The following is a 57671-nucleotide window of genomic DNA, read 5'->3' as shown; positions in this document are numbered from 1 at the left end:
TACGAGTTGGCGGATCAACAAGTTTTGCCTCATGAGGGTGCGCACTATTCACTGAAAAAAGATCCGCTATCGGGTGATTACCGTGCTCAACACCCGACACAGCCTGACGCCTATCAACCTGTGTTCAGGCACAACGGTGATGGGGTGTGGGTACATGAAGGCGAGCAGCCTTCAACGTGGGAGGGCGAGAAGCTACGGCGCCGATTGGGGGCGTCCGTAGAAGGGTTGAGCGACCCCGAACTTGAGCAAATCCAGCGTGTCTGCGATGTCACTGACGATCAGCTACGCCGAATGTATGTTGAGAACGAACCGATGCCGGCTTTGTTGCGCGATGCCATTAGGCAGTACAAGGCTCAGGCTCGGGTAAAAACGTTAATCGCCGAGATCAGGAACGGCGTGCTGACAAAGCTGGCGGCCGACGAAGCCGCTTTTTTTACAGTCAGACTTCCCGGCTGGCCTAGCAGTCAATTTATTTCCATCGTAGATGTAGAAAAATCCCTGGAGCCGATAAGAACTTATGGCACAGGGACTGATGAAATCAGCATCAGCCTCACAGAACTGATGCAGGGCAAATTGCCTGAGCGCGTAGTTGACGCGTTGAGCGAGCGTCAGTTGCAAACACTGTTGGGTGAAAGTGTTCCGTGGCCGCGTGATGCCCGAGTGGAAGAGTTTAAGCAGCAACTGGCGCGTCATATGGAAAAGAACAGCAAGCGGCTGTTTGACAGCCTGAGCGTCACCGTATTGCCTGAGCACGATCTGAATTATGAGTCGATTAGGCTGATTCAACGTGTTTACAGTCGTCTGTCTGTTGGTGCTGTGCGCGAGTTGCTGGCGAGTGCGCGCCCTGCAGAGCACGCCCTGTTAGGCCAAGGGAAAATCCCTTTGCGCATCGGACAGGCAGCCCGCAAATTACAGCGTAATGCGCGCTTGGCTCAGGCTTACAGCGGGCTTTATTTGGAAGACTTGGTCAATGTCGATACTGAAGCGCTGGTTTTAAACTCTGTCGAAAACATCCCCGGTTGGCATGACGATCTGCGGCTGGAAATACGCGTGGGTCATTATCAGGGTGAGTTGCGCGCCAGCTACGGCCCAGAGAGCGCAACCAATCGCAAAGTGCTGGTTAAAACCCAGGATGAGAAATACGAAACCTATGATGAGCACGAAAATGCTCTGCATGGCAGCGACGATCTTTATCGCAGTATTCAGCATGCCCTGACAGATGATCATCGTGCATCGCTGAGCCTGCCCCATGTTTGGCAAGGCGATGAGCTGAAATTAAAAATTCAGCAACACGCACTGCCGCGCGACCAGTTGCGAACCTTGTTGAAGATTCAGCCTGAGCGGCTGCCTTTTTATGTTCAACCCATGTATGTGTCCACCCAACAATTGGGCTACCCGTTGAGCGGCCGGGGCGCGGTATCAACGGCACGTATATTGGCCGAGCAAGACATGCAAGCCAAGTACCGCAAGCTTTACCCAACCTTGTCGGAAGAGGCCGTAGTGATGGCGTTGCAGCCGTTCTTGGATGTCAGCCTCGAGCATGCACAAGCGTGGCTGATTAGCCTTGAAAGAGAGTATCGAACGTTAGATGTGATGCTTAATAACTGGTTAATCTCGCCCATTGATGGCGTTACCCCACGTGGGGAGGCTTTAACAGAGCCTCAGCGTTTGATAGTGCTAGCCCGGCATAAGGTCAGAAGCAAATTGCTCAATGCCTGGAGCAAAACGGGGGACAAGTACATTGATAGCTATGGCAGGGCAGGGGAAATTATTGATTTAGACGGAGCTGCATTAAATGGGGTGCTGGAAACTCTGCCCGTACTACAGGCGAACTTTGATCATGTCAGCGAAGTTAACTTAAACGGGGCTCTTGTATCTGATGGGATTAATGAGTTTCTGTCATTGTTTAAAAACCTCCGCGGGCTGGATCTTTCCAATAATCATTTAACGCGTCTGCCTGCGGCAATAAGCAACATGCCCCATATGGAACAACTGTCAGTTATTCGAAATGACATTGTGTTGACTGAAGAGGCCGTCGCACAGTTACGAGGCTTGGACAGAATGACTTTTATGTCATTTGCCGGTAACGCGTCGCTGGGATTAGCGCCCGATATCGCTCAAATGCCTCGGCTGGATATCTTGTATCTCGAAGCCTGCGGGCTTGATCGCTGGCCCACTGGGTTATTTGATCAGCCAAGGCCTCGGGACTTCGTGCTGGACTTGGCCAACAATCCGCTGGCTCATATCCCGGACGCGATACCTAATTCTGATCAGGTTCGGATACTCGCGCACACTGAAGTAACGGCTGATGTTATCTCTCAAGACGTTTTAGCGAGGCTGAATCAGTATCGCGAGTCCCTGGGGCTTGAAAATCAGCAGCAGTTTTTTCAACAGGGAACCCTTGGCAGTGACATTTGGATGGGCGATGCAACGGCTGAGCAGCAAGCGTTAAAGCAAGTGCTTTGGGATAGCGTGGAAGCAGAACCTGGTTCCGATCCGTTTTTCATTGAAATTGCAAAGCTCAATAGAAGCTGGGCACAAAGAAGCCCAGCGTTCAAAGCCGATATGCAGGCGAAAGTGTGGCGTATGCTTGGGGCCATTGAGAAAGACGCAGACCTTCGTCGCAAATTGTTTGAAATGGCCAAGGCACCTGCTACCTGTGTTGATGCGGGTGCGCAATTGTTTAATGCAATGGGTGTAAGGGTACTTCTGCACGAGGCCTATAGGGCGCCCACTGAAGCATTGGTCAAATTTCAGGTGTATCAACTGGCGATAGGCAGAAGCAGGCTAGATGTGTTGGGTCGTATTGCAAGGGCTCGTATTAGTGAGTGGCAAGCACAGGGGCGGGAAAATATTGATGAGGTTGAAGTCTATTTGGCCTACACCAGCAAACTGGCCAATCGATTAAATTTGCCTTGGCAGTCTGAAATGTTTTTCGATGAGCCGGATGTTACCCCGCAGATGCTTGATAGTGCGTATGAATACGTACGGGGCCTAGAAGTCGGTGATGGGTTACGTAATCAGCTAGTTGAAATGTCGTTTTGGCGCAAATTCATCGAACGTACCCATAGCCACGAATTCGGTGCGCTTAAAGGGCAGTACGATGCGTTGTCTGAGTATCAAGGGGCGCAAACTACGTTATTTAGCAATGGGCATTTATCGGATCGCCAGCAGCATGCGTTACGTGCCGAAATTGATATGGCGGCTCGCGTATTGAACATCCCGAGGGCTGATATTTTTTATGGGCAGCCGATGACAGATGAGGCTTACAACAATAGGTTTATTCTTTTGGGGCAAGATAAAAACGCTCTGTACGAAACCCTGACTGATCAATTTATAAACAGCCAGTTACAGCAAGCGTAAGACAAAATAGCGGCACAGACCCAGTGAGCACGCTGACAACGTGCTCGACTGTAGTCGGTAATAAATGGCGCTCATACATATGTACAGTCTGAAGCTCAAGGCTTCTCGATAAGTTCATGACTCAATTACTTATCAAGGTGTTACCAATGTCTGAGTCCCACGAGACAACTATGCTTGAGTTGGAATTGCCTGCCGAGCAAGGGCAGCATTATTCCCTGATCAAACAGGCGATTCCTGACTGCCTGATTAACGCCGGGCCACATCGGCGCACTGCTTTAAAGCAAACAAAGCCTCGCTTCCCGGCGTGGTACGTACACTCGACGTCTGCGCAAAAAGCACACATAAAACCTCTGCTGGAAGCCGTTTGCACGTCTCAAAACACGCTGGATAAAACCCTCAGTGGCATTCAGACGGCCGAAGAGTTTGGGCAGTCATTGCTAGAGGCCGGGTTGAAGAACATCGGTTTTTCACTGGCTGTCCATGATATTTCTTTGCGGCTTTATGTGCCGCAGGGCAACTTTATTATTGGCACCTCGGGGTATAAGGTGCAGACCTTTACGGTATTGCAAGCCGCGCTGCATAACTTTGAGGAACCTGAAACCCAGTCGGATTATTTCTCTTCACCTTCGGGTTTTATTACCACTCCCGATAGCCTGGGGCGTTATCAACCCTATGAAACAGAACTGACCGTTGAGCGCTTTGCGGCACTGTGCCGCACATTGGATATTGGCGGGCAGTACCAGCGCTACCTTCAAGCCTTCTTTCGCCCGACCGGTGTGGTGACTGAGCAGAACCTGCGGCATCAGTACATCACTCACCAAAAAGATGCCCTCAGGGCGGATGCGTTTTTGGCGCAACTAAAAGGCGATATTACGCAGAGCCACTTCGAGCTTGTGGAGCGCATCATTAATGATGAGCAAGCCATCATGCTCAGTGATGACCTGCAAGTCTGGTATCGCATTCCCAGCGTGATGAGCATTAGCCTTCATGGCTGTCTGGTGATTGACCTGAGTGTTAAATATCACTACACCAGCGGCATTATTGTGTGGATTCCGGGTGACCCCGAGCATCCGTTCAAGTACTACGCCACCTTTGACGCCTTCAGCGACGAGCTGACTCGCAAGCTGTCGGCACCATCGTCCGCAGAGGTGAATGGGCTTACGCCTTATCAGCATTTTCTGACGCGCTTCATTGAGCGTAAACACCTGCCTTACTACTACCGCAGGTTGACCAAGGTTTCGACAAGCGAGCCTGCCCAGCCGTGGGGGACTGAGTGGCGTCGTGCCGAACAGGGAAAATTTTTATTGCATGTGCGTGAGCCTGCCGCGTCGCTCAACCAAGAGTCAGCGATTTCTACGCAACCGCCTCGGATGTTCAGTGAAAAACTGTCATTTCATGTCAACGCTCACTCCATCCACGGCTTGTGGGCGCAGGTTGAGGTGTGGGGGGCGCTGTTTGACGTCATGCACAGCCGAGCATTTTCTGATGCCGAAATATCTGCTGTCCCTACCGCAGATACAGATGCCAGCTACCGCGCCAAGCGGCTGTCGCACTACCTGACCATCGGCATGTTGGGGCTCAATCTGGTGTCGATGATGGTGCCGGGGTTAGGTGAGGTGATGCTGGTCGTGATGGCCGGGCAGTTGATGTACGAGGTGCTCGATGGTTTTGTCGAGTGGTCTGAAGGCGATACGGATGCCGCTTGGGGGCATCTCACTGATGTGGTGGAAAATCTGGCCATGCTGGCTGTCGGCGGGGCGGTGGTGCATGTCGCCGTGGTGCCAGCCATCGAAAAACTCAAGGCGGTCACTTTGCCTGAAGGGGCTACGCGGTTGTGGAAGCCCGATCTGGCCCCTTACAAGCAGTCGATTAATTTCCCGACTGACTCATGGGTGAACGAGGCAGGGCTGCACACTCACAATGGTCAGCAGACGTTGCTGCATGAGGGGGCGCAGTATCTGCTGAAAAAAGACCCCGTATTCGATGAGTACCGCGCCCAGCACCCCACTCGCCCCGAGGCGTATCAGCCTAAATTCAGGTACAACGGCGATGGCGTTTGGGTGCACGAAGGTGAGCAACCGATGACCTGGGAAGGAGAGACGTTGCGCCGGCGTCTGGGGCCATCGGTGGAGGGGCTGAGCGATAGCGAACTGCAGCAAATTCTGAGCATCAGTGATGTGTCAGAAGATCAGTTGCGCCGCCTGTATGTCGAAAACGAACCGACGCCCATGTTATTGCGTGATGCCATCCGCCAATTTCATAACTACGCCAAGGCCAAATCAGTCGTCGCCCAAGTGCGGGCGGGGGCAATGTCTAGAGATGTGTGTGCGTATGCGGCGCACTTTGCGGTTGAGTTACCGCGCTGGCCACGCAACACGTCAATTTCAGTCGTTGAGGCCGACGGTGCGTTACAGCCCCCGGCAATCGCGGGCGGTGAACAAGCTGGCGCGGTCATTCGCATCACTGACGTTGAGCTGATGAGCGGAAAGTTACCGGAGCGTGTGGTCGATGCCTTAAGCGCAAGCGAGCTGGACGATTTGCTAGGGGCCAATATCCCTACGCGGCGTGATGCGCGCATTGAAGTCTTCAAGCAACGACTGGCCATGTACATGGAAAACAACAGACTGCGGTTGTTTGAAAGTTTGAACGCCGACGCAGTCGTTGAAACCGACCCGGACTTCAATTCGATTGAGTTGTTTGCGCGGGTCTACACGCGCTTGCCTACTGCCAGCGTGCGGGAGTTGCTGGCCAGCGCCTCGCCTGCAGAAACGACCTTGCTCGCCCAAGGGAAAATCCCATTAAGGTTGGGGCGTATTGCGCACAGGCTACAACGCGACGTGCGACTGTCTCAGGCATACCGAGGGCTTTATCTGCAAGACCTGGTCAATGGCGACACTGAAACATTGGTTCTCAATACCCTGGAAAACCTGCCCGGCTGGACAAATGGCCTGCGTCTTGAAATACGAGATGGCAGTTTCCGCGGGCCACTGCGGGCCAGTTTTGGACCGCCCAAAGCGACTCAGCGCAAGGTGCTGGTCAGAACGGGTAATGGCGCCTACGAGGCCTACGACCAAGTGGAGAACGCGCTTCATGGCCGTGATGATTTGTATCGCAGCCTGCAACATGCGCTGCCTGACGCTCATCGGGCCTCTTTAGGTTTGCCCCACAGCTGGCAAGGTGATGAGTTGAAACTCAGCATCCAGCAACACGCACTGTCACGCGTTGAGCTGCGCCCGCTGCTGAAGATGCAACCCGAAACGCCCGACTTTTTTAACGCCCCCAAACAGTTAATGACGGGGCGGCTGGGCTATCTGCTCAGTGGTCGAGGTGCCCCGGGCGCGTTCAGGCTAGGGGAGTTGAACGCCAGATACCGCGTGCTGTACCCGACAGAGGCCCGCGTCAGTGTCGGGGAGTGGGCGATGTCTGATTGGTACATGGACTTTAAGTCGTTTATGCGGCTTCACGGTGAACAGACCGAGCAGCGACTGATTGACCTTGAACGTGAGTATTGGAAGCTGGAAACGACACTGCTTGAATGGACTGCATCGCCGATTAACGGCGTTCCTGTTACCAGCGTTTTAACGGGGGCTCAGCGGGCGATCCTGCGCGACAGAAAAATTGTCAGAGCAATGCTGACTGATGCTTGGCGAAGAGTAGGCGACAAGGATGTGCTCTCCGGCAGAGTGTTGGGTGAACGCTTGGAGTTTGATCAAAAAAATCTGCGCGAAGTGCTCGAAAGCTTGCCTGCGCTGGAGGCCAACTTTGATCACGTCAGTGCAATTACATTGCGAAATACTCAGGTTACAGACGGCATTAACACCTTTTTGTCCTCGTTTAAGCGCGTACGTGAACTTGATCTTTCGGGTAATCAGCTAACACGCATTCCTGAGGCGATCGCCGACATTCCTCATCTAGAAGCGCTGGGGCTTCAGAACAATCGAATTGTGTTAACGGATGAGTCAGTTGCTCAATTGCGTAGGCTTGTAAGGATGGAGTTGTTATCGCTGTCAGGTAATCCGTTGGGCAAACAAGTCGACATCTCTCAGATGCCCAACCTCAGGGCGTTGCATCTCTTTAACTGTGGGCTTGATCGTTGGCCAACAGGTTTTTTGAGCAAACCCAGACCACGTGGATTCCTGATTGATTTGAGGGATAACCCGCTGACGGTTATCGCCGACGTGGCGCCCGGCTCTCATAAGGCTGGAATGCTGGCAAGTAGTGCCGTGAGTGTCGATAGCGTGTCACCGACTGTGTGGGAAACACTGAGTCAGTATCGCGAATCCGTGGGGTATGACACTTACCGGCAATCGCCCCGAATGGGCCGGATGGGCAGTGAATTTTGGATGCGAGATTTACCTGCAGAGCAGCGAGTCTTGAAATCTGCTCTGTGGGATAGCGTTGAAGCAGAAGTCGGTTCAGAACCGTTTTTCGATGCCATTTATCAACTGTCCGAAGGGTGGAGCAACAGAACACCAGCGTTTAAGGTCGATATGCAGGCCAAAGTCTGGCGCATGTTGCAAGCCATCGAAGCGTCCCCAGTTGTGCGCGATAAATTGTTCGACATGGCGTTGGCGCCTACAACCTGTGTTGATGCCGGGGCTCAGTTGTTCAATGCGATGGGCGTTGAGGTGCTCGCGTATGAGGCCTACGCGTCAGGCAGTCCTGAACTGCTCAGGTCCAAGCTTTTCTCATTGGCCAAAGGCAGAGCCAGGCTGGATGAATTAGGGCGAATCGCAAGGGCGCGGGTCACAGAATTACTGGAGCAAGGGCGGGTAATGCCCGAGTTCGATGTAAATGGGTTCCCCGTTGTGCGGCGAGATGCGCAGGGTGAGCCGATCCCACTCATTGACGAGGTGGAAATTTATCTGGCGTACACCAGTAAACTGGCCGCGCGACTGGAGCTACCTTGGCAGTCAGAGATGTTTTTCACTGAGCCCGATGTGACCCCAGCAATGCTGGAGAGTGCTTATGAGCGCGTGCTGACGTTGGAGGAGGAAGATGGCCTGCGTGAGCAATTGATTGAAATGCCGCTGTGGCGCGAGTTCATTGAGCGCACCAACAGCAGCGTGTTTGGCACGTTGCGAGAAAAAAATGCGGCGTTATTTGATTTTCATGAGGCCCAAGAAAATCTGCTCATGAACCCGGATTTGCCCGAGGAGAAAAAGCAGGTTTGGCATACCGAGATCGACCAAGCGGTTCGCAAGTTGGGCATGCCGCAGAGTGAGGTTGTTTATGGTCGAGCGATGACCGAAGCCGAATTTGACGCGGCTTTTGTAGATTTGGATGCAGAAATGAAAGCGTTGTACCGAACGCTGACTGATCGGGTCATCAGCAACCAGCAAGAGCTGGCGCTAGACGATGCAGCGGCACCGCTCTCCTGAGACGTTGCCCTGTATTGCCAGGCCCAAGGTCACGGTTCATGCCGTGGCCTTGGGCCTTTTTACTGAGACGTCCTTAATCAAAACAAAAAATAACGCTGCGCCATTGGCAGTACGTCTGCGGGCTCACACCACAGTAGTACGCCATCGGCCTTGACCTGATACGTCTGGGGATCGACCTCGATATTGGGCAGATATCCGTTGTGAATCAGGTTGGTTTTTTGCACATCGCGACAGCCTTTGACCACCGCGATTTGCTTCTTCAAGCCCAGTGTTTCAGGTACGCCAGCATCGAATGCGGCCTGGCTGATAAACGTCAGGCAGGTGGCATGGCGCGAACCGCCATAGCTGGCGAACATGGGGCGGTAATGCACCGGTTGAGGCGTTGGGATCGAAGCGTTCGCGTCGCCCATCAGGCTGGCGGCAATGGCTCCTCCCTTGAGAATCAGGGTCGGTTTAACCCCAAAAAAGGCAGGACGCCACAGCACCAAATCGGCCCACTTACCCACTTCAATCGACCCCACTTCATGGCTCACGCCGTGGGTGATGGCCGGGTTGATGGTGTATTTGGCGATGTAACGCTTGGCGCGAAAGTTATCGTTGCCGGGGCTGTCTTCGGCCAGTGGGCCGCGTTGTTTTTTCATCTTGTCGGCGGTTTGCCACGTGCGCGTGATGACCTCGCCCACGCGGCCCATTGCCTGGCTGTCGGAGCTGATCATCGAGAACGCGCCAAGGTCGTGCAGGATGTCTTCGGCGGCGATGGTTTCGCGGCGGATGCGGCTTTCAGCGAAGGCCACATCTTCGGCAATACTCGGGTCAAGGTGATGGCACACCATCAGCATGTCGAGGTGTTCGTCGATGGTGTTACGGGTAAAAGGGCGCGTCGGGTTGGTCGAACTGGGCAGCACATTGGTCAGGCCGCAGGCCTTGATGATGTCCGGTGCATGGCCGCCGCCTGCGCCTTCGGTGTGATAGGTGTGAATAGTGCGACCCTTAAACGCGGCCAGCGTGGTTTCGACAAACCCGGACTCATTGAGCGTGTCGCTATGGATCGCCACTTGCACGTCGTACAGATCCGCCACGTTCAGGCAATTATCGATGGCGGCGGGCGTGGTGCCCCAGTCTTCATGCAGCTTCAGGCCGATGGCTCCGGCCTCCACTTGCTCGATTAAGGGTTGCGCCAGGCTGGCGTTGCCTTTGCCGGTAAAGCCCATGTTCATCGGGAACGAGTCAGCGGCTTGCAGCATGCGCGCCATGTGCCACGGGCCCGAGGTGCAGGTGGTGGCGTTAGTGCCTGTCGCAGGCCCCGTGCCGCCGCCGATCATGGTCGTGACGCCGCTCATGAGGGCTTCTTCGATCTGCTGCGGGCAGATGAAGTGGATATGGGTGTCGACCCCGCCAGCCGTCAGAATCATGCCTTCACCGGCAATGACTTCGGTGCTGGCGCCAATGGCGATGGTCACGTTGGGCTGAATATCCGGGTTGCCAGCTTTGCCGATGGCATGAATGCGGCCGTTTTTAAGCCCCACGTCGGCTTTGACGATGCCCCAGTGATCGACGATCAGCGCGTTGGTAATCAGCGTGTCCACCACTTCAGCGGCGAGTAACTGGCTTTGGCCCATGCCGTCGCGAATCACCTTACCGCCCCCAAACTTCACTTCTTCGCCGTAGGTGGTGAAGTCTTGCTCAACCTCGATCCACAGCTCGGTGTCGGCCAAACGAACCTTATCGCCAACAGTGGGGCCGAACATATCAGCGTAAGCCTGACGAGAAATTTTCATTGCGAGTTCCTAAGCATGTAAACCAAACCCTGTAGTCGCTGCCGAAGGCTGCGATAAGGGCCGAAGGACCTTCGTTTGCGTTGGATTTGCGAGCTGCTGCGGCAGCGACTACAGAGCAAGGGCTAATCCAGCGCCCCCATGATGCGCCCGGCAAAACCGAACACCCGGCGCAATCCAGCCAATTCCACCAACTCCACGTCGCGGGTCTGGCCCGGCTCAAAACGCACCGCCGTGCCCGCCGGGATGTTCAGGCGCATGCCACGGCTGTCGGCGCGATCAAAGCTCAACGCGTCGTTGGTTTCAAAAAAGTGATAGTGCGAACCCACCTGAATCGGTCGGTCGCCACGGTTGGACACGCTCAGGCTCAGGGTGCGACGGCCCACGTTCAGCTCAATTTCGCCCGCTTCAATCTTGTATTCGCCCGGAATCATGCCGGTTCTCCCAAGGTTTTGAAGTAGATGGCGGTGGGGCTGTAATGGCCGTCCGGGCTGCGGCAATAGTTGGGCAGCTCGCCCACGCGGGTGTAACCCAGCGCGCTGTAAAAGTTTTCAGCTGGGGAGCCCGCTTCGGTGTCCAGGTGCAACAGGCCGCGTTTTTGCTCGCGTGCGCCTTGCTCCAGTGCGTGAATCAGCAACTGGCCAAGCCCCCGGCGGCGTGCCTCGTGAAGCACCAACAGTTTTTGCACTTCGGCGCGGTTCAACCCATTGGTTTTTTGACACAAGGCCAGTTGCACGCTGGCCAGTACGCGCTGGTTTTCGACCAGCACCCACAACAACAGGCTGCCTTGTTCCAACTGGGCATGCACCTCGTTGAAGTAGTGATGGGCTTGGGGCAGATCCAGATCGTCCATGAAGCCGACCGAGGCGCCATGCTGAACGGCGTCCAGCAGCAACACGATCAAGTCATCGCGGTAGTGAGCGAAGGTTTGCGCGGTGACTTGAATCACCTGTTCGGTATTCATTGCGCGCGCTCCGGTGTGGCGGCCGGTGGTAACGCGCCGGGGTTGAGCATCAGTTGCATAAACGTCAGGTCGAGCCAGCGTCCGAACTTGATGCCCACTTGTGGCATGCGCCCGCTGGTCACAAAGCCCAGCTGTTTATGCACATGAATCGACGCCGCATTACCGCCTTCAATGGCCGCGACCATCACGTGTTTATTGCACGCTTTGGCTCGCTCGATCAGCGCTGCCAATAACTGAGGGCCCAGACGCTTGCCGCGCTGTTCGGGGTGGATGTACACCGAGTGCTCGACGGTATGGCGAAAGCCTTCAAAGGGTCGCCAGTCGCCAAAAGAGGCATAGCCCAGCGCCACATTGGCGTCATCGACGATCACCAAAATCGGATAACCCTGCGCCACGCGGGCGTTGAACCACTGCTGGCGATTGTCCAGATCCACCGTTTGCTCGTTCCAGATGGCGAGCGTGTTGAGCACGGCATCGTTGTAAATATCGCGAATCGCCGGCAGATCCGCCGCGACAGCATCACGAATAACGTAGGGCATGGTGCAGCCTCAGGCGATGGGTTGATGGACAGTGACCAGCTTGGTGCCGTCCGGGAAGGTGGCTTCGATCTGGATGTCGGGGATCATTTCCGGGATGCCCTCCATCACTTGCTCGCGGCTGAGCAGCGTGGTGCCGTAGTGCATCAGCTCGGCGACAGTACGACCATCGCGGGCGCCTTCGAGCAGGGCGGCAGAAATATAGGCAATGGTTTCCGGGTAATTGAGCTTCACGCCGCGGGCCAACCGTCGCTCAGCCAACAGGCCGGCGGTGAAGATCAGCATCTTGTCTTTTTCGCGTGGGGTCAGGTCCATGATGGGTCCGTGTATTGAAAGTTTAAAAATTCCTTGTTGGCGCAAGCTTGCTCGCGATCGCATCAGAGCGTCATTACTGACAAGCCGCGACGCCTGCATCGCGAGCAAGCTCGCGCCTACTGTTCGATTTCTTACGTACTCCAAATTCTCGGCGCTAGCGCTTCGCGGCCCAGCAACACCGGGCGCAATAAGCGCCATAAATCAATCATCCAGCCCCGTGCCTCTAAAGCTTCACTCGCCAAACAACGCGCCACCAGTAAACCCGGTAATTGAGTCAAATCGCCACGCACCGGGTTGGGCAAGTTGCGGCAGGTTTCCAGCAACTCAGCACTGATGTCACCCGTTACCAGCAGTGTTGCGAACACCGGGTTGCCGTCCAGCCCGATGGGCGAGTCCAGCAGCCCGTCGTTGCCTAGAATGCGCTGGCGCTCGTGCCACAGCAATTGGCCGTCACGACGAATGTCGAGATGTGATTGAAAGTGTCCCTGCTCAAAACGCTCACCGCTGGCCAGCCGCCCAAGCGCCACCATGTCCCAATAAAACAACCGGGCATCGCCTTCAAGCTCAATGCGGGTGCTGAGTTCGGCCTGCGCGGCGCTGAATACGATGGTTTCTTGGGGCAGCCATTCCAGGGTCGCGCCTGCTGCCACGCTCAGCTCAATGGCCTGATAGGCCGGGCCTGCCGCGCGATACCACTTGGCTGCGCCGGGGCTGGTCAATTGCGCCCAGGCATCAGGCCCCACGCGCACGTTGATGTTCAGTTGGTCGCCGCCTGCAATCCCGCCCGGTGGGTGGACGATGATGTGTTGGCACACCTCGGGGCCTTCGGCGTACAGGTGTTTTTGTACCCGCAGTGGCCCGAGATGGCGGCGCAGGGTTGGGCGCGTGCAATCACCAAAACGCCCATAGCCCAGCTCCAGCTCGGCATGCCAGTTGGGGGTGAACAATGCGGTATTGGCAGGCAGGTTCATGGGTAGGATATTTCCTATGCAAGGTGCGACAGATTAAATCGTCACCAGCCCGCGCACACCCTCTGTTTGCATATTTTCACCACGACCTTGCTGCACAATTTCACCCCGTGACATCACCAGGTACTGATCGGCCAGCTCTTCGGCAAAGTCGTAAAACTGCTCAACCAGCAAAATCGCCATGTCGCCCCGCGCCGCGAGCATTTTGATCACGGCGCCGATTTCCTTGATCACCGACGGTTGGATGCCTTCGGTGGGTTCATCAAGGATCAGCAACCGCGGGCGGCTAGCCAGCGCACGGCCAATGGCCAACTGTTGCTGTTGGCCGCCAGACAAATCGCCGCCGCGTCGGTGTTTCATTTGTAGCAACACCGGGAACAGTTCGTAAATAAACGCGGGCACTGTTTTGGCCTCGCTGCCAGGGAAGCGCGACAGCCCCATCAACAGGTTTTCTTCTACCGTCAGGCGCCCGAAAATCTCCCGACCCTGTGGCACGTAAGCGATCCCGGCTTGCACCCGCTGGTGTGGTTTGAGGGTGGTGATGGGCGCGCCCTCCCATTGCACTTGGCCTTCTTTGACGGGTAACAACCCCATCAGGCACTTGAGCAGTGTGGTTTTGCCCACGCCGTTACGGCCCAGCAGACAGGTGACTTCGCCGACTTTCACCTCAAACGACAGCCCCCGCAAGATGTGGCTGCCGCCGTAGAACTGATGCAGCTTCTGGACATTAAGCATATTAAGAACCTCTTCCGTTCCCCGTAGGAGCGGGCGAAGGCTGCGATCTTTTGATCGTGAAAGATCGCAGCCTTCGCCAGCGCCTACATGAGTTATTCGTCTGTGTTAACGGCCCAAATACACTTCAATCACGCGCTCATCGGCTTGCACCTGTTCCAGCGAGCCTTCGGCCAGTACGCTGCCTTGGTGCAGCACAGTGACGTGGTCGGCAATTGAGCCGACAAACCCCATATCGTGTTCAACCACCATCAGTGAGTGCTTGCCCGCCAGGCGTTTAAACAACTCGGCGGTGAACTCAGTTTCGGCGTCGGTCATGCCCGCCACTGGCTCGTCCAGCAACAACAGTTGTGGGTCTTGCACCAAGAGCATGCCAATTTCCAAAAACTGCTTCTGGCCGTGGGACAACAAGCCCGCGGGCCGTCGCGCTGAGGTGCTCAGACCAATGGTGTCGAGCACTTCGCCGATGCGCTCTTTTTGCTCGCCGGTGAGTTTCGCCCGCAAGCTGGCCCACACCGACTTGTCGGTTTTTTGTGCCAACTCCAGGTTTTCAAACACGCTCAAGGCTTCGAACACGGTGGGTTTTTGGAACTTGCGGCCAATTCCGGCTTGGGCGATTTGCACTTCGCTCATCTGCCGTAAATCAAGGGTTTCGCCAAACCATGCCGTCCCTGCGCTGGGGCGGGTCTTGCCGGTGATGACGTCCATCATGGTGGTTTTGCCAGCACCATTAGGGCCGATGATGCAGCGCAACTCGCCCACGCCGATGTACAGGTTGAGGTTGTTCAGGGCCTTGAAGCCATCGAAACTGACGCTGATGTCTTCCAGCGTGAGGATTGTGCCGTGGCGGGTGTTCAGGCCTTTTCCGGCGGCCCTGCCAAGGCCGATGGCATCGCGGCTGCTGCCCGCGTCTTTGTTGGGGTCGAGAAGGGGTTCGAGCATCACATTTCTCATTGGTCGCCCCTTTTGTTCAGCAGGCCGATAACGCCTTTGGGCAGGTACAAGGTCACGACGATGAACAGCGCGCCGAGAAAGAACAGCCAGTATTCGGGGAAGGCCACGGTGAACCAGCTTTTCATCCCGTTGACCACGCCCGCGCCCAGCAATGGCCCAATCAGCGTGCCGCGCCCGCCCAAGGCGACCCACACAGCCGCTTCAATGGAGTTGGTTGGCGACATTTCGCTGGGGTTGATGATGCCCACTTGCGGCACATACAACGCTCCGGCCAAACCGCACAACACTGCGCTTAGCACCCAGACAAACAGCTTGAAACCGCGTGGGTCGTAACCGCAAAACATCAGGCGGTTTTCGGCGTCACGCAGGGCCGTTAATACGCGGCCAAATTTGCTGCGCGCCAGCCGCCAGCCCAAAAACAAGCTGCTCACCAGCAGCACGACGGTGGCCAAAAACAGCACCGCGCGCGTGCCGGGTTCGGTGATGCCGAAGCCTAAAATGCTGCGAAAGTGGGTGAACCCGTTGTTGCCGCCAAAGCCTGTTTCGTTGCGAAAAAACAGCAGCATCCCGGCGAAGGTCAGGGCTTGGGTCATGATCGAGAAGTACACGCCCTTGATCCGCGAGCGAAAGGCAAAAAAGCCGAACACCAGCGCCAGCACGCCGGGAGCCAGCACCACTAAGCACATCGCCCACCAAAAATGCTCGGTGCCCACCCAGTACCACGGCAGCTCTGTCCACGACAAAAAGGTCATAAAGGCGGGCAGCTCATCGCTCGAGGCTTGGCGCATCAGGTACATGCCCATTGCATACCCGCCCAGCGCGAAGAACAAACCATGGCCCAACGAGAGCAGCCCGGCGTAACCCCACACCAGATCCAACGCCAATGCGACGATCGCGTAACACAAGATTTTGCCCACCAGCGTCAGGGTGTAAGCCGATACCTGAAACGGGCTGTCGGCAGGCAATAACGAAAGCAGCGGTAAGGCCAGCAGCACCAGCAGGCTCAACCCGCCAACCAGCGCGGTGACCGTCGGCCCGGCTTTTTGTGTTGCAGTGAGCATCAGAGGCTGATTCATCAGTCGATCACCCGTCCTTTCAGCGCGAAGAGCCCTTGTGGACGCTTCTGGATAAACAAAATGATCAGCCCCAGAATCAGGATTTTGCCGAGCACGGCGCCGATCTGTGGCTCAAGGATTTTGTTGGCGATGCCCAGCCCGAAGGCTGCGTAGACAGTGCCCGCCAACTGGCCGACCCCGCCCAGCACCACCACCAAAAATGAGTCGATGATGTAGCCCTGACCCAAGTCCGGCCCGACGTTGCCGACCTGGCTCAAAGCCACGCCGCCCAACCCGGCAATGCCAGAGCCCAGCCCAAAGGCGAGCATGTCCACGCGTCCGGTGGGTACGCCGCAGCAGGCGGCCATGTTGCGGTTTTGGGTCACAGCCCGCACGTTCAGGCCCAATCGGGTTTTGTTCAGCAACAACCACGTCACCACCACCACGGCCAGTGCAAAGACGATGATCACCAGTCGGTTGTACGGCAGCACCAGATTGGGCAGCACTTGAACCCCGCCCGACAGCCAGGCCGGGTTGGCCACTTCGACGTTTTGCGCACCGAACAGCAGGCGCACCAGTTGGATCAACATCAGGCTGATGCCCCACGTGGCAAGCAGGGTTTCCAGTGGCCGTCCGTAAAGGTGGCGAATGATGGTGCGCTCCAGCAGCATGCCCACGCTGGCGGTGACAAAAAACGCGACCGGTAACGCCAGCAGCGGATAGAACTCGATGGCTGCGGGGGCGAAGCGCTGAAACAGCAGTTGCACGCAGTAAGTCGAGTAGGCGCCGAGCATCAGCATCTCGCCGTGGGCCATGTTGATTACGCCGAGCAAGCCGAAGGTGATGGCCAAACCCAGCGCCGCCAACAGCAGAATCGAGCCCAACGACAGCCCGCTGAATGCTTGGCCCAGCAGGTCGCCGATCAGCAATTTGCGGGTGACTTGCGCCAGGCTGGTTTCGGCGGCGGTGCGTACGCTGGCATCGGTTTCAACGCCGGGTTGCAGCAGGGTTTCGAGTCGGGTGCGGGCCAGCGGTTCGCCGGTCTCTGCGAGCAAGCGCACAGCAGCCAAACGCACTGCCGGGTTGGGGTCAACCAGTTGAAGGTTGGCCAACGCCAGGCTCAGTGCTGCATGTACATCGCTGTCGGTTTCGTTGGCCAGTTGTTGGTCGAGGAAGGTGAGTTGTGCCGGTTTCGCAGATTTTTGCAGGTGTTGCGCAGCGTTCAAGCGCAGCGTGGGGTCGGCTGCCAGCAGTTGATGACTGGCCAGCGCGGTATCAATCAGGCCGCGCAGGCGATTATTCAGGCGCAGGGTTTTGGTTTGGCCGTCGACGATGATCTGGCCTTGTTGCAGGCCGTTGATCAGCTCAATCCGGGCGGGCAGCGGTTGCGCGGCCCAGCGTTCGAGCAGTTGGGCTTGTTGCGTATTGTTGGCGCCAGCAAAGTCACTGGCGTCATCAGCGTGTGCAGTCAATGGCAGCAACAGCAGCAGCGCGACAATAAAGCGATAGAGGGCAGTGGGCATAGACGTGGCCTTATTCAAGAGCGTGGGAGCTGGCGAAGGCTGCGATCTGTTAACGATCAAAAGATCGCAGCCTTAAGCCGCTCTCACAGGTTTTCGTCAGTTACTTTTCACTGCGTAATCCGGCTTTTTGTCGTTGCCCGAAATGTACGGGCTCCACGGTTGGGCGCGGATCGGGCCGTCGGTTTGCCACACCACGCTGAACTGGCCGTCAGGCTGGATTTCGCCAATCATGACCGGCTTGTGCAGGTGATGGTTGGTCTTGTCCATCGTCAAGGTGTAGCCCGACGGCGCGGCGAAGGTCTGGCCAGCAAGGGCCTCGCGCACCTTGTCCACGTCGGTGGACTTGGCTTTTTCAGCCGCTTGCGCCCACATATGAATGCCCACGTAGGTGGCTTCCATCGGGTCGTTGGTCACAGCCTTGTCCGCGCCCGGCAGGTTTTTAGCTTTGGCGTAGGCCTTCCAGTCGGCCACGAATTTTTGGTTGACCGGGTTATCCACCGACTCGAAGTAGTTCCAGGCGGCGAGGTTGCCCACCAGTGGTTTGGTGTCGATGCCGCGCAGTTCTTCTTCGCCCACCGAGAACGCAATCACGGGGACGTCGGTAGCTTTTAGCCCTTGGTTGGCCAGCTCTTTATAAAAGGGCACGTTGGAGTCGCCATTGACCGTGGAGATCACAGCGGTTTTGCCGCCTGCCGAAAACTTTTTGATGTTGGACACGATGGTCTGGTAATCGCTGTGACCAAACGGGGTGTACATCTCTTCGATGTCTTTGTCGGCCACGCCTTTGGAATGCAGGAAGGCGCGCAGGATTTTATTGGTGGTGCGTGGGTACACATAATCGGTGCCCAGCAGTACGAAGCGCTTGGCACTGCCGCCGTCTTCGCTCATCAAGTATTCAACGGCCGGGATTGCCTGCTGGTTGGGCGCTGCGCCGGTGTAGAACACGTTTGGCGACATTTCTTCGCCCTCGTATTGCACGGGGTAAAACAGCAGGCCATTGAGTTCTTCAAACACCGGCAACACCGACTTGCGCGACACCGAAGTCCAGCATCCGAATACCACTGCCACCTTGTCTTGGGTCAGCAATTGGCGGCCCTTTTCAGCAAACAGCGGCCAGTTGGAGGCCGGGTCGACCACCACCGCTTCGAGCATCTTGCCGTTCACACCGCCTTTGGCGTTGATCTCGTCGATGGTCATCAGCGCCATGTCCTTGAGCGATGTTTCGGAGATGGCCATGGTTCCGGACAGCGAGTGGAGAATCCCCACTTTAATGGTCTCGGCGGCTTGCGCCGTCCAGCTCAGCCCCATCGCTACGATGGACGCGCTCAGGGTAAATGCCTTGATCAAGCTACGACGCTTCATGGTGTGATCTCCAGATATCCAGCTTTTTTATAAGAGGGCGTTAGATGTCTGGAGAGGTCTTTTGCAAGGGCTGTGCCGGATTTTGCGGCAGCTCTAAAGCAGGGCTTTGCGCGATAGTTGGGCGCAGGCTCGCACCTGTTAAGTGCGGCGCACTGTGCGCCGGGCACAGGCGTGCGCTGACTTGGTGCTCTGGCTAACACGCCAGCGCATCAGGCCTATTCGGGCGTCATGGTTTTCCAGCCACTGATGCCGCTGTAGCCGACCATGTGCGACTGGGGGCCGAGGACGTGCTGCTGGCGATGATTTTGCCGTGGTCGAGCACGTACATCCGGCCGCTCCAGCGGGGCGATGGGGTGAGGCTTAAAAGGCGTAATCAGCCGTCACAAAGAACGAGCGCGGCTCGCCCATGATCCATTGTTGGCCGCCATTGTATTGGGTTACGGCATATTGGCGGTTGAACAAATTGTTCAGGCGCAGGCCAAGGGTGGTTTTGGGCAGGGCTTTCCAACTGACAGTGGCGTCGACCACGGTGTAGCTCGGTAGCGTGACGGTATTGGCCATGTCGGCGTAACGCGAGTCAACGTAACGCACACCGGCCCCGGCATTCAGGTCGTCGGTGATGGTTTTGCTCAGCCACACGTTGGCAGTGCGACGCGGGACGTCAGTGGGGCGATTGCCTTTGCGCGATACCCCTTCGTCATCAAATCTGTCGTATTGGGCGCGCACCACCGAGGCGTTGGCTTGCAGTTGCCAGCGGTTGGGCAGTTGCAGATCAAGGCTGGCTTCCAGGCCGTTGGACGACTGCTCACCCACTTGCAGCGAGTTACCTGGCACGTTTGGATCAGGCGTCAGTAAGTCTTTTTTGACGATGTGATACGCGGCCAACGTCCACTCACCGCGCTGGTTCCAAAACATCTGCTTGAAGCCGATTTCAGTTTGACGTGCATGCGCCAGATCAAACCCTTGCTCGGACGGGTAGAGGCTGATCAAACCAGCCACGCCATCAACGCTGGTGGCTTGTTGCGCATACACCGACATGTCGGGTGTGAGCGCGTACACCAGGCCGACTTTCCAGCTGTTGGCCGATAAGCTGCGGTCACTGCGGGAGCCGTCGATCAAGTCATCTCGATCCAGATGCACGATGTCGCGACGCACGCCCGTGACCAGCGACAGTTGATCGGTCAGCTCAGTACGGTTTTCAGCAAACAATGAGACTTGCTGTGTAGTGGTTTTGAACTGGTCGCGATAGGGCGAAGCGCTGACAAAGTTGCCTCGGTTCGGGTGATACAGGTCGATGGGCTCGCCACCTGAAACCACATCGTCATAAGGCGCATTGCTGTGTAGATCGAAGTGGATGCGGTTGTAATCCATGCCCACCAGGGTTTTGCTTTTGAGGCCGAACAGGTCGTGACTGAGGGTGAACGTCTGGCGGTCACCGACCTGTTCCTGTTGGTGCTTGATGCTGAAATAGCCACTGCGCAGCAAGGTTTGGCGGTCTTCGTCCCACGCGTGGCGCTCGGCGTTCTGCCAGCGGCGCTGAGCCTTGAGGTAATACAGCTCGTTGCTGGCGCTCAGGGCGTCGTTGATCTGCCACTCGGTGTTCAAGCGCGTCCACTGATCGTTGTAATGCAGCTTGGCGTCACGCACGTTGTAGTTTTTGTCGCGCAGGCTCTTGTGATAACGGCCATTGATCAGCGGTACGCCGAAGTCGTTTTGCGGTTTTTGATCGCCGTAATCGTGGCTCAGGGTAAACGCCAGATCATCAGTGGCCTGCCAGCGCAGGGCGGCGCTGATAAAGGTGTTTTCAGAGTCACCGTGGTCGATCCAGCCGTTGCTTTGAGTGTGGTTGATGTTCAACCGATAGCTCAGGGTGTCGGTCAGCGAACCGCCGCTGTCCAGCGCCTGTTGCCGGGTGTCATACGAGCCGTAGCCGATGCGCACATGGTTCTCTATTTCGCCGCTGAACGGCTTTTTGGGGATCACGTTGATCACTGCGCCCGTTGCCCCTTCGCCGTACAGCACCGACGCCGGGCCGCGCAGTACGTCGATGCGCTCCACTGACCAATCGTCTACCGGGAACGTTACCGTACCCGCGCCGCTGTACATGCGAATGCCGTCATACAGTTGCATCACCGAGCCTTCGCCAACAAAGCCTCGGGCTGAATACGCTGAGCCACCGTTGCCCGGCGTGCCGGTGTTGCTGATCCCTGTGGTGCGTGTCACGGCGCTTTGAACACTGCGCTCGCCCTGCGCACGAATCTGTGCGCCAGTCAGGCTTTGGACGCTGGCCGGGGTTTCAAGGCTGTTGAGGTTCAGGCGCGAACCGGCGCTGGTGGCGGTCTTGAGGTCGATGTGCTCGGCATTCACTTCGGGCGCGGTAACTGTTGCGACCGGCAACATCAGGGAGGGGGCAGAGTCATCGGCGTGTGCGGGGTTAATCGCCAGCAGGCAGAGGCTGGAAAGCAGGTACTTATTCATCGGGGCAGTGAGTCGCTTCTTTCAAAAGGTGTGCCCGCTGCCTCCTGGCGGCGGGTCATGGAGCTGGGTACTTTTGGTTATTCAGTCACCGTCATTACGCGGTTGATACTGGCGCGCCAGTATAGAGAGGGCTCTGGAATGCGCATTGCAGATAATTCACGGCGGTCATGAGCAGAGTTCACGTTGCCCCTTGCGGCGGATTAACAGCACCAGTCGATCAATGAACCAGACCGCAATCAGCGACGCACCCACCAGCGGGAACACGATGGCCAGCGCGAGCATGATTGCCACGCCGGTTTTCCAGGTGGGTAATGCGTGGCGCAGCGGCGGCACGCCCAAGCGGCCTTGTGGGCGCCGTTTCCACCAGATCACTAAGCCGCTGACCGAACTGAGCAAAATCATCAGGCACACCAACAAGATGGCGATTTGGTTCAGTGAACCGAACAGCTTGCCCTCGTGCAGCATCACGCTCATTTCGGTGGCGCGGGCGACGTTGCCATAGTGCTGCCAGCGCACGTCGGCCAGCACTTGGCCGGTGTACTGATCAACATGCAAGGTGGCGTCGTTGCGCGGGTCGTCCGCAAACACGGCAACGGTGAATACGCCTTCGGCGGTGGTCGGCAAAGTGAGGCTGTAACCGGGCTCGACATTGCGCGCAGTGGCCGTGTCGACCACCTCTTGCAGGCTGATGCCGGGCGCAGCCGGGCCTTTTGAATGCGCGGCGTGGGCCATGTGCTCGGCATGGGCGCCAGACACAGGCATCGGGGTGTTTTCCATCGCCCACGGTACAGTCTGGCGCGCGGCGGTGTTCAGACTGCGGGCTTCAATGTCTGAGGCGGGCACGTTGTTCCACATAGCTGCCGGAAACTGGTTCCACAGGTCTGCGTATTGCTTGCCCCAAAAGCCCGTCCAGGTCATGCCGCTGAGCAGCATAAACAGCAACAACGCTGCGCCCCAAAAGCCTGTGACGGCATGCAGGTCGCGCCACAACACGCGCCCCCGACGGCTCAAGCGCGGCCATAAAACGCCCGCCGCTGTTTGCCCGCGTGGCCACCACAAGTAAAGCCCTGACACGACCAATACGACGCCCCAGCCCGCCGCCAATTCAACGAGTCGGTCGCCGAGGGTGCCAATCATCAACTCGCCATGCAGCGCTCGGGCCACGGCTTGCACGTTGAGTTTGGCGTCTTGCTCGCCTAGCACTTGGCCGGTGTACGGGTTGATAAACACATTGAGTTCGCGCCCGTCATTGCTGACCACGAACTGAGCGCTGCGCTCAAGGTTGATCGGCGGCAGGTACTGGCTGACATGGCCTTGTGGATAAGAGGCCTGCACGCGGGTCAACTGTTCGTCAGCGCTGAGGCTGTGATGGCCGGGGCTGACGTTGAGCAAATGGTCGTACAGCAAGGGATCGAGCTGGGGTTTGAACAGGTAAATAATCCCGGTCAGGGCCAGTAAGATCATGAAAGGGGCCACAAACAGCCCGGCATAAAAATGCCAGCGCCAGGCCAGATTGTAGAAAGAAGGTGTTGGTTGGCTCATGTGAGCGGCTCCGCAAAAGCAAAGTAGTCGATCTTGTGTAGGCGCTGGCGCAGCCTGCGATCTTTTAAAAGCAAAAAATCGCAGGCTGCGCCAACGCCTACGGGTTCAGAGGGCTATTAGAAGCTCACATCAATCTTGGTCCACAGCGTGCGGCCCGGTTCGTTGATGGGGGTCGGGTCGTTGGCGGGGTAGCCGTAACCGGCGTTGCCCGCCATGTTCAGGTGCTCGCTGTAGTTTTTATTGAGCAGGTTGTCGACCCCGGCGCTGACCTTGAGGTTTTTGTTGAGGCGGTACGCGCCGTTGAACGAGAACACACCAAAGCCAGCGCTCTTGTCGTAGTCCTTGCCGACCACATTGCCCGCGTTGCGGTCGATGCGATCTTGACGTGCGACCACGCGCCATAAGGCGCCTGCACTCCAGTCGTCTTCGCTGTAGGTCAGGCCCAAGCGGGTGTCCAGCGGCGGCATTTGCGGCAGGGCTTTACCGTCCGTGGTGTTTTTGCCCCAGGCGTAGGCCAGCGTTGCGTCGGCTTTCCAGTTGGAGGTCAGTTGGTAAGCTGCGCCCAACTCACCGCCCATCACGCGGGCGTTGATGTTTTGTGCTTGAGACGCACCTGTGCCGTAGTCGAACAAGATGTAATCGCGGATTTGCCCTGCGTACACCGAGGCCCACGCTTCGAGGGTTTGCGTTTTGTATTGCAGGCCCGCATCGAGCTGAGTGGTTTTTTCAGGCTTGATGGCATCGAACGCGTTCACCGAACCAGCGGGGCCGGAGGTGGGTGAAAACAGCTCCCAATAATCAGGGAAACGTTGGGCGTGACCTAAACCGGCATACACCGTGGTCGGGCTGTTTGCCATGTCGTGCTCGTAGCGCACAAAGCCGCTGGGCAATGTGTCGGCACGGGTTTTGTCGTAGGTCGGGTTGGCCTTGCTCATCATCATGGAGCCAATGGTTGCTCGGTAATCCTTGGCCGATGCGCGATCCAGGCGTGCGCCGGTGATCACACGGTCGCGCTCGGCGGCATACCAGGTCAGCTCGCCAAAGGCGCCGTAGTTGTGGAAGTCGGCGTCTTTGCTCCAGTTTTCATCTTTGTAGGTGTCGATGCCCATGCCCGAGCGTTTGCGGTGCTCGTTGGTTTGCGCGTCAATGCCGCTGATCAACTGGTAATCGGCCCAGCGCCAAGTGGCTTTGATACGGGCGCCGAGGGTGCGACGGTCAACGTTGCTGGCCATCGGCCCGGCCATCATTCCAGTGCCAGAAGGCGTGCGCAGGGTGTAGTTGTCCATCACGTGATCGGCGTAGTTGTAGTAAACCTGCGCTTCGATCTTGTCGAGCACCTCGCCGATGTTGGATTTTTCAAAGCGCAGGCCAAGGCTTTCGCGCTTGTACTGACTGCCATCCATACCGCGTCCGGCAGAGCGTGCTTCGCCGTCGCCCTTGCCGGCGGTGAGTTCAAGCAAAGTGTCGGCGTCTGGCGTCCAGCCCAGTGCAATGTCGCCGTTCCATTTGTCGTAACGCGAGGGCACGGTGTCGCCGTTGCCGTCTTTGTAGTCATCGGAATGGGCGGTGTTGCCGATGACACGCACGTAGCCCAAAGGGCCACCGGCGGCGGCGTCGATGGTCTTGTCGAAGCGCCCGTTGGAGCCGGCTAACACACTGGCGTTAACCCGCGTGCCCAGTTCGCCAAAGTGCTCGGGTTCGCGATCAAACAAGATGGTGCCCGCCGATGCGCCTGGCCCCCAAAGCACGGTTTGCGGGCCTTTGATGACGGTGAGCGTGTCGTAGGTTTCGGGCGAGATGTACGACGTTGGCGCATCCATGCGACCGGGGCACGCGCCGAGCATCAGGCCGCCGTTGGTGAGGATGTTCAGTCGTGAACCGAACATGCCGCGCAGTACGGGGTCGCCGTTGGTGCCGCCATTGCGGATCAAGGCGAAGCCGGGAATGGTTTTCAGATAGTCACCACCATCACTGGCGGGCACGGGCTGACGCGGGTCTTTGGGGTTGGTGACGATGGTCAGCGGCGAGCTGGGGGCGATGGCGGTGATCACCAGCGGGCTCAGTTCATTGGTATGGGCGGCATGTTCATCAACCGTTTCGGCCGCAAGGGCGGCGGGGGCCAGCAGTGCGCAGCACAATGCGCTCAGGGCAAAAGGCAACACGGTTTGGCCGTGCGGCAAACGGCGGACAGCAGTAAAACGCGACATAAACATTCCAATATTTAAGCGAAAACAACACGGCCAACGGCCTGCGGCTGTCTAAAGCAGCGCATACAGGTCGGCCTGATGGGGTTGTTGTGTGAGTGCTTAAAGGAATGCGGGCGGTGCGCGGGAGCGGGCGCCGGGGAAGACCGGTTGTCGGGCGTGACCCAGTTGGGTGCGTTGCGCCAAATAGCCGGTGGGGCGCGGGGCCTCCAGCAGGGTCAGGTCAGCGGTATGGGGCAGCGCCGGGCAACTGAACAGCAGCGTGCAGTAGCCGCACTTCTCCCAGAGTGCGTGGTGCTCATCGGCGGGTTTTTGATGCTCGGCGTGTTCGCCATGCACGTCCATGCGCATGTCCATCGACATGGGCATGGAGGCGTGATGATCCATCGGCATCGCTTGAGAAATCAGCGGCCCGATAAAAATCATCAACATGGCAAACAGGCTTAACCAACTGCCGCGAATCTGCGACGTGGAGTGCCTGGCGCGAACGGTGCGCACCGGAATCAAAAACCTTGGCCGTTAGTGGGCGTGGGCGTGATCCGTGGTAGTGGTTGGTGGCACCTTTTGCACAGAGACGTCAACCGGCACGGCCCCGGCTTTTTCAAAGTTGAGGGTCAGCGGGAAGCGTTTGCCGTCTTGTAGCAGGCTGCGGTCTTTGAGGCCGAACATCATCACGTGATAGGCCATAGGCGCGAAGGTGACAGTGCCTCCAGCTGGGACTTCGACACTGGGCACTTGCTGCATTTTCATCAGATCGCCTTGCATCACGTGTTCATGCAGCTCTGCTTTTTCAGCAATCGGTGTTTCAACACTGAGCAGGCGATCGGCAGTGCTGCCCGCGTTGTGAATCACAAAATACGCGGCCACCGTCGGCGCGTTGGGTGGCAACTCTTGTGACCACGGATGAGCGATATCCAGCTCACCGACTTTGTACTGATGGGCATTGGCAAAACAGGCAGGCAGCAACAAAGCAGCCGCAATCAGGGCGTGCTTGACCAGAGGCAGGTTCAACATGGCAATTCTCCGAAACGATTCAAAACGCAAAGGGGTTGCGAAGGTGAATCAGACCAGAGGTGAGGCGCGGGGGTTGAGGCTAGGCCATTGTTGGCGCGGCGTGGGGCGTTTGAGGTGATCGGGTACAAGGCTGTGACCCTGCTCGATAGCTGCAAAGTACAGCGTGGGAATATGCGCGGGCAACGCCACCAAGGGTGCTGCACCGGAGCAGCACCAGCAATGCTGCATGTTTGAGTGATCGTCTTGTTGCGTGTCACTGCTATCAAACTTGCCCAGCGAGACCTTCACCATCTGAGTGCCCATCGAAGAGCAAAAGCTGCTCCACATAAACTGCTCAACAGGCGCTTGGCGTGTTTGCGCTATGGACGACATGGCGAGCATGTTGAACAGCACTGCGAAGCAGGCGATCCATGCAAATGCTAGCCGTGGTCTGGACATGACAAATTCCGTGAGTGAAGCGATCAGGCGGCTATTTAGCCTGAATGATCGGCGTAAGTAAAAAGGCCGGGTGCGGTGAAGTGTCGCGTAATGAGTATAGCCAAGGTGTTTTCGGATGCGCCCGAACCCTGTAGCAGTCGCCTGCGGCAGCGGCTACAGGTATTGCGCTTGGCGCACGGCCATCAGCAATTCATCAATTTGTACAAACTCGCGCTGCACGGAGGGTAACGCCGGGCGTTTGAGGATCAGCACCGGCACCCCGCGTTCTCGGGCGACTTCGAGCTTGGGCTCGGTGGCGCTGCTGCCGCTGTTTTTGCTGATCAGTACGTCGATGCGGCGTTGGTCGAACAGAGCGCGTTCGTCGTCAATGAGAAACGGCCCACGCGCGCCGATAACGTCACAGCGTTCGTTGCCGGGGTATTGGTCCAGTGCGCGCAGGGTCCAGAACTGGCCTTCGGGGATCTCATCGCGGTGCGCCAACGGCTCGCGGCCCAGGGTGAACAGTGGGCGTTGGAAGGGTTTGAGTGCTTCGACCAGTTGCGCCCAGTCAGCCACTTCTCGCCAGTCATCGCCTGTTTGCGCGATCCACGCGGGTCGACGCAGCGCCCAGCACGGCACGCCACTCAGATCAGCCGCAAGGGCCGCGTTTTGGCTGATTTGCGCCGCATAAGGGTGAGTGGCATCCACAAGCAAATCGATGTGTTGTTCGCGAATGTACTGCGCGAGCCCTTGAGCACCGCCATAGCCGCCGACCCGCACCTGGCAACGCAAGTCGGTAGGCACGCGGCCAACCCCGGCCAGGCTGTAAACGTGTTGCGGCCCGAATGTGCGGGCGATGGCCAAGGCTTCGGTGACGCCACCCAGCAGCAAAATACGCTTCATGAAAAGCCCCCCGCGTGGCCGACGATCCCGCCTTGGCGGTCGATGGCAAACACTTCGACTTGCACCTGCGCAGGCACCACGCTGCGCGCGAAGTTGAGGGCGTGTTGGCACACCGCATCACCGAGCGCGATGCCCTGTGCGCTGGCCATCGCTAACGCTTGTTGGCTGGTGTTGGCTTGGCGAATGGCAGTTTGCAGTTCGTCGCTGGCACCAATGGCCGCCGCCCATTGAGCCAGTTGTGGCAGGTCGATGCTGGAATGGCGGCTGTGTAAGTCCATGTGGCCCGCCGCCAACTTGCTGATTTTTCCGAAACCGCCGCACAGGCTCAACTTATCCACAGGGACTTTGCGCAAGTGTTTGAGCACGGCCCCCACAAAGTCGCCCATTTCGATCAGGGCGATTTCCGGCAGGTTGTAGACCCGGCGCATGGTGTCTTCGCTCGCATTGCCGGTGCAGGCGGCAATGTGCAGGTAGCCATTGGTTTTGGCCACGTCGATGCCTTGATGGATCGAGGCGATATAGGCCGCACACGAGAAGGGACGCACGATGCCACTGGTGCCCAGAATCGACAGGCCACCGAGAATCCCCAATCGCGGGTTCATGGTTTTTAGCGCCAGCGCTGCGCCGTCCTGCACGTTAACGGTGACTTCAAAACCGCCGCTGTAGTGGTGCTCGGTGGCCAATTGCTGCAAATGCTCGGTGATCATTTTGCGTGGTACGGGGTTGATTGCCGGTTCGCCAACGGCCAGTACCAAGCCGGGCCGGGTGACGGTGCCCACGCCTTGGCCTGCAACAAAGTGGATGCCTTGCTGGGCGATGAGGCGCACTTGCGAGTACAGCAGCGCGCCATGAGTGACGTCCGGGTCATCACCGGCATCCTTAAGGGTGCCCGCTTCGGCGCCGTCGTTGATAAGCCGACAGAACTCCAAGCGCATCTGCACGACCTTGCCCTTGGGCAGGGTGATTTCCACTGCGTCGTGACTGATACCGCTGAGCAACAAGCGGGCGGCCGCAAGGCTGGTGGCCGTGGCGCAGCTGCCCGTGGTCAGGCCGCTGCGCAGCGGTGCAGGTTGTTCGCCGGTTTCGTCACGCATCGAGAGGTTTGGTCATATCAAGAAGGGTTATGGGCAAGGCCTGACGCCAGGTGTCGAACTCGCCCAGCGGCTGCGCCTGCGCGATGTGAATGCGCGTCAGCTCGCCGCCGTGACGTTCACGCCAGCTCATCAGTTGCATTTCGCTTTGCAGGGTCACGGCATTGGCGATCAGTCGCCCGCCAGGCTTGAGCTGTTGCCAGCAGGTGTCGAGTACGCCTTCGCGGGTGACGCCGCCGCCAATAAAAATCGCATCAGGGCGTTCGAGCCCTTCAAGTGCCAGCGGAGCTTTGCCACGAATCAATTGCAGGCCCGGCACGCCCAGCGCATCGCGGTTGTGTTCGATTAATTGCTGTCGGCCTTCGTCGGCTTCAATCGCCAAGGTGCGGCAACTGGGGTAAGTGCGCATCCATTCGATACCAATCGAGCCGCTGCCCGCGCCTACATCCCACAACAATTGGCCGGGGAGCGGCGCGAGGCGGGCGAGGGTGATGGCGCGCACATCGCGTTTGGTCAGTTGGCCGTCATGCTTGAATGCGCTGTCAGGTAGCCCGCCGATTCGCGACAGGGGCTGCGCGCTGGCGTCGGCCAAGCAGTCGATGGCGATCAGGTTGAGATCCGCGATGGGCGGGTCGTTCCAGTCATTGGCGCAGGCTTCGACACTTCGCTCTGCCGGGCCAGCCAAGTGTTCAAGCACGCGCAGGCGGCTGGGGCCAAAGCCGCGCTCGCGCAAGAGCGCGGCGATGGCGGCCGGGCTGTTGCCATCGTTGCTCAGCACCAGCAAGCGCACGCCACTGTGCAAATGGGCGTTGAGCGCGGCGACGGGACGTGCCACCACCGACAGCGTGATCACGTCTTGCAAGGCCCAGCCCAGTCGCGCTGCGGCCAGCGAGAAGGACGACGGCGCGCTCAGCACCTGCATTTCGTCACTGGCGACCACCTTGGCCAAGCTGGCGCCAACGCCGAACAGCATGGGGTCGCCACTGGCCAGCACGCAGGTGGGGGTGTTGCGCTGCGCCAACACAGGCGCGAGCGAGAAAGGGCTTGGCCACGTGTGGCGTTCGGCGCGGATACACGCAGGCAGCAGATCAAGCTGGCGCTGGCCGCCAAACACCTGGGTTGCACTCAACAGGGCACGACGTGCGTTTTTGCCCAGACCGCTGAAGCCGTCTTCGCCGATTCCCACAACTGTTAGCCAGGGCGACATGCCAATCCTCTCGTTAAACACCGATTAATGCCTCGATTGCCGGGTTTAAAAGCCCCGCAAACAAGGGCCGCATGATACCCGTCTTGGCGTGCATATGCCGTTGTGCATCGTGGGTTTACGCACCTGCGCCCTACATTCCGTCCGGCAGGCTTTTCATGCCGTTGCTCAAAGCAGGCATAATGCGCGACCTGCAATAGCGCATTGCCTTCTCTGGATAGACCTTTGACCTTGCCACCTCAACTCACTATCACGACGCCTGTGCGACCTTCGGGGTGCCCGGGGTTATTACGCATTGTCCAGGCGATGGACGGTGGCATTTGTCGGGTCAAGTTGGCAGGCGGCTCGATCACGGCCGCTCAGGCGATGGCGGTGGCTGATGTGGCCCAGCGCTATGCCAGCGGTGTGATCGAGGCGACCAATCGCGGCAACCTGCAAATTCGAGGCGTTGGCACGCAGCACGCACAATTGATAGCCCCGCTGTTGGCTGCCGGGCTTGGCCCACGCAATGCCGCCAGTGATGACGTGCGCAATCTGATGCTCAGCCCGAGTGCCGGCATCGACCCACAGGCGGTAATCGATACATGGCCGTTGGCTCGGCAGATTCTCGACAGCCTTGAAACCACCCCGCGCCTGACTGAGTTGTCGGCCAAATTTGCGGTGCAGTTGGATGGCGGTGAAGCGCTGGCCATGCTGGAGCATCATCACGACCTTTGGCTGTGCGCGTTCGACCTTGATGGGCGCAAGCTTCTGGCCTTCGGTTTGGCGGGGTGCCCGGCACACGACGCAGCCGTGGCGGCGGTGCCTGTCGAACAGGGCCATGCTTTGGTGATGGCCGTGCTGACGTTGTTTTTGGATGTGGCTCGGCCTGAACAAACGCGCCTGCGGCACGTGCTCAAGGACGTGCCCGTCGAGCGTTTTGTTGAGCAACTGGCACAGCGTTTTGGCCTTGAATTGATCGCGCTGACGGATTGGCGACGTGATGCACAGGTGGTGCAGCGGCACATTGGCACTTATCCACAACGTGAACATGACCGCGTTTATGTGGGGGCAGTTGCACCGCTTGGGCGGCTGGATGTGCCCATGCTTCGCGGGCTGGCGCAGTTGGTGAGCGAGCATGGCGATGGCACCTTGCGGTTTACCCCTTGGCAAAGTGTGCTGCTGCCCAATGTGCGGGCAGGCGATGCCGTGCGGGTCACGCATCAATTGCGAGCACTGGGTTTGCTCTGTGATGAGACCAACCCGCTGGCGCATCTGGTCGCGTGTACCGGCTCCAGCGCCTGTGCAAAAGGTCTGGCTGACACCAAACAAGACGCGCGCGAACTTGCTGCGAATTTGTTACACCCTCTGAATGTTCATCTGACCGGCTGCCTGCGTTCGTGCGCGGCGGCCCACGACGCGCCCGTCACCTTACTGGCGGTGGCGCCCGGTCACTACGACCTTTATTTACGCCGCCCAGAACAACCCGGTTTCGGTGTTCTGTGCGAGCGCAACCTTACTATTGAAGCGGCGAGTGCCTGGCTTGAGGCCCGCCAACGGAGCAACACCGATGATTGATTACATCCGCGACGGTCAAGAGATCTATCGCAATTCGTTCGCCATTATTCGTGCCGAGGCCAAGCTCGACAGTATCCCGGCGGACCTTGAAAAGCTCGCCGTTCGGGTCATTCACGCATGCGGCATGGTCGACGCCATCGAAGACCTGCGCTTCTCGCCCGGCGCCGGCAAGGCGGGGCGGGATGCCTTGGCCGCTGGCGCGCCGATTTTGTGTGATGCGCGCATGGTGCTCGAAGGCGTGACCCGCACCCGTCTGCCCGCCAATAACAAGGTGATTTGTACCCTCAAAGAAGACGGCGTTGCCGAGATGGCGCAAGCGTTGGGCAACACTCGCTCAGCCGTGGCCCTTGAGCTGTGGCGACCGTATCTGGAAGGCAGCGTGGTGGTGATCGGCAATGCGCCAACTGCGTTGTTTTATCTGCTGGAAATGATCGACGCTGGCGCGCCAAAACCCGCGCTGATTCTGGGCTTTCCGGTGGGCTTTGTCGGTGCCGCTGAGTCCAAGGCCATGCTGGCCGCAGACAGCCGAGGCGTGCCGTTTGTGATTATGCAGGGTCGCCGAGGCGGCAGTGCAATGGCGGCAGCGGCAGTCAATGCGCTGGCAACGGAGATCGAATGATGACCCAGCCAGGACGTTTGATTGGGCTGGGCGTGGGGCCGGGTGATCCAGAGTTGATCACCGTTAAAGCCTTGCGCCTGCTGCGCGAGTCGCCGGTGGTGGCGTACTTTGTGGCTAAGGGTAAAAAGGGTAACGCGTTCGGCATCATTGAAGCCCACCTGCAAGATGCACAAAACCTGTTGCCGCTGGTGTACCCGGTGACCACCGAAGTGCTGCCTGCCCCCTTGTCGTATGAGCAAATCATCAGCGACTTTTACGATCAGGCGGCACAAGAAGTCGAGCAGCATCTGCAAGCCGGGCGCGATGTGGCGGTGATCTGCGAAGGTGATCCATTCTTCTACGGCTCCTACATGTATCTGCACGACCGACTGGCCCAGCGCTTTGAAGCGCAAGTGGTGCCGGGCGTGTGCTCGATGCTGGGCGGGGCTTCGGTATTGGGCGTGCCGCTGGTGTATCGCAACCAGAGCCTGTCGGTGTTGTCGGGCGTGTTGCCCCACGACGAACTCAAGCGCCGTTTGGCCGATGCCGATGCCGCCGTCATCATGAAGCTGGGTCGCAACTTCCATAAAGTGCGCGAAGTGCTGCACGAGTTGGGCTTGGCCGAGCGTGCGCTGTACGTGGAGCGCGCCACCATGAGCAATCAAAAGATCGTGCCCCTCAGTGACGTTGAGCCAATGTCTTCGCCTTATTTTTCGCTGATTATCGTGCCCGGCGAACGGTGGCAAGGTTGAGCCGCCCGGCAGCGGCCATTGTCATTCTGGGCAATGGCAGCCTGGCGACAGCGCGACGTATTCAGCAGTGTTACCCGGCTGCGCGCATTCATGGGCTGGCCACGCGGGTTGATGGCGCAGACCTGACATACAGCGATTTTGGCGACACCCTGCGCCAGTTGTATCAGCAAGACACCCCGATTATTGCGCTGTGCTCTGCGGGCATTGTGATTCGCACGCTGGCGCCTTTGCTGCTGGAAAAAGGTGCCGAGCCGCCCGTACTGGCCGTTGCAGAAGACGCCAGCGCCGTCGTGCCGCTGCTTGGCGGCTTGGGTGGCGTGAATGACATGGCGCGAGAAATTGCTGTCGGTCTGGGCATCTCGCCCGCCATCACCACCAGTGGCGAATTGCGTTTCGGCACCTGCTTGCTCAACCCGCCTGAGGGTTACACCTTGGGCGACCTTGAACTGGGCAAGCGTTTTGTTTCTGACCTGCTGGCCGGCGAGTCTGTGCGTATCGAAGGCGAAGCGCCGTGGCTGGCGCAAGCACAACTGCCACAGGATCAACAGGCGCGCCTGGCTGTTCATGTCAGTAGCGTGGAGCGTCAACCGGTTGCCAACGAGTTGCTAATTTACCCGCGTAATGTGCTGGTGGCAGTCAATGGCGAGGTGCCAGAGTTGGCCCAGTCCATCCGCCAAACCTTGCACGAGGCGAGGCTTGCCTGGCAGTCCTTGAGCTGTGTGCTGGCAGCGGACACCCTCATGAGCAGCGTGACACTGCGTCAAACCTGTGCTGAGTTGGGTGTGCCGCTGCGATTTGTAAATGCGGGTGAGCAGCCATCGCACGTGGGTGAACACCCCCTTGCTTGGCAAAAAGTCAGCGACAGCCTTGCATTAGCCATCGCGCCGCAGCCCTTGAACCCGTTGCACATCGGTCGTCCTCGCGGGCGATTGGCCGTAATCGGGCTTGGCCCGGGCGCCGCTGAATTGATGGTGCCTGCCGTTAAAACTGAACTGGCCCGCGCCAATGACGTGTTGGGCTATGAAACCTACGTGCGCATGGCGGGGCCGTTCCGTGCGGATCAAGTGCTGCACTGCACGGATAACCGCGAAGAGATGCAGCGTGCGCGCCATGCCTTCGAACTGGCCGCTCAAGGGCGTTCGGTGGTGGTGGTGTCTTCGGGTGACCCCGGTGTGTTTGCGATGGCGGCCGCGGTACTTGAAGCGTTGCACGAATCGACGAACCCGCAGTGGCACAGCGTTGACCTAGAGATCTTGCCGGGGGTGTCTGCATCGCTGGCCACGGCCGCACAGGCTGGCGCGCCATTGGGGCATGACTTCTGCGTGATGTCGCTCTCAGACAACCTCAAGCCCTGGAGCATCATTGAAAAACGCCTCGACCTTGCCTGCGAGGCGGATTTGGCGCTGGCATTCTACAACCCGATCTCGCGTTCTCGGCCTTGGCAGCTAGGGCGCGCACTGGAAATCGTCGCCAAACATCGCACTGCGCAAACGCCTGTGGTGTTAGGGCGCGACGTTGGTCGTCCAGGGCAAACGCTGCGCGTAACCACACTGGGTGAGCTGACACCCGATCAGGTGGACATGCGCACGATGGTGCTAATTGGCTCATCGACAACCTGCACCTTCTCGCGACCCGAGGGCGGGGAGTGGGTGTATACGCCGCGCTGGTACGGCGAGAAGCCTTGATTCAATCAACGATCAAATAATAAACCACACCTCAATGGCCCTTAATGGGCCATTGTTATATGTGTCTTTAAGTTGCGTGTGTATGTAGTCATTGCAGTGGTGTGGCGTGGGAAGTTTGCATAGCTAGGATGCGGGAAGTCTCCGCGGCTAATTGCGGTATAGCGCTTTAAACTGTGCGATGGCCCGCATAGGCTATGTACGAAATGTATCTGCACTCGGTTATTCAGGCTTGAAAACAGGCTCTGAATACTCATTTGCAACACGTGAAGTCGTGCACGACTCCGGTCGTTCTTTGACTGTTACCGTCCTGGCTAACCTTTGCTGGAAAACACTTTGTACAAAACCTTATTTGATGGGGTTTATTTTGATGCGGCAGGGCGCGGTAATATTTAGTATGGAGGTAATGTTTTACGTCTTGGTTGTTTGCTACTAGGTTTAGTTCATCGGGCAACAAACAGTCCGGATGAACAATTAACCAAACAAGGTAAATACATATGTCCATGTTAAATAATGATGTTCCAACAGATGAAGAAGCAGCGATTTTTTTTAAAAATATGGTTTTGTCGCCTAAGTCCCGTGTGTCGAGAATGCAGGTGGACTCGAAACTTCTAGCCGGTGCCGGTGGAGATGACTTGATAGGCGAAGAGATTCCAACTGTTATAGGCTTTGCTGATGGAGTTTCGCCAGAAAAACGTGAAGCGCTACAGAATTGTGCGCTTCTTTCTGAAGTCTGGGCGGATGAGCAGTACGATAGGCATGTGGAACCTTTGAAATGGTATCGTCATTATGAATCGACCATGAAAAACTGCGGATGGTTCAGCACCAGTTTTGCTTTTAATGATCATCAGAGCTCTCAAACAAATGTCACGATGGACAGCGTCGTTCTAGATATTGTCAGATTAGTGGCTGGTGTAAATACTGCGGCTGTACTGCCTTTGTTGGGGCGTGTGTTTGACAAAATTAAAAAGAATACTGACGCGATTACGTTGTTTGACAATAATAGTAAAAAAGGCTCCTTGGCCAGTTGCCAAATTATGCCGTGCGTAGAGTCTGCAGGAGGCACCGCTATTACCGTTATTACCGGGATTGAGTGTGCGTTTTCAAGTAATGAGGGCGGGGCTTGGTTTTGGTATTGGAAAACTTCGAATATGAAGATTAAACGTGCCTCGATAGTGATGGAGTTGAATCATACAATTTACAAGCGTCGGGAAGAGATGATTCTAGAGAAGCTGGATAAAATTTCGAGCAGTTTTTTTGATCTGTAATTGAGCTATTTATTTGTGGGGCGGTGCTTCTTAGTGCCGCTTTCTCATGCGTGTTACTTTGGAAGAAAAACATAATGGATTATGAGGCGAAGGTGATGGGTGGGCAGTTGATATTGTTGTCGAAGATGCTGCCAGCAGTAGACAAAAAAGATGTACTTGACTCACTAATGTATTCACAGCTATATGCCAGTCGTGAGGCCGATAAGTTTGAACAGGGTCAAGCCTGGTTTAAGCGCCAAGCGGATGCCCAGACAAACGCAAAGTGGATAACAACTAACACGGGTAGTTATGATGATAAGTTGCCTAAAGAAAAGATCATTACTGTCCAAGAGTTAATGGTTTCTGGAGTGGGTCATGTGGTGGGTGATAAGTTTAATTTGCCAGTAGATTGGGTCGCAAGTGTGCTTTGTGCCTTGGTTAATAATGAGAGTGTCTATCAAATTTTTAGGCAGGCTATAGTGAGGAAAAAGTCATCCTGCAATACAGGAGAGTTAGAGTATATTTCGGATGTGTCAGTGCAGCTTAGTGTTGTGGCAGCGAAAGGCTATATGGCAACTGTCAATACTGTTCTTTCTGTTAGGTTGGATGTCGATGAGAATGTGTTCACGCTTCCTTTTTCAGGGGAGGAGGTTGTAGGCAATATTAAAACTTCATTTTCTTTTTCCGAGTTGGATTTTTCTAAGTTTTCAAGAGTCCGTGAGTCAGTCGTCAAGTATATTAGTCAATTGCCAAGTATGCCGGTGATGGATATTTGTATCCCTTCGCCCACAGTAATTTCTGCTGGTTGAATTATTGTGGGTGTTCAAAAGGCTGGGCTCACGCAAGGAATGTATCATGCGTCAAAAAATTACAGCAGTGGAAATGGCGCTGGCCTCTTTTGGTAAGGCGATAGACGATCAAGTTCGGCAAGATGTCATGGATTTGATGTTGTATGCTGATATTTCTGCTAGCGAGAAATATGATAAAAATCAGCAGGCCAGCAGATGGATGAATTACTACCAGAATCGGATTATAAAATTTGGTTGTACGTTAGAGGCTTTCATTGTTCCCGACATGGTAATAGTGTCGGATTTACAAGGCTTTAACGAGATAGATTTTAAGATGCAGGGCGGTACAGGCTCGGCCGAGCTGGTTGAACTTGCGAATAACTCTTTTTCTAAGCTTCAGATCAACAAAAGAGCAATCGATTTTTTTCGAGGCTATTCGGGCAGTGAACGAACAGTTATGGTGAATATTACATCGTGTGAGCTTACCAAGCAGGGACGGTTACTGTTGTTGTTTTGCGGGGTCATACTGTCGTCTTCAATTGAAGTTAAGCAGTTCTTTTTTGACAGTGAAACATTCTATGATTTGACAGTGCAGCCAAATGGAGGCGCTTTTTTATTCGATCAAGCTAAATATGCCCTCCATCGTGAAGATATTATAAGAAAGTTGGATGAGGCAGCGAGTGATGCTTGGACCCGTTAATTGTCCCGTCTTTCAACTGCTTAAGAGGCATTCAAGGCACCATATACCCTCGCACACCGGTAAATATAATTTGTGCAGCAAGTGCGCACACAAATAACCCCATCAAGCGACTCACGATTTGTAAGCCCTGTTCGCCCAAAATACGTTCAATTCGGTTCGATAAATAAAGCACCACACCAACTGTCAGGCTGGCCAGAGCGATACTTGAAATCGCCATGAGCTTGTCGTCCCAATGCGGTTGGCTGATGCCCATGACCAGTAATGCACCAATGGTGCCTGGGCCAACGGTCAGAGGGATGGTCAGCGGAACGATGGTGACGTCTTGCTGCACGCTGTCGGTTTGCACCACAGACTTGCCCTGCGCCATGCCCAAGGCCGAGATAAACAGCACGCTGCCCGCGCCGATACGAAAGGCATCTACGGTGATGCCGAACACATTAAAAATAACCCGCCCAAACAGGTACAGCAGCACACTGGAGATCAGTGTCGCGAGGGCAACCTTCCAAGCCAGATGGCGGCGCTCTTTTTTCGAGTAACCCCGTGTCAGGCTGATAAAGCACGACAGCACGAAGAACGGGCTGTAAAGCACCAGCATCTTCAAGTACACACTGAACAAAACATGCAGCATGGTCTGAACTCACATCACAGGAGGGCGACGGAAGTCTATCAGGCCATTTGCAGTCTGTCGGCCCGCGTCTATGAAGGTTGTGCCTGAGATTGACGCAGCTCACGTTGCGCGACCCAGTACTCGACCAGTTCGCGCAATTGGGAGAGTTCGACTGGTTTGGCCATGTGACCGTCCATGCCCGCCTGACGCGCCCGGTCTTTGTGCTCGGCCAGAATATGGGCGGTCAAGGCAACCACGGGTGTGCGCACGCGCTGGTTGCTGACTTCCCAGGCACGTAGCTGCTCAGTCGCCGAGAAGCCGTCTAGCACTGGCATTTCACAGTCCATCAACACCAGGTCGTAATGCTGGGACTTCATGGCTTTGAGCGCTTCTTCGCCATTGCAGGCGGTGTCGGGCTGCAAGTTGAGCTTGCCCAACATGCCACGAATCACTTTGGTCGAAATGTTGTTGTCTTCCGCCACCAGAATGCGGAAGTCGCCGGGCACTGAAATGGGAGCTGTCGGAGTGCTGTTGGCGACTATTTGTGCGGCTGTGTGGCCTTTGTTGCGCTGGGTCAGTTCATCGGCCAGCGTGGTTTTGAGGGTATAACCCGCCACGGGTTTGGCCAAAATGCGCTTGATGCCGCAATTGCGCGCAATGATCTTGCTGGGCGCGTTACTGATGCCCGTTAGCATCACCAGCAAAATGTCGTGGTTCAGGCTCGGGTCTTCTTTGATTTTGGCGGCCAACTGCATGCCGGTCATGCCGGGCATGTTCTGGTCCAGCAGCACAATGTCGAAGTAATCACGCAAGTGGGCCTTAGTACGCAACAAGGCCAAGGCCTCTTTGCCCGAGGCTGCCGCGCTCACGTTCAGCCCCCAGGCGGTGCACTGCTGCACCAGCACTTTGCGGCAGGTGTCGTTGTCATCAACCACAAGCACGCGTGCCCCCTTGAGCGGGCTGTCCAGGTCAGACGTTGGGTGCTCAAGCAGTTGTGGGTCCAGCGGAAGGGTCAGCCAGAAATTGGTGCCTTTGGTTTGCCCGGTTTTAATCCCGAACTCTCCGCCCATCAACATGATCAACTGGCGAGCAATCACCAAGCCTAAATGGCCGCCGAGGCGGGTCGCGGCGAGGAAGTTTTTGCTGTGCAGTTCGGCATGCAGCAAAGCGTCCCGCTCTAGCTCGTCTATTGGCTGGCCCGAATCCTGAACGGCAATGCGCAGGCGTGGCGAGTCGCCGCGTTCTTCGAGGGCGACGACGATCAGGATTTCGCCTTCGTCTGTTTTCTTCAGGGCACTTTCGAGCAGGCTCAGTAGCGTCTGGCGCAGGCGCGTGGGGTCGCCACTGATGACGCGTGGCACCTGTGGCTGTATGAAGCTGATCAGCTCGACGTTTTGCTGTTCGGCCTTGGTGCGGAAAATACTCAGGCAGTCGTCGATCAGTGCGTTGAGGTCGAACTGTACGTCGTCGAGTTCGATCTGCCCTGATTCGAGTTTGGAGATATCAAGGATTTCATTAATCAGTGTGAGCAGTTCGTTGCCCGCACTGTGGATGGTTTGCACGTAGTCACGCTGCTTGACCGATAACGGCGTGCCGAGCAGCAACTCGGTCATCCCCAATACCCCGTTCATGGGGGTGCGAATTTCGTGGCTGATTTTGGCCAGGAATTCGGCTTTGGCATTCACTTCGGCGTTACTGGCGGCCAACTCGCGGCTGATGCTGAATTCGTCTTCGGTGATGCTGCGGCTGCGTTCGCTTAACGCAATGCTCATCAAAAAGCCGCTGATACAAATCAGTATCATCAGCGCCAGTACCAGTTCTTGCGGTGCAATCAGGGTTAAGCCCAGCAGCGCAGGCAGAACAATCAGGGTGCCGATATTGAACATCACCATTGCGGCAACGAAGAAACGGGCCGGACCATAACCCTTTTGCCAGTGGTAAACCGACACCAGCAGGATGCTCAGGCTCGCAAGGCCCACAAACCCGTAAGTCATCAAGTTCAGCGGCAAGGTATCGATAAACAACAGCAGCAAGCCCCCGACGCCGATGATCACGATGTCGGCCAGCAGCAACCGGTGCAGTGGAATCGGGCCTCGGGTTGAGAAAAAGCTGTAAGTGAACATAAGCGCACAAGGTGCGCTCAGCAGCAGCGCCAGATACGCGCCGGGAGTTTGCGCGCCGTGCCACTCGGGGAACCAAGGGCCCAGCAGGTTAAGAAACAGCGCTGAACTGGTCAGCAACAAGGCTTCACAGATCGCGAGCCACAAGCAACTGATGGTACGGGTGTAAACAAAGCGCGCCAGGTTGTGCAGCACCAACATCGCCAAGCAGCCAAGCAACAGCCCGTAAAGCAAGGGTTTACCTTGATTGGCCGCCGTCATGATGGCGGTATCAAGGGTGATGTGCGGGCGCAATTGATGTTCTGAAACCAGACGCAGGTAGACGTCCAGCGTGTGATTACTTTGGGGTAACGGCAGCAGGAAGTCGCTGCTGGGCAGCGGTTTATCTGCTTGGGACAGGGCGTTGCCTGTAGTGACTTCATTGATCAGTTTTTGATCATCCAGAACGTAGAGATCCAGACGTGAGAGGTCGGGCGCAAACACACGCAGAACCTGCTCGTGTTTGTCCGGTACCAATTGAAATCTTAGCCACAGCGCTTCATTGGGCTGCGCAGCCTGAAGCCGTGATAGTTCGATAGGGCTGAATTGATTGGACATCCGTGCAGAGCGGACATCGCTCAATTGCAGGTCGCCTCGGGGGTCAGAAAGTACGGACCAATTGCTGCCTTGCGCAGCGTGTACTGGCAGCAAGCAGAGCAGAGTGGTCAGCAAACTGACGGTTAAACCAATGGCGATCCTGAGCCAGCGCACGGCGAAATCCCTTCGTAAATTGATGCCTTGTAATAACTATGCGCGGCGCTGGAATAGTTAGGCAAGGTTTGAGGGCCTTGCCTAACTGCATGGATTGCTTATTCCGAAACGTCGCCGCGTTCACGAGCAATGGCTCGGTAACCAATATCGTTGCGGTAGAAACAGCCGTCCCACTCAATGGCAGCCGCCAGTGCGTAGGCTTGCTTTTGCGCCGCTTCGACCGTATTGCCCAGTGCGGTGGCACAGAGTACACGCCCCCCGGCAGTGACCACTTCACCAGCCTCGTTCAAGGCAGTGCCTGCGTGGAATACCTTGCCTTCCAGCTTGGCAGCAGCGTCCAGACCGTGGATCACCGTCCCTTTAGCGTAGTCGCCAGGATAGCCGCCTGCTGCCAAAACAATACCCAAGCTTGGGCGCGGGTCCCATTGCGCTTCAACCTTGTCCAGCGCTTGGGCCAATGCGGCTTCAATCAGCAGCACCAGGCTCGATTGCAGGCGCAGCATCACCGGCTGGGTTTCTGGGTCGCCGAAGCGGCAGTTGAACTCGATGACTTTCGGGTTACCGGCTTTGTCGATCATCAGGCCTGCATACAGGAAGCCCGTGTAGACGTTGCCTTCTTCGGCCATACCGCGAACGGTAGGCCAAATGACCAGATCCATCACGCGTTGGTGAACGTCAGCGGTGACCACAGGGGCAGGGGAGTAAGCGCCCATGCCGCCAGTGTTCGGGCCGGTGTCAGCGTCGCCAACACGTTTGTGGTCTTGGCTGGTTGCCATTGGCAATACGTTTTTGCCATCGACCATGACGATGAAGCTGGCTTCTTCGCCATCGAGGAACTCTTCGATGACAACACGCGAACCGGCTTCGCCAAAAGCGTTGCCCGCCAGCATGTCGCGCACGGCGTCTTCGGCTTCGGTCAGGGTCATGGCGACGATCACGCCTTTACCCGCTGCCAGGCCGTCGGCCTTGATCACGATTGGCGCGCCGACTTTTTGCAGGTAAGCCAGTGCCGGTTCGATTTCAGTGAAGTTCTGGTAATCGGCGGTCGGGATCTTGTGGCGTGCCAAGAAGTCTTTGGTGAACGCTTTGGAGCCTTCCAGCTGAGCGGCGCCAGCGGTTGGGCCGAAGCAGTCCAGACCACGGGAACGGAACAGATCAACCACGCCGGCCACCAGCGGTACTTCTGGGCCAACAATGGTCAGGGAAACATTCTTCTCGGCGAAGTCAGCCAATTGCTCAAGGGCCAGGACGTCGATCTCGACGTTTTCGCACTTGGCTTCAATGGCGGTGCCGGCGTTGCCTGGTGCAACGAACACTTTAGTGATGCGCGGGTCTTGGGCTACTTTCCAAGCCAGTGCGTGTTCACGGCCACCGCTGCCAATGATCAAAACATTCATTTCAAAAACCTCAAAAATCTGTGGGAGGCGCTGCAAGCCTCTGTAGGAGCTGCGGAGTTCAACGAGGCTGCGATTCTTTTGATCTTAAAAGATCGCAGCCTGCGGCAGCTCCTACAGGGGGAGCGGTGTATCAGTGACGGAAGTGACGCATGCCCGTGAATACCATCGCGATACCGGCTTCATCCGCGGCGGCAATCACTTCGTTGTCACGCATTGAGCCGCCCGGCTGGATCACGGCTGTGATACCGGCCTTGGCTGCGTTGTCGATGCCATCACGGAACGGGAAGAACGCGTCCGATGCCATAACCGCGCCTTGAACCTGCAAACCAGCGTGTTCAGCTTTGATCGCGGCAATGCGTGCCGAGTTTACGCGGCTCATCTGGCCTGCGCCGACACCGATGGTCTGACGGCCCTTGGCGTAGACGATGGCGTTGGATTTCACGTACTTGGCCACTTTCCAGGCGAAGATCAGATCGTTGATCTCTTGCTCGGTTGGCGCGCGCTTGGTCACGACGGTCAGGTCTTGGCTGCCGATCATCTGAATGTCACGGCTCTGTACCAGCAAGCCGCCATTGACGCGTTTGAAGTCCCACGCCGGCACGCGCTCGGCGCTCCACTCGCCGCAGGCCAGCAGGCGCACGTTGGCTTTGGCCGCCACGATGGCACGAGCTTCTTCGCTGACCGATGGCGCGATGATCACTTCAACGAATTGGCGCTCAACGATGGCTTTAGCGGTTTCGGCGTCCAGCTCACGGTTGAAGGCGATGATGCCGCCAAAAGCCGACTCGGTGTCAGTGGCGTAGGCCAGCTCGTAAGCCTGGCGAATGCCGCCTTCTGCGTCGGGGCTAACCGCAACGCCACACGGGTTGGCGTGCTTGACGATTACGCAGGCTGGTTTAACGAAGCTTTTTACGCATTCCAGTGCCGCGTCGGTGTCGGCTACGTTGTTGAACGACAGCTCCTTGCCTTGCAGCTGGGTGGCCGTAGCGATGCTGACTTCAGCTGGCTTGGCTTCAACATAGAACGCCGCACTTTGATGCGGGTTCTCGCCGTAGCGCATTTCTTGAGCCTTGATGAACTGGCTGTTGAAAGTGCGCGGGAACTGGCTACGGCCTTCTGTGCTCAGGGTTGGAGCCGCTTGATTCACGGTGCCCATGTAGTTAGCGATCATGCCGTCGTAGGCGGCAGTGTGTTCAAACGCCTTGAGCATCAGGTCGAAACGCTGTGCGTAGGTCAGGCCGCCCGCCTTGAGGTTTTCCAGTACGTTGGCGTAATCGCTGGCATTGACCACGATCGCCACGTCTTTATGGTTTTTAGCGGCTGAACGAACCATAGTCGGGCCGCCGATATCGATGTTCTCGATGGCCGTTGGCAGGTCGCAGCCTGGCTTGTTGATGGTGGCTTCAAACGGGTAGAGGTTGACCGCTACCAAGTCGATCGGCTTGATGCCGTGCTCGTTCATGATGTCGTCGTCGATACCGCGACGGCCCAGAATGCCGCCGTGGATTTTCGGGTGCAGGGTTTTAACCCGCCCGTCCATCATTTCAGCGAAACCAGTGTAATCAGCCACTTCAACAGCGGCTACGCCGTTGTCTTGCAGCAGCTTGAACGTACCGCCGGTGGAGAGGATCTCGACGCCGAGGGCTTCCAGTTCACGGGCGAAATCAAGGATTCCGGTTTTGTCGGAAACGCTGATTAGAGCGCGGCGGATCGGCAGGCGGGTAGTCTGATCGGTCATCTCGATTTCCATCAAAAGCAAAGGAGTCAGCAAAAAAGGCGGCCCGTTTTACGAGGACGCCTTTCTGGTTTGATTGAATGCTTACAGCAGATCGTACTGTTTGAGTTTTTTGCGCAAGGTGCCGCGATTGAGGCCCAGTAACTCAGAGGCTTTGGTTTGGTTGCCCTTAACGTAGTTCATGACGCATTCGAGCAAAGGGGCTTCGACTTCGGAAAGCACCAGGTTGTACACGTCCGTGACTTCTGCGCCCTCCAGGTGGGCGAAATAATTGTGCAGCGCCTTTTCGACACTGCCACGAAGGGTCTGACCTTCTTCGCTCGGTGTATTGAGGTGCTGTTTCAGGTTGACGTTGTCGCTCACGGGCGTTGTTCCACTCACTAATGTCTCGGTCATCATCGTCATGCGGCCACCCATCCTTCGTCCCCTGTCCCCAGGCTCTTGTGTCGTTCGGCGAAAAACGCCTGAACGTTGGCGCATTGTGCTTCCGTATCTTCTAAACGATTGAAGTGGGCGCGGAACTCCTTGGCGCCCGGCAAGGTTGCGAGATACCAACCAACATGCTTGCGGGCAATACGTACCCCCAATACCTCCCCATAGAAGGTGTGCAATGCGGCCAGATGCTCTAGCAGAATACGTTCCACTTCGCTCATTTCCGGTGCTGGCAACAGATGGCCGGTACTCAGAAAGTGATCAATTTCGCGGAAAATCCAGGGCCGCCCTTGAGCCGCCCTGCCAATCAATAGTCCGTCAGCGCCAGTCGCTTGCAGCACGTGCTGGGCCTTGCGGGGTGAATCTATATCGCCGTTGGCAAACACCGGAATCGACACGGCCTGCTTGATGGCGGCAATGGTGTCGTACTCGGCTTCGCCGGTGTACAGGTCGGCACGGGTTCTGCCATGCACAGCCAGTGCTGTGATCCCGGCTTGTTCGGCAATTTTTGCTACCGTGAGGCCGTTTTTGTTGTCCCGGTCCCAACCGGTGCGGATCTTCAAGGTGACCGGCACATCAACCGCAGCCACAACGGCTTGCAGGATCTCGTTCACCAATGCTTCGTCTTTCAATAACGCGGAGCCCGCGGCCTTGTTGCAGACCTTTTTTGCCGGGCAACCCATGTTGATGTCAATAATCTGTGCGCCCAGTTCCACGTTGGCCCTGGCGGCGTCTGCCAGCATTTGCGCATCACCGCCAGCGATCTGTACCGAGCGAGGCTCGGGATCACCGTCGTGGATCATACGCAGGCGCGATTTGCGACTGTTCCATAGGCTCATGTCGCTGGTGACCATTTCCGAAACAACCAAGCCCGCACCCATGCGTCGGCAAAGCTGACGAAAGGGCTGGTCGGTGACGCCTGCCATCGGGGCAAGAATCAAACCGTTGTGCAATGTATATGGACCGATGCGTACCGCCGACATAGGACTTCCCTGTTGTGGGGCCGGATCTGGAGAGTTCGAAAAAGGGTTGGCATGATACCCGCTCTCGATGACCGGATAAAGGCTGAATTGGATAAAAATTGAACAGCAGGCGGCAAGTTTTGAGCTATAAGCCGCACGTTTTGGGCGAACGGGTGTCGCTTGAGACGTGCAGCTCAGACTTGCGGGGCGCGTTCGCTCACTCGGGCGAGTGAAAGCTCAGGCTGTAGTTCACGGCTTTGGGGCCCGGATCAAGAATGTCCAACGCAATGTGGATGGGGGTTTGCGGGGGCATTTCAGCTTTGCCGAGCAAGTCGCCGCTCAAGTATTCGCCGGGCTTAAAACGACGGCTGGCGATCATTTTGCCGTTGAGGTCAGCAAAGCGCAGTTCCAGCAGCGGAAAGGGCTGAGAAAACGGTGCTCGGTTGTAAAGAATGGCGTCTACCACCAATGCTCCGGCAAAATCCGGGTGGCTTCGCACTACCAGATTGCTGCTTTTAATTCGGTCAATGTCGACCTTGGAGGGCACCTCGCAGCCAATTTTTGGGCATAGCTGCTGAAAATAAGGTCGAAACTGGTCTTGTCGGGCCAACTCTTCGAAGTGATACGCGATGTACTGCCCTGCGAGCGCGGCGGCGGCCAGTAGCACCAATATCCCCCACAGCAAACGCTTGCCCCACGGCGTGCGGCGCTTTTGCCAGTCCAGATGCAGCGGGTCGTCTACCAAGTCGAGCAGCACTTCGTCGCGCACGCCCGGTTCGCTGCGTTTGCGTTTGGCTTTAGGGGCAGGCGTTGGGGCCAATGGCTCATCGTCTTCGTCATCATCGGTCGCAGACAGCCGCTCACCCATTAATGGCGGCTCAATCTCGTCATTAATTGACAGATCCAGCGGTGGCGTTTGGTCGGGCTCGTCCAGATCCAATGACAAGGAAGGCTCTGTGCGCCCTTGTTTGGAGGGCTCAGCCGGGTTGTCTTGGGTATTCGATGATTCGGCGCGCTCGGCGGCTGATTCGCTGAACAAGCTGTCAGACCATTGGTCTTCTTCAGTTTCGTCACGTTCGCGACGAGCGCTCAGCGTCTCTTGCTTGGCTTTGGGCGCTTGGCCGAAGCTCTTGCTGGGCTGGATTTCCAGCTCCTCAAGCTTGGCCAGCTCTTCGTCCAGATCCAGATGTTCGAGGTCAAGCTCCGTCGCTTTCCATTGGGCCTGGCTGATGGCCTTGGCTTTGGCGGGCGCCTCCTCGATTGGCGGCTGCTCGACAGCAGGCGTGGCCACGGGGGTGGGCTGCGCTTTTTCAGTGCTCTTGTTGAGCAGTTGCTGTGCAGCGTTGAACACTTGCAGGCAAGCGCCACAGCGAACCACGCCGCGCGCCATGCTCAATTGGCCATGGTTAACGCGGAAGCTGGTTTGGCAATGTGGGCACTGTGTAACGAAGCTGTCGCTCATGCGGCCATCCGGATTAGGCAGGCGTGCATTCTAGCGCCGACGACCACTGATGCGCACCCAGCCATCGCGATTGGCGATTGGGTCCAGATCAAAGTCTTGAGCGTAAGCGGCTGCGACTTCTTCGCCTTGTTCGGCGAGGATGCCCGATAGCGCCAGACGGCCACCCGGTTTGACCAGGCTCGACAGCTGGGGCGCCAAGGCGACCAGCGGGCCAGCCAGAATGTTGGCAACCAGCACGTCGGCTTGAACCTGTGGCAGGTCTTGCGGCAGGTACAGCGGGAAGAGTGCTTCGGCGATGTTGTTCCGCCCGGCGTTGTCGCGCGAAGCTTCCAGCGCTTGCACGTCGATATCGGTGCCGACGGCTTCTTTGGCGCCCAGCAACAGGGCCGCGATGGCCAAAATCCCCGAGCCGCAACCGAAGTCCAGCACGTTGCAGTCTTTAAGCACTTGACCGTCCAGCCACTCAAGGCACAGCGCGGTGGTCGGGTGGGTGCCGGTGCCAAAAGCCAGGCCCGGATCGAGCAGCAAGTTCACGGCGTCAGGCTCTGGGGCGGCATGCCAGCTTGGCACGATCCACAGGCGTTGACCGAAACGCATCGGCTGGAAGTTGTCCATCCAGCTGCGTTCCCAGTCTTGATCTTCAATGACTTCGGCGTGATGTTCAGGCAGCGGTGCGCCGGTCAGCAGTTCCAGATGGGACAGCACGAGTTCGGTTTCGGTGCCGCCTTCGAACAGTGCCAGCAAGTGGGTGTGCGACCACAGTGGGGTAGTGTTGAGCTCGGGTTCGAAGATTGGCTGATCTTCGGCATCCATAAACGTTACCGAAACAGCGCCGACTTCGAGGAACGCGTCTTCGTAGGTTTCGGCTTGTTCTGGGCTGATGGCGAGGCGTACTTGCAGCCAAGGCATGGCGGGCACCTTTGAAAAATAGGAGTGTGCAGCCGATGGGCTGCGAGAAGCGCGCCAGTTTACGCGAGCGTGACCGTGGCGGGTAATCAAAAAGCGATGAAAAGTTGTGCTCAGGCGCGTATCAGAAACAACAAAGCCGCTCGAAAGCGGCTTTGTTGATCAGGAAACAAACTTACTGGTTAGCCAGTTTGTGTTCCAGGTAGTGAATGTTGACGCCGCCTTTGCAGAAGCCTTCGTCATTCACCAGGTCGCGGTGCAACGGGATGTTGGTTTTGATCCCGTCTACCACGATTTCGTCCAGTGCATTGCGCATGCGGGCCATGGCTTCGTCACGGGTCGAGCCCCAGGTGATCAGCTTGCCGATCAGGGAGTCGTAGTTGGACGGAACCTTGTAGCCGCTGTACAGATGCGAATCGACGCGAACGCCGTTGCCACCCGGAGCGTGGAAGTGCTTGACCATGCCTGGGCTCGGCATGAACGTTGCCGGGTCTTCAGCGTTGATGCGGCACTCCAGAGAATGGCCGTGAATGTTCACGTCATTCTGGGTGAAGGACAGCGTGTTGCCTGCCGCAATGCTCAACATCTCTTTGAGAATGTCGATGCCGGTGACCATTTCGGACACCGGGTGCTCTACTTGCACGCGAGTGTTCATCTCGATGAAGTAGAAACGGCCATTTTCGTACAGGAACTCGAACGTGCCCGCACCACGGTAGTTGATGTCCACGCACGCCTGAACGCAGCGCGCCAGAACCTCTTTGCGTGCTTGTTCATCAATGCCCGGTGCTGGCGCTTCTTCCAGAACCTTTTGGTGACGACGCTGCAGCGAGCAGTCGCGGTCGCCCAAGTGGATCGCGTTACCCTGGCCGTCGGAAAGCACCTGAACTTCCACGTGACGTGGGTTGGTCAGGTATTTTTCGAGGTAGACCATCGGGTTGCTGAACCAGGCCGCCGCTTCTTCGCGGGTCTGCTTGGCAGCTTCGATCAGGTCTTCTTCGCGGTGTACAACGCGCATGCCACGACCACCGCCGCCGCCAGCGGCTTTGATGATCACCGGGTAGCCGACTTCACGGCCAATGCGCAGTGCGGTTTCTTCGTCTTCAGGCAGTGGGCCGTCAGAGCCCGGCACCGTTGGTACGCCCGCTGCGATCATGGCGTGCTTGGCCGAAACCTTGTCGCCCATCAGGCGAATGGTGTCGGCTTTAGGGCCTATGAACGCAAAACCGGATTTTTCGACCTGCTCGGCGAAATCGGCGTTTTCAGCCAAAAAGCCGTAGCCGGGGTGAATCGCCGTGGCGCCAGTGACTTCGGCTGCCGCGATGATGGCCGGAATGTGCAGGTAAGACAGGTTGGCTGGTGCCGGACCGATGCAAACGGTTTCGTCTGCCAGGCCCAGGTGCATCAGTTCCTTGTCAGCAGTGGAGTACACCGCGACGGTCTTGATGCCCAGTTCCTTGCATGCCCGCAGGATGCGCAAGGCGATCTCACCGCGGTTAGCGATTAGAACTTTTTCCAGCTTCTGAGGCTTCAGCATCGTTGGCTCCCCGTGGTTCAAACGATGGTGAACAGCGGTTGGTCGAATTCAACCGGCTGACCGTTTTCTACCAGGATGGATTCGATAACACCGGCTTTTTCGGCCGTGATGTGGTTCATCATTTTCATCGCTTCAACGATGCAGATGGTGTCGCCGACTTTAACGCTCTGGCCCACTTCAACGAAGGCTGGGGAGGTTGGAGCCGGGGTGCGGTAGAACGTACCGACCATTGGCGACTTGACCACAAAACCGTTCAGTTTTGGTGCAGCAGGCGCTTCGGTTACGGTGGCAACAGGCGCAACGGCTACTGGAGCAGCGGCCGGTGCTTGTTGCATTGGCGCTGGTGCGTAGAACTGTTGAGCGGGAGTTTTGCTGTGACGGCTGATGCGTACGGACTCTTCGCCTTCTTTAATTTCCAGCTCGTCGATGCCGGACTCTTCCAGCAGTTCGATCAGTTTCTTAACTTTACGGATATCCATGAATCGTCAACTCCCAATGGGTCGGTCAGGGGCGTTTAGCTTGTAGTTCAAGCTGTTCCAGGGCGGCCTCCAAGGCCAGTCGATAACCGCTGGCGCCAAGGCCGCAGATCACGCCTACCGCAACGTCGGAGAAGTAGGAGTGATGGCGGAAAGGTTCGCGTTTGTGCACGTTAGACAAATGCACTTCGATGAATGGGATGCTCACTGCCAGCAATGCGTCACGTAATGCCACGCTGGTGTGAGTAAAAGCCGCCGGGTTGATCAGAATAAAATCCACGCCTTCATCGCGGGCAGCGTGAATGCGCTCGATCAGTTCGTACTCGGCGTTGCTTTGCAGGTAGAGCAAATGGTGACCGGCGTCGCGGGCTCGCTGTTCCAGATCCTGATTGATTTGCGCCAAGGTGGTAGCGCCATAGACGCCCGGCTCGCGGGTGCCGAGCAGGTTCAGGTTGGGGCCGTGCAGAACCAAAAAGGTCGCCATCTGCTGTTCCTTGTTATGTGGGTGCAGTTGTCAGTGCCGGGCGACTATGCCGAAAACCTGAATCAGTGTCCAGTTGTCTGCAATAGCCAGCACGATGACCGATGTTCGCGAAAAGTTTGTGACCAAGGCTCTAGATCTGGTCATTCGCGTTCGCAACACGTTCGGCGAAGTCAGCGGCGTTGATCTCGCCAATGACCCGTTGGTCACTTTTTTCGATGCCGTTTTTACCGAACAACATCAATGCGGGTGGGCCGAATAATTGGTAGCGATCCAGCAGCGCACGTTGTTCGGCATTGCTGGCGGTCATGTCAAAGCGCACCAGCCGATAACCTTTGAGTTGTTCTACCACTTGCGGGTTATTCAGCACTTCGTGCTCGATCACTTTGCAACTGATGCACCAGTCGGCGTACCAGTCCAGCAGCAACGGTTGGCCTTGCGCTTTGGCTTGAGCCAGCGCGTTGTCCAGCTCGCTTGATGTGGTGATTGTTTGCCAGTCGTCCGTGGTTTGCGCTTGACCAGACACTGCACTGGTGGTGGCGAGTGCGCGGCCAATAGGGTTGAACGGGTCGCTTTGACCGCTGAGTGCGCCAAACCAGCAGGCCAGCGCGTAGACCAGCAAAAACAGGCCGAGCAATTGGGTCAAGCGTTGGCGAGGCGCTTTATAGACGAACTCCAGCGTGCCCAAAAACAAGCTCACGCCAGCGGCCAGTAAGCCGATCAACAGCAATGTGACTGGGCCGGGCAGCACTCGGCTCAACAGGCCAATGGCCAGCCCGAGCAACAGCACGCCGATGGCATTTTTGACGCTCACCAGCCACGGGCCACTTTTTGGCAGCCAAGCTGCACCGCCAGTGGCGACCAACAGCAGCGGAGCGCCCATGCCCAAGCCCAGCGCGAATAATTTCAGCCCCCCACCTAGCGCATCGCCACTGGCGCTGATGTACAGCAATGCCCCGGCCAAGGGGGCGGACACGCAAGGTGAAACCAGCAAACTGGACACCACGCCCAGTACCGCGGCGCCCCACAACGAGCCGCCTTGGGTGCGATTGGCTACGCGATCCAGCCGGTTGCTGATGGCTTGCGGCAGTTTGAGCTCGAACACCCCAAACATGGCCAACGCAAAAATCGCGAAAAACAACGCAAAGGGCACCAGTACCCACACCGATTGCAGGCGCGCTTGCAAGTTGAGTTGCGCCCCGAACATGCCCATTAATGCCCCCAGTAGGGCAAAGCAGGCTGCCATCGGCAAAACATACGCCAGTGACAGGCTAAAACCCCGCAACCCGCCCACTTGGCCGCGCAACACCACGCCCGAGAGGATGGGCAGCATGGGTAGCACACACGGGGTAAAGGTCAGGCCAAGACCCGCCAGAAAGAACAAGGCCAGCTCACGCCAGCTCCAACTGTTGGGTACGGCGGCTGTGCGATCGCTGGCGCTTTGTGTGGCGGGCGTGCCGCCGATGTTCAAACGTTCGGTTTCAGGCGGGTAACACAAGCCCTTGTCGGCACAGCCTTGATAGGTGACGACCAGTGTGAACGGGCGCTGGTCGTTGGCGGGGCGTGGAATATCGACATCGACAATGCCGTGATAAACCTCAACGTCGCCGAAATACTCATCATGCTTTGCTTCGCCGGGCGGCAGTTGCACGTTACCCAGCGCGATATCGGCAGGCTCGGCTTTGAACGCAAACCGGTGCCGGTACAGGTAATAACCTTCGGTCGGAACAAAACGTAACTTGATGTTTTCAGGTGTGCTCTGGATCAGGTTCAGCTTGAACGCATCACGCACCGGCAAGAAGTCACTGCTGTTATTGATGGCGCCCAGTGTCGCGCTGGGGCGGTTGTCCAGCAGGCCCGCGCCCATAGCGGGCACGGCGAAGAGTAAACACAAGAGCAAAAACAAACGGCGCATGGGAATCTCGCAAAGCAAACGTGCGGCCATCATAACGGAGTGAGTTGTTCAGTGCAGGCCACACCCCCGTATGGGCGCTACGGGTGAGGTTACACCCTGAATGCCGATACAGCGGTGTTCAACGCTGAGCCGAGGTCAAGCAATTGCTGGCTTTGATTGCGGGCGATGCCTATGCGTTGCAGGTTGTCGTCACCTAATTGATGAATACGCTCACTGTGATCGCGGATTTCGCTGACAGCTCCACTTTGTTGGGCGGTGACGTCGGCAATGCGTATTGCTGTGTCGGAAATCGTCGTAATAGCGCTGACGATTTCATCCAGTGCGCCGTCGGCCGATTGAGCTTGCTGGGCGGTGGCTTGCGCGTGTACCACTTGGGCGCGCATGCCTTCGACGGATTGATGCGCCGCCAGTTGCAGCCCAGCGATCAGGGTTTGGATCTCGCTGGTGGCGCCCGCTGTTCGTTGCGCCAATGAGCGCACCTCTTCGGCGACCACTGCAAACCCTCGGCCCATTTCGCCAGCGCGCGCCGCTTCAATGGCCGCGTTAAGCGCCAGCAGGTTGGTTTGGTCAGCAATGGAGCGAATCACAGTCAACACGCCGCCGATGGTGGCCGACTCTTCGGCCAAGTGTTCGATCAACTGCGCGTTGCTCTGTACCTCGCCGACCAGCGAATGCAGCCCGGTCAGGCTTTGACCAATCACGCGCTGACCCTGCGCCACGGCCAGCCCGGCGCTGCGGCTAGCGTCGGCGGCGTGGCTGGCATCGCCTGCAACTTGCGAGATGGTGGCTTCCAGCTCACCCAGCGCATCGCGGATTTGCCCCGTGTCACCCGCCTGACGCTCGGCACCTGCGTGCAGGTCTGTGCTCAGTTGCGCCAAGGTTTGACTACTGCCTGCCACTTGTTCGGCGTTGAGACGGATAGTGCCCACCAGCTTGACCAAATAGGCGCGCAGCCGATTGAGTGAGGCTTCAATGTCATGCAGTTCGCGATTGGTTTTGCCGATGTGTATGTCCTGACTGAAATCGCCTTCTGCCCACGTGGACAGCCGTGGCGCCAAATACGTCAATACCCGTGCCAGCCTGCGTTGCAGCGTGTCGATCAGTAATGCGATGAGCAATATCAGGCCGATCATCAGGCCTTGAATCAGCCGCACTTCGTTTTGGATCTGGCCATGTTCTGCACGCACCACCGGCTCCAGTGCGGCAAGTGCCTGTTGAACGGCGTCGAGTTGATGTTGGGTGGCCGTGCCGAGCTGGGTGCGCTGTTCGATTTGGGACTGGGTGCGTTTCAGCTCTGCGGGATAGCGATTCAACAAGCTGTTCAAGTCGCGTTTAAGGCTGATGCCCGCGTCTTCGGTTTGCTGGGTCTGTTCAGACGCCAGCCCCATCATCGCGGCAAAGTCGTCGGTATTGGACGCGTTTTTGGCGCTGACCCCAAGCAGTTGCAGGCCTTCAATGCGTTGTGCCTGGGTTTGGACAGCGGCCAGCTCACGCTCAACTTCAGAGGCCAACTCGCTGCGCCCGCTGCTCACCAGCTTGTCGCGTGCTAACGAAAGGCTGGCCAGATGCAGCGATGCAGTCAACAGCGGGGGCAGATAAGCCTGAGCGGCAGGGGAGGTGGCGTCGCTGGCGTATTGGTGAAGCTGATCCAGATTGGCTCCCAGCTCTCGCTCGGCTTGCAGCAGCAAGGCTTGCGGGTCGCCAGCTAACTTACCAGCCGCCAGCAGCTCGTTATTGCTGAAGGTGCTGAGGTTTTCAAGGCTTGGCTGTAGCGCATCGGCCAAGGTTGGGGGGAGTGAGCTGAGCTGGTGTTTGAGGGTGTCGAGTGCGCTGTTGGCGTCGCTCAGGCGTAAGGCATCGCCGCTGGCGAGGTAGCTGTCGATATTGCGAGCCACTTGGTTCTGGAAATATTGCGACAGGCTGAGGTAGCGCTCCATCAGCAAAAACGGACGCTCAAGCGCCTGTTGCGACCACCATAACGTGGTGCCCAACGCGAGGCACACGGCGAGCAACAACAGAGTATTGAGGTTGGTTAACAGCTTCAGGCGCATGTCGGATATTGCCTACGTCGCAATGATAAGTGCCTGAATTTATTGCGTTTGGATGACAGCTATGTGACAGCGTCGGTCTCTTTTGAAGAAATAGTGGCAATTGGCCTTGCCGGGTGAAAGCGCTGCACCTGATTGCGCCCGTTATTTTTGGCCTGGTACAGCGCTTCATCGGCCTGCGAGGCCATGATCAAACTGTCGGTGTCGTCATTGAGTTCTACAACCCCAGCACTGAACGTACACCACAGGTCTGTGGGCTGTGCCGGGTAGTGAATTTCGGCAAAGCGCTGACGAATCAAATTGAGGGCTTTGTGCGCTGATTCCTGATCGGTGTCAGGCATCACAATTGCAAACTCTTCGCCGCCGTAACGGCCAATGAAATCGGTTTTGCGCAGGCGTTGCTTGAGAAACAGCGCCAGACTTTTGATCACGCGGTCGCCCATCGGGTGGCCATATGAATCGTTGACCCGTTTGAAGTGGTCGATGTCGATCATGGCAAAGCTCAGCGGACGCTTTTCGCGGCGAGCGCGGAAGGTGCAGTCTTCGAGTAATTGCAGAATATGGGTGTGGTTGTAGAGGCCAGTCAGGCTGTCGCGCACCATGCGCGCTTTTAAGTGCCGTGCACGGGCAGCGCGGTTGCGCACGGTGGTGATCAGATGGCGCGGCTTGATCGGCTTGGTCAAAAAGTCATCGCCGCCTTCGCTCATGGCGTCGAGCTGCTTGTCTAGGTCGTCCTCGGCGGACAAGTAGATGATCGGCACGCTGACGTAGCGATCGTTGTGGCGAATCACCTTGGCCAGCTCTGTGCCCGTACAGGCGGGCATGTACATGTCGAGGATGATCAAATCGGGCTGAAAGTCGGCTAGCTCAGCCATCGCCTGAATCGGCTCGATCAAGGTGCGGGTCACAATCCCGGCACTGTTGAGCAAGCGCTCGGTATGCAGCGCTTGGGCTTTGGAGTCGTCAATGATCAGTACTTTGTAGGGCTCGTACTGGGCGACACAGGTTAGCACCTCGATTTTTTCCATCAGGCTTGAGGCTTCGAGGGTGCCGGTCAAAAACTCCTGACCGCCTGCGCGCACGGCGGCAAGGCGGGTTGGGGTGTCGGTTTCATGCAGGCTGAAAAACAGCAGCGGCAGTTTTTGCTCCAGCCCGATCTGAGTCTCAGCTGCCAGCTCTAGCCCTTTGCCGGCGCTGCCGAAATCCACGTCCATCACAATTGCGGCTGGGTGGCGCTCGGCCATTGCACGGCGGAAGGTGCCCACGCTGTCCAGTGCTCGCGCGCTCAGGCCGAAAAATTCCAACTGTTTAGCCAGTCGGTCAGCGCGGTCCAGGTCTTGCAAAAGGATGTAGACGGGTTTGCGCAACGGCGGCAGAAAGGTTTGTTCCAGTTGATCGCCCTGACGCAGGCCAGTGCGTGACAGGCGCTGCATCAAACGATTGAGTTCGGTGATCATCGGGCTGCTTAAGCGGCCCCGATTGGCGTTGACGCTTTGCAGTGCCTCATTGATAGCGCGAGCCAGCAGAGCGTGTTCGGGCTGATCAAAGCGTTCGGCAAAACGCAGCAGACGCAAATTGGCGTCGCACAGCTCTGTCAGGTCGGGAGACGACCATTCTTGCCCCTGCAAACGTTGCCAGATCTCAAGAATTTGACGTGCCTGATGGATGACCCGTTGGGCAAAGTGGTTCTTGAGACGCTCGCGGCTAGGGTCTTCGTGCTCGGTCATATCCTGACTGCTTAAGGTAAGGGGGCATGCTGAGGTCGACTGGTGGCTCTATGCTAGCACCTCTTTTCAAATGCACGAGTCCCGGCTTGAAATTAAGTCACATTCAGCCACATTTAGCGGTTGAGTGTCGACGTAGGCGCTGTAGCAAGCATGCTCTATAGTGCCGCACTCAGGCTGCCCCAGCTTTGTTGCAGATCAGCGTCATCGTGATTTAAAAGCGTATAGATGAGGCACGATGGAGTAGGGTTGTGGTCGAACCGTTGAATTCAGTAATTGAAAGGACATAGCCATGCTGGACTGGAAAAAACGTGAGGGCAGCGCCCGCGAATCGGTCAAAGAGACCAGGACACAGCCGCGTGGCTATTTCAAAAGCATTCTCATGAGCCGCTCAATCATGGCGCTGATCGGCATTTATGTCGTGGTGTGCCTGGGTGTGGGCTGGTACTGGAGCCAAGAGCCAGACTTGTTCCCGGTACAGCAAAACGCGCAGCAGGCGGCTGACCGCGACGGCAAGCAAATGGTGCCGGGTTTCACCACGGTAGAAACCCTTAAAACAGTGGCCGGGACGCTGCTCAATAAGCCGGGCGGTTATTTGTCCAACGATCGTTTTCCACCGGGTGTGCTGCTCGACAACATCCCGAGCTGGGAATACGGCGTGCTGGTGCAGGTACGTGACCTGACCCGCGCACTGCGTAAAGACTTTGCCCGTTCGCAGTCGCAATCGGCTGAAGACGCTGATCTGGCCAAGGCCGAGCCGCGTTTTAACTTTGATAACAAAAGCTGGATGCTGCCTTCCAGCGAGTCTGAATATCAGGAAGGCATTAACTCCCTGAGCCGTTATCAGGCGCGTTTGTCCGATCCGAACCAAAAGAACGCTCTGTTCTACGCCCGCGCCGATAACCTCAACAACTGGTTGGGCGATGTGGGTACGCGTTTGGGTTCGTTGTCGCAGCGCCTGTCGGCCAGTGTGGGTCGGGTCAAACTCAACAGCGCACTGAAAACCGAAAGTCTGCAACCGGGCCAAGTGCCTGTGGTTGATGAAGAAGTAGTCGAAACCCCGTGGATGCAAATCGACAACGTGTTCTACGAGGCTCGTGGCCAAGCGTGGGCGTTGTCGCACTTGCTGCGGGCTATCGAAGTTGACTTCGCAGACGTGCTGGCTAAAAAGAATGCAACGGTCAGCGTGCGTCAGATCATTCGCGAGCTGGAGGCGGCACAAGAGCCTGTCTGGAGCCCGATGATTCTCAATGGCAGCGGTTATGGCGTATTGGCTAACCACTCGTTGGTCATGGCCAACTACATCTCCCGTGCCAACGCGGCGGTCATGGACCTTCGTCAACTGCTCTCACAAGGATAAGTGATGGCCATTTCAGCTTCGGAGGCTGCGCATCGTGCGGCCTCTGATGTCGAGCTAGTCGCCTGGGTCGATCGCGACGACCGCCTCTTGGGCGGTTTGCCGCGCAAAGAGCTGCGCGAGCGCGGGCTCATTGGGCGTGGCACCTTCATTTTGCTGTTCAACTCTGCCGGCGAGCTGTGCGTGCATCAACGCACCTTGAGCAAGGCGTTGTATCCCGGTTTTTGGGATGTGGCGGCCGGAGGGATGGTGGGTGTGCACGAGGCCTACGCTGAGTCTGCTGCCCGCGAGTTGCAAGAGGAGTTGGGTGTCAGTGGTGTGCCGTTGACCGCCCATGAGCGCTTTTACTTTGAAGGTGATCAAAACCATCTGTGGTGCGCGGTGTTCTCTGCCGTGTGGGATGGCCCGCTGCAGGTGCAGCCCGAAGAAGTCCAGAGCGCCAGTTTTATCCCGGTGGCCGAGGCGCTGCGCTTGGCCGAGCAACAGCCTTATTGCCCGGATTCACTGGCTGCGCTCAAGCGTTATCTGGCCCAGACCCAGGCTGTTTAGCCGCTGGGGCAGGTTGTGAAAAGGCTTGTGGGGGGCAGAAAAACCGAGCTTACAACCCACGCCATCGCAGCCTTGGGCGGCGACTGTAGGTGTTACGTTATTTTTTGCGCC

Annotated in this window: 45 protein-coding genes (1 of these 45 only partly in view); 11 read left to right on the top strand and 34 right to left on the bottom strand. The window is 57.3% G+C overall.

All coding sequences use genetic code 11. The annotated features are described in order from the left end of the window. Positions 1 to 3363, top strand: the 3' portion of a protein-coding gene (locus tag ACZRJQ_RS17630) for an NEL-type E3 ubiquitin ligase domain-containing protein (RefSeq protein ID WP_463979609.1). Its footprint begins 1767 nt before the window's first position; the window shows 3363 of its 5130 coding nt (coding positions 1768-5130); the start codon falls outside the window, past its left edge; the stop codon is at positions 3361 to 3363. A 146-nt stretch (positions 3364 to 3509) separates the two neighbouring features. Then, positions 3510 to 8744, top strand: coding sequence for an NEL-type E3 ubiquitin ligase domain-containing protein (locus ACZRJQ_RS17625; RefSeq protein ID WP_463979608.1), 5235 nt, complete (start codon positions 3510 to 3512; stop codon positions 8742 to 8744). 77 nt (positions 8745 to 8821) lie between these two features. Here ACZRJQ_RS17625 and ureC read toward each other — a convergent pair whose 3' ends face one another. From ureC to cbiE, 20 genes are all read right to left on the bottom strand, one after another. Continuing rightward, positions 8822 to 10522 carry an urease subunit alpha gene (gene ureC / locus ACZRJQ_RS17620; protein ID WP_463979607.1) on the bottom strand — a complete coding sequence of 567 codons (1701 nt, stop codon included), beginning with the start codon at positions 10520 to 10522 and terminating at the stop codon, positions 8822 to 8824. A gap of 122 nt (positions 10523 to 10644) precedes the next feature. After that, the gene (locus ACZRJQ_RS17615; RefSeq protein WP_463979606.1) at positions 10645 to 10953 is read right to left on the bottom strand and encodes an urease subunit beta; all 309 of its coding nucleotides are present in this window, start codon (positions 10951 to 10953) and stop codon (positions 10645 to 10647) included. Then, positions 10950 to 11483, bottom strand: a complete 534-nt coding sequence (locus ACZRJQ_RS17610) for a GNAT family N-acetyltransferase (RefSeq protein ID WP_463979605.1) — start codon at positions 11481 to 11483, stop codon at positions 10950 to 10952. The genes ACZRJQ_RS17615 and ACZRJQ_RS17610 overlap by 4 nt, the downstream gene beginning before the upstream one ends. Then, positions 11480 to 12022 carry an N-acetyltransferase family protein gene (locus ACZRJQ_RS17605; protein WP_463979604.1) on the bottom strand — a complete coding sequence of 181 codons (543 nt, stop codon included), beginning with the start codon at positions 12020 to 12022 and terminating at the stop codon, positions 11480 to 11482. The genes ACZRJQ_RS17610 and ACZRJQ_RS17605 overlap by 4 nt, the downstream gene beginning before the upstream one ends. Positions 12023 to 12031: 9 nt before the next feature. Further along, on the bottom strand, positions 12032 to 12334 hold the full coding sequence (gene ureA, locus ACZRJQ_RS17600; protein ID WP_463979603.1) for an urease subunit gamma: 303 nt from the start codon (positions 12332 to 12334) through the stop codon (positions 12032 to 12034). Positions 12335 to 12465: 131 nt separating this feature from the next. Then, positions 12466 to 13305: an urease accessory protein UreD gene (locus ACZRJQ_RS17595; RefSeq protein WP_463979602.1), complete on the bottom strand. Its 840-nt coding sequence runs from the start codon at positions 13303 to 13305 to the stop codon at positions 12466 to 12468. Positions 13306 to 13338: 33 nt separating this feature from the next. Beyond that, on the bottom strand, positions 13339 to 14037 hold the full coding sequence (urtE, locus tag ACZRJQ_RS17590) for an urea ABC transporter ATP-binding subunit UrtE (RefSeq protein ID WP_463979601.1): 699 nt from the start codon (positions 14035 to 14037) through the stop codon (positions 13339 to 13341). A 105-nt stretch (positions 14038 to 14142) separates the two neighbouring features. Then, positions 14143 to 14988 (bottom strand): urea ABC transporter ATP-binding protein UrtD, encoded by an 846-nt coding sequence (urtD, locus tag ACZRJQ_RS17585; protein ID WP_463979600.1) that lies wholly within the window; start codon positions 14986 to 14988, stop codon positions 14143 to 14145. Then, a complete protein-coding gene (gene urtC / locus ACZRJQ_RS17580) occupies positions 14985 to 16064 on the bottom strand; it encodes an urea ABC transporter permease subunit UrtC (RefSeq protein ID WP_463979599.1) in 1080 nt (359 codons plus the stop codon). The genes urtD and urtC overlap by 4 nt, the downstream gene beginning before the upstream one ends. After that, on the bottom strand, positions 16064 to 17566 hold the full coding sequence (gene urtB / locus ACZRJQ_RS17575) for an urea ABC transporter permease subunit UrtB (RefSeq protein ID WP_463979598.1): 1503 nt from the start codon (positions 17564 to 17566) through the stop codon (positions 16064 to 16066). The genes urtC and urtB overlap by 1 nt, the downstream gene beginning before the upstream one ends. A 96-nt stretch (positions 17567 to 17662) precedes the next feature. Then, the gene (gene urtA / locus ACZRJQ_RS17570; RefSeq protein WP_463979597.1) at positions 17663 to 18928 is read right to left on the bottom strand and encodes an urea ABC transporter substrate-binding protein; all 1266 of its coding nucleotides are present in this window, start codon (positions 18926 to 18928) and stop codon (positions 17663 to 17665) included. Positions 18929 to 19288: 360 nt separating this feature from the next. Beyond that, on the bottom strand, positions 19289 to 21406 hold the full coding sequence (locus tag ACZRJQ_RS17565; protein WP_463979596.1) for a TonB-dependent receptor: 2118 nt from the start codon (positions 21404 to 21406) through the stop codon (positions 19289 to 19291). Between the two features lie 165 nt (positions 21407 to 21571). Then, positions 21572 to 22948 (bottom strand): PepSY-associated TM helix domain-containing protein, encoded by a 1377-nt coding sequence (locus ACZRJQ_RS17560; protein ID WP_463979595.1) that lies wholly within the window; start codon positions 22946 to 22948, stop codon positions 21572 to 21574. A 116-nt stretch (positions 22949 to 23064) separates the two neighbouring features. Continuing rightward, positions 23065 to 25155 carry a TonB-dependent copper receptor gene (locus ACZRJQ_RS17555; protein ID WP_463979594.1) on the bottom strand — a complete coding sequence of 697 codons (2091 nt, stop codon included), beginning with the start codon at positions 25153 to 25155 and terminating at the stop codon, positions 23065 to 23067. Between the two features lie 99 nt (positions 25156 to 25254). Next, positions 25255 to 25659, bottom strand: a complete 405-nt coding sequence (locus tag ACZRJQ_RS17550) for a DUF2946 domain-containing protein (RefSeq protein ID WP_463979593.1) — start codon at positions 25657 to 25659, stop codon at positions 25255 to 25257. Positions 25660 to 25671: 12 nt separating this feature from the next. Beyond that, positions 25672 to 26166, bottom strand: a complete 495-nt coding sequence (locus ACZRJQ_RS17545; RefSeq protein ID WP_463979592.1) for a copper chaperone PCu(A)C — start codon at positions 26164 to 26166, stop codon at positions 25672 to 25674. A 48-nt stretch (positions 26167 to 26214) separates the two neighbouring features. Next, positions 26215 to 26604, bottom strand: a complete 390-nt coding sequence (locus ACZRJQ_RS17540; RefSeq protein WP_463979591.1) for a DUF2946 domain-containing protein — start codon at positions 26602 to 26604, stop codon at positions 26215 to 26217. A gap of 153 nt (positions 26605 to 26757) precedes the next feature. After that, the gene (locus tag ACZRJQ_RS17535) at positions 26758 to 27486 is read right to left on the bottom strand and encodes a cobalt-precorrin-6A reductase (protein WP_463979590.1); all 729 of its coding nucleotides are present in this window, start codon (positions 27484 to 27486) and stop codon (positions 26758 to 26760) included. After that, positions 27483 to 28580: a cobalt-precorrin-5B (C(1))-methyltransferase gene (locus tag ACZRJQ_RS17530; protein ID WP_463979589.1), complete on the bottom strand. Its 1098-nt coding sequence runs from the start codon at positions 28578 to 28580 to the stop codon at positions 27483 to 27485. The genes ACZRJQ_RS17535 and ACZRJQ_RS17530 overlap by 4 nt, the downstream gene beginning before the upstream one ends. Continuing rightward, positions 28573 to 29784, bottom strand: coding sequence for a precorrin-6y C5,15-methyltransferase (decarboxylating) subunit CbiE (gene cbiE / locus ACZRJQ_RS17525; RefSeq protein WP_463979588.1), 1212 nt, complete (start codon positions 29782 to 29784; stop codon positions 28573 to 28575). The genes ACZRJQ_RS17530 and cbiE overlap by 8 nt, the downstream gene beginning before the upstream one ends. Positions 29785 to 30030: 246 nt before the next feature. Here cbiE and cobG point away from each other — a divergent pair, with 246 nt between their 5' ends. The 7 genes from cobG (at position 30031) to ACZRJQ_RS17490 (ending at position 37105) form a co-directional block, all read left to right on the top strand. Then, positions 30031 to 31338 carry a precorrin-3B synthase gene (cobG, locus tag ACZRJQ_RS17520; RefSeq protein ID WP_463979642.1) on the top strand — a complete coding sequence of 436 codons (1308 nt, stop codon included), beginning with the start codon at positions 30031 to 30033 and terminating at the stop codon, positions 31336 to 31338. Continuing rightward, on the top strand, positions 31331 to 31957 hold the full coding sequence (locus ACZRJQ_RS17515) for a precorrin-8X methylmutase (RefSeq protein ID WP_463979587.1): 627 nt from the start codon (positions 31331 to 31333) through the stop codon (positions 31955 to 31957). Before cobG ends, ACZRJQ_RS17515 begins: the two co-directional genes overlap by 8 nt. Beyond that, a complete protein-coding gene (locus ACZRJQ_RS17510) occupies positions 31954 to 32688 on the top strand; it encodes a precorrin-2 C(20)-methyltransferase (protein ID WP_463979586.1) in 735 nt (244 codons plus the stop codon). The genes ACZRJQ_RS17515 and ACZRJQ_RS17510 overlap by 4 nt, the downstream gene beginning before the upstream one ends. After that, a complete protein-coding gene (gene cobJ, locus ACZRJQ_RS17505) occupies positions 32685 to 34373 on the top strand; it encodes a precorrin-3B C(17)-methyltransferase (RefSeq protein WP_463979585.1) in 1689 nt (562 codons plus the stop codon). The genes ACZRJQ_RS17510 and cobJ overlap by 4 nt, the downstream gene beginning before the upstream one ends. A 494-nt stretch (positions 34374 to 34867) precedes the next feature. Then, a complete protein-coding gene (locus ACZRJQ_RS17500) occupies positions 34868 to 35638 on the top strand; it encodes a hypothetical protein (protein WP_463979584.1) in 771 nt (256 codons plus the stop codon). Positions 35639 to 35712: 74 nt separating this feature from the next. After that, positions 35713 to 36426, top strand: a complete 714-nt coding sequence (locus ACZRJQ_RS17495; protein WP_463979583.1) for a hypothetical protein — start codon at positions 35713 to 35715, stop codon at positions 36424 to 36426. Positions 36427 to 36472: 46 nt separating this feature from the next. Further along, entirely contained in the window at positions 36473 to 37105 is a 633-nt protein-coding gene (locus ACZRJQ_RS17490; RefSeq protein WP_463979582.1) for a hypothetical protein, read from the top strand. Between the two features lie 31 nt (positions 37106 to 37136). On the opposite strand, the gene ACZRJQ_RS17485 is transcribed toward ACZRJQ_RS17490, so the two are convergent. The 14 genes from ACZRJQ_RS17485 to ACZRJQ_RS17420 all read right to left on the bottom strand — a co-directional run bounded on the left by ACZRJQ_RS17485 (position 37137) and on the right by ACZRJQ_RS17420 (position 55657). Next, entirely contained in the window at positions 37137 to 37733 is a 597-nt protein-coding gene (locus ACZRJQ_RS17485) for a MarC family protein (protein ID WP_463979581.1), read from the bottom strand. A 68-nt stretch (positions 37734 to 37801) separates the two neighbouring features. Next, complete coding sequence (locus tag ACZRJQ_RS17480; protein WP_463979580.1) at positions 37802 to 40582, bottom strand: hybrid sensor histidine kinase/response regulator; 2781 nt, start codon at positions 40580 to 40582, stop codon at positions 37802 to 37804. Positions 40583 to 40680: 98 nt separating this feature from the next. Beyond that, positions 40681 to 41979: a phosphoribosylamine--glycine ligase gene (gene purD / locus ACZRJQ_RS17475; RefSeq protein ID WP_463979579.1), complete on the bottom strand. Its 1299-nt coding sequence runs from the start codon at positions 41977 to 41979 to the stop codon at positions 40681 to 40683. A gap of 130 nt (positions 41980 to 42109) precedes the next feature. Beyond that, positions 42110 to 43717, bottom strand: a complete 1608-nt coding sequence (purH, locus tag ACZRJQ_RS17470) for a bifunctional phosphoribosylaminoimidazolecarboxamide formyltransferase/IMP cyclohydrolase (RefSeq protein WP_463979578.1) — start codon at positions 43715 to 43717, stop codon at positions 42110 to 42112. Positions 43718 to 43798: 81 nt separating this feature from the next. Continuing rightward, entirely contained in the window at positions 43799 to 44119 is a 321-nt protein-coding gene (gene fis / locus ACZRJQ_RS17465) for a DNA-binding transcriptional regulator Fis (RefSeq protein ID WP_003439210.1), read from the bottom strand. Beyond that, positions 44116 to 45129, bottom strand: a complete 1014-nt coding sequence (dusB, locus tag ACZRJQ_RS17460) for a tRNA dihydrouridine synthase DusB (RefSeq protein WP_463979577.1) — start codon at positions 45127 to 45129, stop codon at positions 44116 to 44118. Before dusB ends, fis begins: the two co-directional genes overlap by 4 nt. A gap of 196 nt (positions 45130 to 45325) precedes the next feature. Beyond that, a complete protein-coding gene (locus ACZRJQ_RS17455; RefSeq protein WP_463979576.1) occupies positions 45326 to 46570 on the bottom strand; it encodes a DUF3426 domain-containing protein in 1245 nt (414 codons plus the stop codon). A gap of 30 nt (positions 46571 to 46600) precedes the next feature. Continuing rightward, entirely contained in the window at positions 46601 to 47479 is an 879-nt protein-coding gene (gene prmA, locus ACZRJQ_RS17450; RefSeq protein ID WP_463979575.1) for a 50S ribosomal protein L11 methyltransferase, read from the bottom strand. 172 nt (positions 47480 to 47651) lie between these two features. Next, a complete protein-coding gene (accC, locus tag ACZRJQ_RS17445) occupies positions 47652 to 49010 on the bottom strand; it encodes an acetyl-CoA carboxylase biotin carboxylase subunit (RefSeq protein ID WP_463979574.1) in 1359 nt (452 codons plus the stop codon). Positions 49011 to 49027: 17 nt separating this feature from the next. Further along, entirely contained in the window at positions 49028 to 49489 is a 462-nt protein-coding gene (accB, locus tag ACZRJQ_RS17440; RefSeq protein ID WP_048366506.1) for an acetyl-CoA carboxylase biotin carboxyl carrier protein, read from the bottom strand. Positions 49490 to 49514: 25 nt separating this feature from the next. Next, a complete protein-coding gene (gene aroQ, locus ACZRJQ_RS17435; protein ID WP_463979573.1) occupies positions 49515 to 49970 on the bottom strand; it encodes a type II 3-dehydroquinate dehydratase in 456 nt (151 codons plus the stop codon). 130 nt (positions 49971 to 50100) lie between these two features. Next, positions 50101 to 51882: a protein-disulfide reductase DsbD gene (locus tag ACZRJQ_RS17430; RefSeq protein ID WP_463979572.1), complete on the bottom strand. Its 1782-nt coding sequence runs from the start codon at positions 51880 to 51882 to the stop codon at positions 50101 to 50103. Positions 51883 to 51971: 89 nt separating this feature from the next. Further along, positions 51972 to 53933, bottom strand: a complete 1962-nt coding sequence (locus ACZRJQ_RS17425; protein WP_463979571.1) for a methyl-accepting chemotaxis protein — start codon at positions 53931 to 53933, stop codon at positions 51972 to 51974. Positions 53934 to 53992: 59 nt separating this feature from the next. Then, positions 53993 to 55657, bottom strand: a complete 1665-nt coding sequence (locus ACZRJQ_RS17420) for a GGDEF domain-containing response regulator (RefSeq protein ID WP_463979570.1) — start codon at positions 55655 to 55657, stop codon at positions 53993 to 53995. Positions 55658 to 55946: 289 nt separating this feature from the next. Here ACZRJQ_RS17420 and ACZRJQ_RS17415 point away from each other — a divergent pair, with 289 nt between their 5' ends. Beyond that, positions 55947 to 57014: a DUF2333 family protein gene (locus tag ACZRJQ_RS17415; protein ID WP_463979569.1), complete on the top strand. Its 1068-nt coding sequence runs from the start codon at positions 55947 to 55949 to the stop codon at positions 57012 to 57014. Between the two features lie 3 nt (positions 57015 to 57017). Continuing rightward, positions 57018 to 57560, top strand: coding sequence for an NUDIX hydrolase (locus ACZRJQ_RS17410; RefSeq protein WP_463979568.1), 543 nt, complete (start codon positions 57018 to 57020; stop codon positions 57558 to 57560). Positions 57561 to 57671: the final 111 nt, after the last annotated feature.

Source organism: Pseudomonas sp. E315, assembly GCF_055406205.1.
Note: the sequence above shows the minus strand (reverse complement) of the source record. Positions and strands in the feature narration are given on the sequence as shown.

Excerpts from the sequence above, each read along its gene's own strand:
- ACZRJQ_RS17625 (WP_463979608.1), top strand. The coding sequence starts at position 3,510 with ATGTCTGAGTCCCACGAGACAACTATGCTTGAGTTGGAATTGCCTGCC.
- ureC (WP_463979607.1), bottom strand. The coding sequence starts at position 10,522 with ATGAAAATTTCTCGTCAGGCTTACGCTGATATGTTCGGCCCCACTGTT.
- ACZRJQ_RS17615 (WP_463979606.1), bottom strand. The coding sequence starts at position 10,953 with ATGATTCCGGGCGAATACAAGATTGAAGCGGGCGAAATTGAGCTGAAC.
- ACZRJQ_RS17610 (WP_463979605.1), bottom strand. The coding sequence starts at position 11,483 with ATGAATACCGAACAGGTGATTCAAGTCACCGCGCAAACCTTCGCTCAC.
- ACZRJQ_RS17605 (WP_463979604.1), bottom strand. The coding sequence starts at position 12,022 with ATGCCCTACGTTATTCGTGATGCTGTCGCGGCGGATCTGCCGGCGATT.
- ureA (WP_463979603.1), bottom strand. The coding sequence starts at position 12,334 with ATGGACCTGACCCCACGCGAAAAAGACAAGATGCTGATCTTCACCGCC.
- ACZRJQ_RS17595 (WP_463979602.1), bottom strand. The coding sequence starts at position 13,305 with ATGAACCTGCCTGCCAATACCGCATTGTTCACCCCCAACTGGCATGCC.
- urtE (WP_463979601.1), bottom strand. The coding sequence starts at position 14,037 with ATGCTTAATGTCCAGAAGCTGCATCAGTTCTACGGCGGCAGCCACATC.
- urtD (WP_463979600.1), bottom strand. The coding sequence starts at position 14,988 with ATGAGAAATGTGATGCTCGAACCCCTTCTCGACCCCAACAAAGACGCG.
- urtC (WP_463979599.1), bottom strand. The coding sequence starts at position 16,064 with ATGAATCAGCCTCTGATGCTCACTGCAACACAAAAAGCCGGGCCGACG.
- urtB (WP_463979598.1), bottom strand. The coding sequence starts at position 17,566 with ATGCCCACTGCCCTCTATCGCTTTATTGTCGCGCTGCTGCTGTTGCTG.
- urtA (WP_463979597.1), bottom strand. The coding sequence starts at position 18,928 with ATGAAGCGTCGTAGCTTGATCAAGGCATTTACCCTGAGCGCGTCCATC.
- ACZRJQ_RS17565 (WP_463979596.1), bottom strand. The coding sequence starts at position 21,406 with ATGAATAAGTACCTGCTTTCCAGCCTCTGCCTGCTGGCGATTAACCCC.
- ACZRJQ_RS17560 (WP_463979595.1), bottom strand. The coding sequence starts at position 22,948 with ATGAGCCAACCAACACCTTCTTTCTACAATCTGGCCTGGCGCTGGCAT.
- ACZRJQ_RS17555 (WP_463979594.1), bottom strand. The coding sequence starts at position 25,155 with ATGTCGCGTTTTACTGCTGTCCGCCGTTTGCCGCACGGCCAAACCGTG.
- ACZRJQ_RS17545 (WP_463979592.1), bottom strand. The coding sequence starts at position 26,166 with ATGTTGAACCTGCCTCTGGTCAAGCACGCCCTGATTGCGGCTGCTTTG.
- ACZRJQ_RS17540 (WP_463979591.1), bottom strand. The coding sequence starts at position 26,604 with ATGTCCAGACCACGGCTAGCATTTGCATGGATCGCCTGCTTCGCAGTG.
- ACZRJQ_RS17535 (WP_463979590.1), bottom strand. The coding sequence starts at position 27,486 with ATGAAGCGTATTTTGCTGCTGGGTGGCGTCACCGAAGCCTTGGCCATC.
- ACZRJQ_RS17530 (WP_463979589.1), bottom strand. The coding sequence starts at position 28,580 with ATGCGTGACGAAACCGGCGAACAACCTGCACCGCTGCGCAGCGGCCTG.
- cbiE (WP_463979588.1), bottom strand. The coding sequence starts at position 29,784 with ATGTCGCCCTGGCTAACAGTTGTGGGAATCGGCGAAGACGGCTTCAGC.
- ACZRJQ_RS17515 (WP_463979587.1), top strand. The coding sequence starts at position 31,331 with ATGATTGATTACATCCGCGACGGTCAAGAGATCTATCGCAATTCGTTC.
- ACZRJQ_RS17510 (WP_463979586.1), top strand. The coding sequence starts at position 31,954 with ATGATGACCCAGCCAGGACGTTTGATTGGGCTGGGCGTGGGGCCGGGT.
- ACZRJQ_RS17500 (WP_463979584.1), top strand. The coding sequence starts at position 34,868 with ATGTCCATGTTAAATAATGATGTTCCAACAGATGAAGAAGCAGCGATT.
- ACZRJQ_RS17495 (WP_463979583.1), top strand. The coding sequence starts at position 35,713 with ATGGATTATGAGGCGAAGGTGATGGGTGGGCAGTTGATATTGTTGTCG.
- ACZRJQ_RS17490 (WP_463979582.1), top strand. The coding sequence starts at position 36,473 with ATGCGTCAAAAAATTACAGCAGTGGAAATGGCGCTGGCCTCTTTTGGT.
- ACZRJQ_RS17485 (WP_463979581.1), bottom strand. The coding sequence starts at position 37,733 with ATGCTGCATGTTTTGTTCAGTGTGTACTTGAAGATGCTGGTGCTTTAC.
- purD (WP_463979579.1), bottom strand. The coding sequence starts at position 41,979 with ATGAATGTTTTGATCATTGGCAGCGGTGGCCGTGAACACGCACTGGCT.
- purH (WP_463979578.1), bottom strand. The coding sequence starts at position 43,717 with ATGACCGATCAGACTACCCGCCTGCCGATCCGCCGCGCTCTAATCAGC.
- fis (WP_003439210.1), bottom strand. The coding sequence starts at position 44,119 with ATGACGATGATGACCGAGACATTAGTGAGTGGAACAACGCCCGTGAGC.
- dusB (WP_463979577.1), bottom strand. The coding sequence starts at position 45,129 with ATGTCGGCGGTACGCATCGGTCCATATACATTGCACAACGGTTTGATT.
- ACZRJQ_RS17455 (WP_463979576.1), bottom strand. The coding sequence starts at position 46,570 with ATGAGCGACAGCTTCGTTACACAGTGCCCACATTGCCAAACCAGCTTC.
- prmA (WP_463979575.1), bottom strand. The coding sequence starts at position 47,479 with ATGCCTTGGCTGCAAGTACGCCTCGCCATCAGCCCAGAACAAGCCGAA.
- accC (WP_463979574.1), bottom strand. The coding sequence starts at position 49,010 with ATGCTGAAGCCTCAGAAGCTGGAAAAAGTTCTAATCGCTAACCGCGGT.
- accB (WP_048366506.1), bottom strand. The coding sequence starts at position 49,489 with ATGGATATCCGTAAAGTTAAGAAACTGATCGAACTGCTGGAAGAGTCC.
- aroQ (WP_463979573.1), bottom strand. The coding sequence starts at position 49,970 with ATGGCGACCTTTTTGGTTCTGCACGGCCCCAACCTGAACCTGCTCGGC.
- ACZRJQ_RS17430 (WP_463979572.1), bottom strand. The coding sequence starts at position 51,882 with ATGCGCCGTTTGTTTTTGCTCTTGTGTTTACTCTTCGCCGTGCCCGCT.
- ACZRJQ_RS17425 (WP_463979571.1), bottom strand. The coding sequence starts at position 53,933 with ATGCGCCTGAAGCTGTTAACCAACCTCAATACTCTGTTGTTGCTCGCC.
- ACZRJQ_RS17420 (WP_463979570.1), bottom strand. The coding sequence starts at position 55,657 with ATGACCGAGCACGAAGACCCTAGCCGCGAGCGTCTCAAGAACCACTTT.
- ACZRJQ_RS17415 (WP_463979569.1), top strand. The coding sequence starts at position 55,947 with ATGCTGGACTGGAAAAAACGTGAGGGCAGCGCCCGCGAATCGGTCAAA.
- ACZRJQ_RS17410 (WP_463979568.1), top strand. The coding sequence starts at position 57,018 with ATGGCCATTTCAGCTTCGGAGGCTGCGCATCGTGCGGCCTCTGATGTC.